This is a genomic window from Mesorhizobium sp. M2A.F.Ca.ET.043.05.1.1 (assembly GCF_003952445.1).
GTDB lineage: Bacteria > Pseudomonadota > Alphaproteobacteria > Rhizobiales > Rhizobiaceae > Mesorhizobium.
In genome coordinates this window covers 3,883,778-3,937,701 of the sequence record NZ_CP034446.1, presented here as the reverse complement: position 1 = coordinate 3,937,701, position 53,924 = coordinate 3,883,778, and the positions used below count along the sequence as shown (strand labels likewise).

59 protein-coding genes and 1 pseudogene (2 of these 60 running past the window's edge) are annotated in these 53,924 nt (G+C 63.8%); 17 read left to right on the top strand and 43 right to left on the bottom strand.

Features of this window, described 5'->3' with window-relative positions; genetic code table 11:
- A protein-coding gene (locus tag EJ069_RS19230; RefSeq protein ID WP_126062652.1) for a DUF1858 domain-containing protein crosses the window boundary here: on the bottom strand, positions 1 to 134 show its 5' portion. 82 nt of this gene lie to the left of the window's left edge; only the first 134 of its 216 coding nucleotides appear in the window; the start codon lies at positions 132 to 134; its stop codon lies beyond the left edge, outside the window.
- A 288-nt stretch (positions 135 to 422) separates the two neighbouring features.
- Between EJ069_RS19230 and EJ069_RS19225 the strand changes: the two genes are divergently transcribed.
- Positions 423 to 2,804, top strand: a complete 2,382-nt coding sequence (locus EJ069_RS19225; RefSeq protein WP_126062651.1) for a phosphoketolase family protein — start codon at positions 423 to 425, stop codon at positions 2,802 to 2,804.
- 62 nt (positions 2,805 to 2,866) lie between these two features.
- Positions 2,867 to 4,045: an acetate/propionate family kinase gene (locus tag EJ069_RS19220; protein ID WP_126062650.1), complete on the top strand. Its 1,179-nt coding sequence runs from the start codon at positions 2,867 to 2,869 to the stop codon at positions 4,043 to 4,045.
- A gap of 164 nt (positions 4,046 to 4,209) precedes the next feature.
- Here the strand turns inward: EJ069_RS19220 and EJ069_RS19215 are convergent, their stop codons facing one another.
- Both EJ069_RS19215 and EJ069_RS19210 read right to left on the bottom strand, forming a co-directional pair.
- Positions 4,210 to 4,725 (bottom strand): GNAT family N-acetyltransferase, encoded by a 516-nt coding sequence (locus EJ069_RS19215; protein WP_126062649.1) that lies wholly within the window; start codon positions 4,723 to 4,725, stop codon positions 4,210 to 4,212.
- Positions 4,726 to 4,771: 46 nt separating this feature from the next.
- On the bottom strand, positions 4,772 to 5,416 hold the full coding sequence (locus tag EJ069_RS19210) for a helix-turn-helix domain-containing protein (protein WP_126062648.1): 645 nt from the start codon (positions 5,414 to 5,416) through the stop codon (positions 4,772 to 4,774).
- Between the two features lie 501 nt (positions 5,417 to 5,917).
- On the opposite strand from EJ069_RS19210, the gene EJ069_RS19205 reads away from it, so the two are divergent.
- Positions 5,918 to 6,901, top strand: coding sequence for a zinc-dependent alcohol dehydrogenase family protein (locus EJ069_RS19205; RefSeq protein ID WP_126062647.1), 984 nt, complete (start codon positions 5,918 to 5,920; stop codon positions 6,899 to 6,901).
- 137 nt (positions 6,902 to 7,038) lie between these two features.
- On the opposite strand, the gene EJ069_RS19200 is transcribed toward EJ069_RS19205, so the two are convergent.
- The 4 genes from EJ069_RS19200 to EJ069_RS19185 form a co-directional block, all read right to left on the bottom strand.
- Positions 7,039 to 7,425, bottom strand: a complete 387-nt coding sequence (locus tag EJ069_RS19200) for a hypothetical protein (RefSeq protein ID WP_126062646.1) — start codon at positions 7,423 to 7,425, stop codon at positions 7,039 to 7,041.
- An 84-nt stretch (positions 7,426 to 7,509) separates the two neighbouring features.
- Positions 7,510 to 7,959: a thioredoxin TrxC gene (trxC, locus tag EJ069_RS19195; RefSeq protein ID WP_126062645.1), complete on the bottom strand. Its 450-nt coding sequence runs from the start codon at positions 7,957 to 7,959 to the stop codon at positions 7,510 to 7,512.
- The gene (locus EJ069_RS19190) at positions 7,956 to 9,827 is read right to left on the bottom strand and encodes a heavy metal translocating P-type ATPase (RefSeq protein WP_126062644.1); all 1,872 of its coding nucleotides are present in this window, start codon (positions 9,825 to 9,827) and stop codon (positions 7,956 to 7,958) included. Before EJ069_RS19190 ends, trxC begins: the two co-directional genes overlap by 4 nt.
- An 8-nt stretch (positions 9,828 to 9,835) precedes the next feature.
- On the bottom strand, positions 9,836 to 10,222 hold the full coding sequence (locus tag EJ069_RS19185; protein ID WP_126062643.1) for a DUF302 domain-containing protein: 387 nt from the start codon (positions 10,220 to 10,222) through the stop codon (positions 9,836 to 9,838).
- A gap of 141 nt (positions 10,223 to 10,363) precedes the next feature.
- Between EJ069_RS19185 and EJ069_RS19180 the strand changes: the two genes are divergently transcribed.
- Positions 10,364 to 13,045 carry a bifunctional acetate--CoA ligase family protein/GNAT family N-acetyltransferase gene (locus EJ069_RS19180; protein WP_126062642.1) on the top strand — a complete coding sequence of 894 codons (2,682 nt, stop codon included), beginning with the start codon at positions 10,364 to 10,366 and terminating at the stop codon, positions 13,043 to 13,045.
- 108 nt (positions 13,046 to 13,153) lie between these two features.
- Here the strand turns inward: EJ069_RS19180 and EJ069_RS19175 are convergent, their stop codons facing one another.
- Entirely contained in the window at positions 13,154 to 14,713 is a 1,560-nt protein-coding gene (locus EJ069_RS19175; RefSeq protein WP_126062641.1) for a bifunctional aminoglycoside phosphotransferase/ATP-binding protein, read from the bottom strand.
- A gap of 67 nt (positions 14,714 to 14,780) precedes the next feature.
- Entirely contained in the window at positions 14,781 to 15,167 is a 387-nt protein-coding gene (locus EJ069_RS19170) for a c-type cytochrome (protein ID WP_245456187.1), read from the bottom strand.
- Positions 15,168 to 15,338: 171 nt separating this feature from the next.
- Between EJ069_RS19170 and EJ069_RS19165 the strand changes: the two genes are divergently transcribed.
- The 3 genes from EJ069_RS19165 (at position 15,339) to EJ069_RS19155 (ending at position 17,748) form a co-directional block, all read left to right on the top strand.
- Positions 15,339 to 16,175: a universal stress protein gene (locus EJ069_RS19165; protein WP_126062639.1), complete on the top strand. Its 837-nt coding sequence runs from the start codon at positions 15,339 to 15,341 to the stop codon at positions 16,173 to 16,175.
- A gap of 149 nt (positions 16,176 to 16,324) precedes the next feature.
- Positions 16,325 to 16,858, top strand: a complete 534-nt coding sequence (locus tag EJ069_RS19160; RefSeq protein WP_126062638.1) for a cytochrome b/b6 domain-containing protein — start codon at positions 16,325 to 16,327, stop codon at positions 16,856 to 16,858.
- 329 nt (positions 16,859 to 17,187) lie between these two features.
- Positions 17,188 to 17,748, top strand: coding sequence for a sigma-70 family RNA polymerase sigma factor (locus tag EJ069_RS19155; protein ID WP_126062637.1), 561 nt, complete (start codon positions 17,188 to 17,190; stop codon positions 17,746 to 17,748).
- A 6-nt stretch (positions 17,749 to 17,754) separates the two neighbouring features.
- On the opposite strand, the gene EJ069_RS32830 is transcribed toward EJ069_RS19155, so the two are convergent.
- The 12 genes from EJ069_RS32830 to EJ069_RS19100 all read right to left on the bottom strand — a co-directional run bounded on the left by EJ069_RS32830 (position 17,755) and on the right by EJ069_RS19100 (position 26,953).
- Positions 17,755 to 17,922 carry a hypothetical protein gene (locus tag EJ069_RS32830; protein ID WP_189341686.1) on the bottom strand — a complete coding sequence of 56 codons (168 nt, stop codon included), beginning with the start codon at positions 17,920 to 17,922 and terminating at the stop codon, positions 17,755 to 17,757.
- A 136-nt stretch (positions 17,923 to 18,058) separates the two neighbouring features.
- Positions 18,059 to 18,244 carry a hypothetical protein gene (locus tag EJ069_RS19150; protein WP_126062636.1) on the bottom strand — a complete coding sequence of 62 codons (186 nt, stop codon included), beginning with the start codon at positions 18,242 to 18,244 and terminating at the stop codon, positions 18,059 to 18,061.
- 143 nt (positions 18,245 to 18,387) lie between these two features.
- The gene (locus EJ069_RS19145) at positions 18,388 to 18,606 is read right to left on the bottom strand and encodes a hypothetical protein (protein ID WP_042647226.1); all 219 of its coding nucleotides are present in this window, start codon (positions 18,604 to 18,606) and stop codon (positions 18,388 to 18,390) included.
- A gap of 59 nt (positions 18,607 to 18,665) precedes the next feature.
- Positions 18,666 to 19,580 (bottom strand): class I SAM-dependent methyltransferase, encoded by a 915-nt coding sequence (locus EJ069_RS19140; RefSeq protein WP_245456185.1) that lies wholly within the window; start codon positions 19,578 to 19,580, stop codon positions 18,666 to 18,668.
- Positions 19,577 to 20,569, bottom strand: coding sequence for a GNAT family N-acetyltransferase (locus EJ069_RS19135; RefSeq protein ID WP_126062635.1), 993 nt, complete (start codon positions 20,567 to 20,569; stop codon positions 19,577 to 19,579). The genes EJ069_RS19140 and EJ069_RS19135 overlap by 4 nt, the downstream gene beginning before the upstream one ends.
- Entirely contained in the window at positions 20,569 to 21,630 is a 1,062-nt protein-coding gene (locus EJ069_RS19130) for a glycosyltransferase (protein WP_126062634.1), read from the bottom strand. The genes EJ069_RS19135 and EJ069_RS19130 overlap by 1 nt, the downstream gene beginning before the upstream one ends.
- A 15-nt stretch (positions 21,631 to 21,645) precedes the next feature.
- On the bottom strand, positions 21,646 to 22,581 hold the full coding sequence (locus EJ069_RS19125) for a beta-xylosidase (protein ID WP_126062633.1): 936 nt from the start codon (positions 22,579 to 22,581) through the stop codon (positions 21,646 to 21,648).
- Positions 22,574 to 23,335 carry a TIGR04290 family methyltransferase gene (locus EJ069_RS19120; RefSeq protein WP_126062632.1) on the bottom strand — a complete coding sequence of 254 codons (762 nt, stop codon included), beginning with the start codon at positions 23,333 to 23,335 and terminating at the stop codon, positions 22,574 to 22,576. The genes EJ069_RS19125 and EJ069_RS19120 overlap by 8 nt, the downstream gene beginning before the upstream one ends.
- Before the next feature lie 2 nt (positions 23,336 to 23,337).
- A complete protein-coding gene (locus EJ069_RS19115; RefSeq protein ID WP_245456183.1) occupies positions 23,338 to 24,141 on the bottom strand; it encodes a sugar phosphate nucleotidyltransferase in 804 nt (267 codons plus the stop codon).
- Complete coding sequence (locus tag EJ069_RS19110) at positions 24,141 to 25,241, bottom strand: glycosyltransferase (protein WP_126062631.1); 1,101 nt, start codon at positions 25,239 to 25,241, stop codon at positions 24,141 to 24,143. The genes EJ069_RS19115 and EJ069_RS19110 overlap by 1 nt, the downstream gene beginning before the upstream one ends.
- A gap of 15 nt (positions 25,242 to 25,256) precedes the next feature.
- A complete protein-coding gene (locus EJ069_RS19105) occupies positions 25,257 to 25,853 on the bottom strand; it encodes a histidine phosphatase family protein (protein ID WP_126062630.1) in 597 nt (198 codons plus the stop codon).
- Positions 25,850 to 26,953: an inositol-3-phosphate synthase gene (locus EJ069_RS19100; protein WP_126062629.1), complete on the bottom strand. Its 1,104-nt coding sequence runs from the start codon at positions 26,951 to 26,953 to the stop codon at positions 25,850 to 25,852. The genes EJ069_RS19105 and EJ069_RS19100 overlap by 4 nt, the downstream gene beginning before the upstream one ends.
- Before the next feature lie 61 nt (positions 26,954 to 27,014).
- Here EJ069_RS19100 and EJ069_RS19095 point away from each other — a divergent pair, with 61 nt between their 5' ends.
- Positions 27,015 to 28,838 carry a hypothetical protein gene (locus EJ069_RS19095; protein ID WP_126062628.1) on the top strand — a complete coding sequence of 608 codons (1,824 nt, stop codon included), beginning with the start codon at positions 27,015 to 27,017 and terminating at the stop codon, positions 28,836 to 28,838.
- Between the two features lie 16 nt (positions 28,839 to 28,854).
- On the opposite strand, the gene EJ069_RS19090 is transcribed toward EJ069_RS19095, so the two are convergent.
- The 9 genes from EJ069_RS19090 to EJ069_RS19050 form a co-directional block, all read right to left on the bottom strand.
- Positions 28,855 to 29,040 (bottom strand): hypothetical protein, encoded by a 186-nt coding sequence (locus EJ069_RS19090; protein ID WP_042647245.1) that lies wholly within the window; start codon positions 29,038 to 29,040, stop codon positions 28,855 to 28,857.
- 80 nt (positions 29,041 to 29,120) lie between these two features.
- On the bottom strand, positions 29,121 to 30,155 hold the full coding sequence (locus EJ069_RS19085; RefSeq protein WP_126064797.1) for a UDP-glucuronic acid decarboxylase family protein: 1,035 nt from the start codon (positions 30,153 to 30,155) through the stop codon (positions 29,121 to 29,123).
- A gap of 23 nt (positions 30,156 to 30,178) precedes the next feature.
- Positions 30,179 to 31,288 carry a glycosyltransferase gene (locus EJ069_RS19080; protein ID WP_126062627.1) on the bottom strand — a complete coding sequence of 370 codons (1,110 nt, stop codon included), beginning with the start codon at positions 31,286 to 31,288 and terminating at the stop codon, positions 30,179 to 30,181.
- Complete coding sequence (locus EJ069_RS19075; RefSeq protein WP_126062626.1) at positions 31,285 to 32,379, bottom strand: glycosyltransferase; 1,095 nt, start codon at positions 32,377 to 32,379, stop codon at positions 31,285 to 31,287. The genes EJ069_RS19080 and EJ069_RS19075 overlap by 4 nt, the downstream gene beginning before the upstream one ends.
- Positions 32,376 to 33,506 carry a glycosyltransferase gene (locus EJ069_RS19070; protein WP_126062625.1) on the bottom strand — a complete coding sequence of 377 codons (1,131 nt, stop codon included), beginning with the start codon at positions 33,504 to 33,506 and terminating at the stop codon, positions 32,376 to 32,378. The genes EJ069_RS19075 and EJ069_RS19070 overlap by 4 nt, the downstream gene beginning before the upstream one ends.
- 2 nt (positions 33,507 to 33,508) lie before the next feature.
- Positions 33,509 to 34,609 carry a glycosyltransferase family 4 protein gene (locus EJ069_RS19065; RefSeq protein ID WP_126062624.1) on the bottom strand — a complete coding sequence of 367 codons (1,101 nt, stop codon included), beginning with the start codon at positions 34,607 to 34,609 and terminating at the stop codon, positions 33,509 to 33,511.
- Positions 34,594 to 35,886: a TIGR04295 family B12-binding domain-containing radical SAM protein gene (locus EJ069_RS19060; protein WP_126062623.1), complete on the bottom strand. Its 1,293-nt coding sequence runs from the start codon at positions 35,884 to 35,886 to the stop codon at positions 34,594 to 34,596. Before EJ069_RS19060 ends, EJ069_RS19065 begins: the two co-directional genes overlap by 16 nt.
- Positions 35,883 to 36,956: an NAD-dependent epimerase/dehydratase family protein gene (locus EJ069_RS19055; RefSeq protein WP_126062622.1), complete on the bottom strand. Its 1,074-nt coding sequence runs from the start codon at positions 36,954 to 36,956 to the stop codon at positions 35,883 to 35,885. Before EJ069_RS19055 ends, EJ069_RS19060 begins: the two co-directional genes overlap by 4 nt.
- Positions 36,953 to 38,059, bottom strand: coding sequence for an SDR family NAD(P)-dependent oxidoreductase (locus EJ069_RS19050; RefSeq protein ID WP_126062621.1), 1,107 nt, complete (start codon positions 38,057 to 38,059; stop codon positions 36,953 to 36,955). The genes EJ069_RS19055 and EJ069_RS19050 overlap by 4 nt, the downstream gene beginning before the upstream one ends.
- Positions 38,060 to 38,248: 189 nt before the next feature.
- Here EJ069_RS19050 and EJ069_RS19045 point away from each other — a divergent pair, with 189 nt between their 5' ends.
- Positions 38,249 to 38,521, top strand: a complete 273-nt coding sequence (locus EJ069_RS19045) for a hypothetical protein (RefSeq protein ID WP_126062620.1) — start codon at positions 38,249 to 38,251, stop codon at positions 38,519 to 38,521.
- Positions 38,522 to 38,721: 200 nt separating this feature from the next.
- Here EJ069_RS19045 and EJ069_RS19040 read toward each other — a convergent pair whose 3' ends face one another.
- The 3 genes and pseudogenes from EJ069_RS19040 to EJ069_RS19030 form a co-directional block, all read right to left on the bottom strand.
- A complete protein-coding gene (locus tag EJ069_RS19040; RefSeq protein ID WP_126062619.1) occupies positions 38,722 to 38,961 on the bottom strand; it encodes a hypothetical protein in 240 nt (79 codons plus the stop codon).
- A gap of 41 nt (positions 38,962 to 39,002) precedes the next feature.
- Complete coding sequence (locus tag EJ069_RS19035) at positions 39,003 to 40,181, bottom strand: zinc-dependent alcohol dehydrogenase (RefSeq protein WP_126062618.1); 1,179 nt, start codon at positions 40,179 to 40,181, stop codon at positions 39,003 to 39,005.
- A gap of 85 nt (positions 40,182 to 40,266) precedes the next feature.
- Positions 40,267 to 41,051 (bottom strand): annotated as a pseudogene (locus tag EJ069_RS19030) (SDR family NAD(P)-dependent oxidoreductase).
- A 148-nt stretch (positions 41,052 to 41,199) separates the two neighbouring features.
- Here EJ069_RS19030 and EJ069_RS19025 point away from each other — a divergent pair.
- Entirely contained in the window at positions 41,200 to 41,406 is a 207-nt protein-coding gene (locus EJ069_RS19025) for a hypothetical protein (protein WP_126062617.1), read from the top strand.
- Between the two features lie 244 nt (positions 41,407 to 41,650).
- Here EJ069_RS19025 and EJ069_RS19020 read toward each other — a convergent pair whose 3' ends face one another.
- Positions 41,651 to 41,968 (bottom strand): hypothetical protein, encoded by a 318-nt coding sequence (locus EJ069_RS19020; protein ID WP_126062616.1) that lies wholly within the window; start codon positions 41,966 to 41,968, stop codon positions 41,651 to 41,653.
- A gap of 213 nt (positions 41,969 to 42,181) precedes the next feature.
- Between EJ069_RS19020 and EJ069_RS19015 the strand changes: the two genes are divergently transcribed.
- Positions 42,182 to 42,676 carry a hypothetical protein gene (locus EJ069_RS19015; protein WP_126062615.1) on the top strand — a complete coding sequence of 165 codons (495 nt, stop codon included), beginning with the start codon at positions 42,182 to 42,184 and terminating at the stop codon, positions 42,674 to 42,676.
- Positions 42,677 to 42,973: 297 nt separating this feature from the next.
- Positions 42,974 to 43,336: a response regulator gene (locus tag EJ069_RS19010; RefSeq protein WP_126062614.1), complete on the top strand. Its 363-nt coding sequence runs from the start codon at positions 42,974 to 42,976 to the stop codon at positions 43,334 to 43,336.
- Between the two features lie 32 nt (positions 43,337 to 43,368).
- On the opposite strand, the gene EJ069_RS19005 is transcribed toward EJ069_RS19010, so the two are convergent.
- The 3 genes from EJ069_RS19005 to EJ069_RS18995 are packed head-to-tail and all read right to left on the bottom strand — an operon-like array spanning position 43,369 to position 48,366.
- The gene (locus tag EJ069_RS19005) at positions 43,369 to 43,758 is read right to left on the bottom strand and encodes a response regulator (RefSeq protein WP_126062613.1); all 390 of its coding nucleotides are present in this window, start codon (positions 43,756 to 43,758) and stop codon (positions 43,369 to 43,371) included.
- A 23-nt stretch (positions 43,759 to 43,781) separates the two neighbouring features.
- The gene (locus EJ069_RS19000) at positions 43,782 to 47,357 is read right to left on the bottom strand and encodes a CheR family methyltransferase (RefSeq protein ID WP_126062612.1); all 3,576 of its coding nucleotides are present in this window, start codon (positions 47,355 to 47,357) and stop codon (positions 43,782 to 43,784) included.
- Positions 47,317 to 48,366 (bottom strand): chemotaxis protein CheB, encoded by a 1,050-nt coding sequence (locus EJ069_RS18995; protein ID WP_126062611.1) that lies wholly within the window; start codon positions 48,364 to 48,366, stop codon positions 47,317 to 47,319. Before EJ069_RS18995 ends, EJ069_RS19000 begins: the two co-directional genes overlap by 41 nt.
- A 341-nt stretch (positions 48,367 to 48,707) precedes the next feature.
- Between EJ069_RS18995 and EJ069_RS18990 the strand changes: the two genes are divergently transcribed.
- Positions 48,708 to 49,139, top strand: coding sequence for a hypothetical protein (locus EJ069_RS18990; RefSeq protein WP_126062610.1), 432 nt, complete (start codon positions 48,708 to 48,710; stop codon positions 49,137 to 49,139).
- A gap of 69 nt (positions 49,140 to 49,208) precedes the next feature.
- Here the strand turns inward: EJ069_RS18990 and EJ069_RS18985 are convergent, their stop codons facing one another.
- Complete coding sequence (locus EJ069_RS18985) at positions 49,209 to 49,784, bottom strand: response regulator (RefSeq protein ID WP_245456181.1); 576 nt, start codon at positions 49,782 to 49,784, stop codon at positions 49,209 to 49,211.
- Between the two features lie 261 nt (positions 49,785 to 50,045).
- Between EJ069_RS18985 and EJ069_RS18980 the strand changes: the two genes are divergently transcribed.
- Entirely contained in the window at positions 50,046 to 50,240 is a 195-nt protein-coding gene (locus tag EJ069_RS18980) for a hypothetical protein (protein WP_126062608.1), read from the top strand.
- A gap of 10 nt (positions 50,241 to 50,250) precedes the next feature.
- Entirely contained in the window at positions 50,251 to 50,853 is a 603-nt protein-coding gene (locus EJ069_RS18975) for a diguanylate cyclase (protein ID WP_126062607.1), read from the top strand.
- A 14-nt stretch (positions 50,854 to 50,867) separates the two neighbouring features.
- Here EJ069_RS18975 and EJ069_RS32825 read toward each other — a convergent pair whose 3' ends face one another.
- Both EJ069_RS32825 and EJ069_RS18970 read right to left on the bottom strand, forming a co-directional pair.
- Positions 50,868 to 51,005, bottom strand: coding sequence for a hypothetical protein (locus tag EJ069_RS32825; protein ID WP_189341821.1), 138 nt, complete (start codon positions 51,003 to 51,005; stop codon positions 50,868 to 50,870).
- Between the two features lie 8 nt (positions 51,006 to 51,013).
- Positions 51,014 to 51,217: a DUF2934 domain-containing protein gene (locus EJ069_RS18970; protein ID WP_095819879.1), complete on the bottom strand. Its 204-nt coding sequence runs from the start codon at positions 51,215 to 51,217 to the stop codon at positions 51,014 to 51,016.
- A gap of 149 nt (positions 51,218 to 51,366) precedes the next feature.
- Between EJ069_RS18970 and EJ069_RS18965 the strand changes: the two genes are divergently transcribed.
- Both EJ069_RS18965 and EJ069_RS32820 read left to right on the top strand, forming a co-directional pair.
- Positions 51,367 to 51,681, top strand: coding sequence for a hypothetical protein (locus EJ069_RS18965; protein WP_126062606.1), 315 nt, complete (start codon positions 51,367 to 51,369; stop codon positions 51,679 to 51,681).
- Positions 51,682 to 52,024: 343 nt separating this feature from the next.
- Positions 52,025 to 52,192: a hypothetical protein gene (locus EJ069_RS32820; RefSeq protein WP_189341784.1), complete on the top strand. Its 168-nt coding sequence runs from the start codon at positions 52,025 to 52,027 to the stop codon at positions 52,190 to 52,192.
- A gap of 87 nt (positions 52,193 to 52,279) precedes the next feature.
- Here the strand turns inward: EJ069_RS32820 and EJ069_RS18960 are convergent, their stop codons facing one another.
- From EJ069_RS18960 to EJ069_RS18950, 3 genes are all read right to left on the bottom strand, one after another.
- Positions 52,280 to 52,588: a hypothetical protein gene (locus EJ069_RS18960; protein ID WP_126062605.1), complete on the bottom strand. Its 309-nt coding sequence runs from the start codon at positions 52,586 to 52,588 to the stop codon at positions 52,280 to 52,282.
- 163 nt (positions 52,589 to 52,751) lie between these two features.
- A complete protein-coding gene (locus tag EJ069_RS18955; RefSeq protein WP_126062604.1) occupies positions 52,752 to 52,955 on the bottom strand; it encodes a hypothetical protein in 204 nt (67 codons plus the stop codon).
- A gap of 53 nt (positions 52,956 to 53,008) precedes the next feature.
- Positions 53,009 to 53,924, bottom strand: the 3' portion of a protein-coding gene (locus EJ069_RS18950; protein WP_126062603.1) for a protein-L-isoaspartate(D-aspartate) O-methyltransferase. It continues 1,076 nt past the right edge of the window; 916 of the gene's 1,992 nt are visible here — the last part of the coding sequence; the start codon falls outside the window, past its right edge — the gene reads right to left on this strand; it ends in the stop codon at positions 53,009 to 53,011.

Here is a 53,924-nt window from a genome sequence, read left to right as displayed (position 1 = left end):
TCCGAAACAGTGTGGAAGGAAGCGATCGGGCAGCCGACGCACAACATTCCGTGCTGGAGGACGACACGAACTGCCGCCGGCGCCTCGCGCATGATCCCGTCCATCGTCGCATCGTCATTCAATTTGCGTTTCATCTTTGCCTGTCCGCATTTGCGAACAACTATCCTGACTGGCCTCTTCAATGCGTTCGTTGCTCTGAAGCAAAGAAGCCGCCGCCTTGTCTCGCGTGATGCAGTTTTGCGATGCTGTTTGGAGCCGCGGCCGGCCTGCCTCGGCATTTTGCGATGGATCAAAGCCCGCCGGCTCCCTGCCGGATAGATCGAAGGCGCGCCCGGTCCTGACATGGACCGGTCATGAACCGGTGGCAGCGTTGATGCGTTGTGCTTCATCCGCATCGGTTCAACCCAGCGAAGGAGTCGGAAATGACCGAGCATCCCAGCGCCAATCGTTTGTCCGCGCAGGAACTGCAAGACATCGATGCCTACTGGCGTGCCGCCAACTACCTGACCATCGGGCAGATCTATCTGCTCGACAATCCGCTGCTTCGCGAACCCCTTCGGCTGGATCATGTCAAGCCAAGGCTGCTCGGCCACTGGGGGACCTCGCCTGGTCTCAGCTTCATCTATGCGCATCTCAATCGCGCCATCAGGCAACGCGATGCCAATGTCATCTATATCTGCGGTCCCGGCCATGGCGGGCCGGCGATGGTGGCCAACACCTATCTCGAGGGCACATACAGCGAGACCAATCCGGACATTGCGCTGGGCGAGGCCGGAATGAAGAAGCTCTTCCGCCAGTTCTCGTTTCCTGGCGGCATCCCGAGCCATGCGGCGCCTGATGTGCCCGGCTCGATCCATGAAGGCGGCGAGCTTGGCTACGCGCTCTCGCACGCTTATGGAGCGGCCTTCGACAACCCGGACCTTGTCGTCGCCTGCGTCGTCGGCGACGGCGAGGCGGAAACCGGGCCGCTCGCCACCTCCTGGCATTCCAACAAGTTCCTCAACCCGGCGCTTGACGGCGCGGTGCTGCCGATCCTCCACCTCAACGGCTACAAGATCGCCAATCCCACCATTCTGGCCCGTATCCCCGAGGAAGAGCTGCGTGCGCTGTTCGTCGGCTACGGTTACGAGCCGCTGTTCGTCGAAGGTGACGATCCGGCGTTGATGCATGAGCGGATGGCGGTCGTGCTCGACGATGCGCTCGACCGCATCAAGGCGATCCAGGATGCGGCCCGCAGCGGCGCGAAGACCGCGCAGCCGCGGCCGAAATGGCCGATGATCGTGCTGCGAAGCCCGAAGGGCTGGACCGGTCCGAAGGAGGTCGACGGGCTGAAGACCGAGGGGTTCTGGCGAGCACACCAGGTCCCGCTTTCCGGCCTGGCCGAAAACCCCGAGCATCTGAGGATGCTTGAGGAGTGGATGAGAAGCTACCGGCCCGAAGAGCTTTTCGATGCCGCCGGCGCACCCCTGGCCGCGATCCGCGCCACCGCGCCGCAAGGTGACAGGCGCATGAGCGCGAATCCGCATGCCAATGGCGGCCTGCTGCGCCGGTCTCTCGAACTGCCGGGCCTGGATGAGCATGCCGTCCCGGTCGAGCGGCCCGGCGGCGTCAAGGCGGAGTCGACCCGTGTCATGGGCAGCTTCCTGCGCGACGTCATGAGGTTGAACCGGGCTGCCAGGAACTTCCGCATCGTCGGCCCCGACGAGACGGCCTCGAACCGGTGGCAGGATGTCTTCGAGGTGACGGAGCGCGCCTGGATGGAAGAGATCCTTCCCGAGGATGTCCATCTGGCGCGGGAAGGCAGGGTTCTGGAAATTCTATCCGAGCATACGTGCCAGGGTTGGCTGGAAGGTTACCTGCTCACCGGGCGCCACGGCTTCTTCTCCTGCTACGAGGCCTTCACTCACATCGTCGATTCCATGTTCAACCAGCATGCGAAATGGCTGGATGCCTGCCGCAAGCTCGCCTGGCGGCGGCCGATCGCTTCGCTGAACTATCTGTTGTCCAGCCATGTCTGGCAGCAGGAGCACAATGGCTTCAGCCATCAGGATCCAGGCTTCATCGACGTGGCGCTGAACAAGAAGGCGGACGTCGTGCGCGTCTACTTGCCGGCGGACGCCAACAGCCTGCTTTGCGTGACCGACCATGTGCTTAAGACATGGAACCGCATCAACGTCATCGTCGCCGGCAAGGCCAATTCCTGGCAGTGGCTGTCGATCGACGAGGCGAAAGTCCACTGCGGCGCCGGCATCGGCATATGGGAGTGGGCGTCGACCGACGGCGGGGCCGAGCCGGATGTGGTGATGGCCTGCGCCGGCGACGTGCCGACGCTCGAGACGCTGGCCGCCGTTCAAATCCTGAGGCGCCACATTCCCGACCTCAAGGTCCGTGTGGTGAACATTGTCGATCTGATGACGCTGCAGCCGAAGGAACATCACCCGCATGGGCTGTCGGACCACGAGTTCGACGCGTTGTTCACCAGGGACAAGCCTGTCATCTTCGCCTATCACGGCTATCCGTGGACGATCCACCGCCTGACCTACCGGCGGACCAATCACGACAACATCCATGTGCGCGGCTACAATGAGGAAGGGACGACGACGACGCCGTTCGACATGACCGTGCTGAACGGGCTCGACCGCTATCATCTCGTGCTCGGCGTGCTCGACCGCATTCCCGAGCCGGCCGGCGCGCACATCCAGCTGAGGCAGGCCATGGAAGGCAAGCTGATCGAGCACGCAGCCTATATCCGCAAGCACGGGCAGGACATGCCTGAGATACTCGGCTGGAAGTGGGAGCGGTAATCGATGACGAGGCGCCGGGCTGAGAGGATCGGGCTTGCAAAAGCGGCGGGGACCGGCCGGCCATGACCGACGCAATTCTCGTCCTCAATGGCGGCTCATCCAGCCTGAAGTTCGCCGTCTTCCAATGGCGCGACGAGCTCCATCTGCTGGTGCGTGGCAGCGTCTCGTCGATCGGCGAGCGGCCCCGGCTCCACGTCGCGCCCACGGCAATGACGCCGCCGTTCGACAGGAGCCTTGGCGAACAGCCGATCTCCATCGGCACGGCGTTCGAAGCCGTTGCGTCCTATCTTGCGGACCGCGGCCTCCTGCGCCGGGTGGGCCGGGTCGGGCATCGCATCGTGCATGGCGGCCGGGAGTTTGTCCGCGCAACGCTGCTCGACGAGCGCACGCTCGGTGCCTTGCGCAGGCTGGAGCCGCTAGCCCCGATTCATCAGGCGATCAACCTGGAGCTCGTCGACCTGGCCAGCCGTCTCCTGCCCGGCACCATGCAGGTCGGCTGCTTCGATACGGCCTTCCACGCGGTGCAGCCCGAGCACGCAAGGCTTTATGGCCTGCCGCACGAGATGGCGGAGCAAGGCATCGTCTCCTACGGCTTCCATGGGCTCTCCTACAGCCATATCGCCAGCGAGCTCAACAACCGTTACGGCGCCGCCGCCGGCGGCCGGACGATCGTTGCCCATCTCGGCAGCGGCGCGAGCCTGTGCGCGATGAAGGCAGGCGTAAGCCACGCCACCACCATGGGCTTCTCGACGCTTGACGGCCTGGTCATGAGCACGCGTTGCGGCGCGATCGATCCCGGCATCCTCCTGCACCTTCTGCAGGACCGGAAGCTGTCGTCGGACGAACTTGCCGAGCTGCTCTATCAGCGATCCGGTCTGCTCGGGGTATCCGGCATCTCGGGAAACATGCAGACGCTGCTTGCGTCGAAAGACCCGGCGGCGATGCGCGCCGTCGATCTTTTCATCTATCGTGTCGGGCGCGAGATCGGATCGCTTGCCGCGGCGATAGGCGGGCTCGACACCCTCGTGCTCACGGCGGGCATCGGCGAGCATGCGCCCGCGATCCGGCAGAGCATCTGCGAAGCCGCGGGATGGCTGGGCGTCGCGCTTGACAAGGAGTTGAACGCGCATGGCGAGGAACTGGTCAGCGCCCCGGATTCCCTGGTCGACGTGCTTGTCATTCCCGCCGACGAGGAACGTGCGGTGGCCGCTGAGTTGCTCGGCTTCGAAGGCAAAGATTGAATGATATCGCCCGAAAGCGCGCGGCGCTTCCGGGCGATATCATCATACAAATGCGACCCGCTTTGGAGCAGTTCAGCATTCGATGGAATCGCTGAACTGCTCCAACTTTTTGTTTTTGCGCAATTCCGGGCGGAAAACCGCTGCGCACTTTTCCTGGAATTGCCCTAGCCCGGCAACGAGGCGCCGAGCTTCCGCTGAACCAGAACGAGCGTCGGGTCGTCGGGATCCGTCGTGACGATGAAGCCCATCTCGCGCTCGAGTTCGATCGCCGCGCGGTTTTCGCGGCTTTCGATCGACTCGATGGTCTCTATCCCATGATCGTCGGCATAACGCGCGACATAACCGAGCAACTCCCAGCTGACGCCGAGATGCTTGCGATCCTCGCGGATGCAGATGGCGACTTCGCCACGCCGATCGGCCGGGTCCGCGGCGAGGGTCGCCACCGCAATCAGCATTCCGTCGGTGGAGAAGGCGAGAAAATTATGGACGTGCGGATCGTCGGAGCGGGTCATCGCCACCAGCCGCTCATGCGAAATTTCCTTCACCGCTCCGAGGAAGCGGAAGCGCAAATCCTCCGGTGTCACATGGGTGAAGAACTCGGCGACGATCGGCTCATCGTCGGGACGCGCTCGACGTACCTCGAAGCGAAATCCGGTGTGGGTCGTAAGCATGGTTTTCATTTTCAGCCCCTTTTCAGGATTGATGCGCGGGATTGGCGCAATGGCCTCATTCACCCATTGCCAGCAGCGTGTCGCGTTTCAGAATTTCAATGCTGCGCAGGCTGAGCAGGCGGATCACGCCCTTCTCTTTCAGGCGGGTGAAGACCCGCGACACGGTTTCGATGGTGAGGCCGAGATAGTCGCCGATGTCGTTGCGCGACATAGGCAGTTCCACCTGCCGCAACCCACCCTGACGCTCCGACATCTCGACGAGGAATGCCGCGACGCGCTCGATGGCGTTCTGGCGGCCGAGCACCAGGAGATGTTCCTGCGCCCGGGTCAGGCCTTTGAGCGCCAGAGGCAGGAGCTGACGCGACATGTCCGTGCCTGACGGAGCGCGGAAGACCCGGACACCGGTCGCGTTGATCGCCTCGGCGAAGAAGTGATGGGTGGCGTCGGCCTCGAAACCGAAGGTCTCTCCCGCCAGGTGGAACGCGCTGATCTGCCTGCGGCCGTCGGCGAGCAGGCGGTAGATGCGGACCGCGCCGAATTCGACCTGATAGAGTGCGCCGGCCTTTTCGCCCTGGGCATAGATTTCGGCGCCTGCCGTGAAGAAGCTGACCGGCGTCGCCGGCCCTTCGAAGGCTGGCGCGGGGCTCTGATGGGGAAGATAGGACGGCAGGTCGATCTTGGCGGAGGCTTGAGCGTACATGGATGTGGTCCCAGTGAATTTGTGACAACAGCAATCGCCCAAATCCGGCCATGCCGAAATTCGGTTATGTCCCTACGGGAAACTACTTAGTGCGACCCGAAATCACCTGGCCGGGCCAGGCTTGTCGAGCAGGCCACCTGGCCCGTGCGCCAACTGGGTCCGTGCGCCAACTGGGTCCGTGATTGACCACGATCAAGGCCGGCATGACTTGCCTCGGCATTGTCTGTTCGGACCAACCAAGGGAAACCGACCATGACCTCCGATATGATTGAAATCTGGACCGGGATACTCGGTCTTGCCTATCTTGCCGCCGCAGGCCTTTATTTCGAAATGCTCCGCGCCAGGAAGCATGTCCGAGCAAGGCATGGTCATGTCCGGCCGTATCCGGACAGGATAAGGCGCTCACGATAGGAAAGGATGCCGGATCAGTGCGGTTTCATTTTTCGTGCCGAGGGAAAGCCGGTCCGTTCCGGTCTGTCTTCCGAGAAACGGGGAAGCGTGATGAAGGCAATGCTGCTGGAAAAGCCCGGTACGCTTCTGAATCTGGTCGACCGTCCGGATCCCTTGCCGGGGGCAGGCGAGATCAGGCTCAAGGTGGAGGCATGCGCGGTATGTCGCACCGACCTGCACGTCGTGGACGGTGACTTGCCATCGCCAAAGCTGCCGCTCGTTCCGGGTCACGAAATCGTCGGCATCGTCGATCTTGTCGGTGAAGGCGTGTCACGATCCCGGCTTGGTCAGAGGGTAGGCGTTCCGTGGCTGGGGCACACTTGCGGAAATTGTCCCTATTGCAACGCCGGCGCCGAGAACCTCTGCGACCAGCCGCTCTTCACCGGCTACACGCGCGACGGCGGCTTCGCCAGTCATGTCGTTGCCGACGAGCATTTCGCCTTCGAGCTCGATGCCGCCGCCGATCCGGTGTCGCTGGCGCCGCTCCTGTGCGCTGGTCTGATCGGCTGGCGCTGTCTCAAGAAGGCCGGCGATGGCCGCAGGCTGGGCATCTTTGGCTTCGGCGCCGCCGCGCACATTATCACGCAGGTCGCAATCTGGCAGGGACGTGAGATCTTTGCCTTCACGCGGCCTGGCGACATCCAGGCACAGGAATTCGCGCGCTCATTGGGCGTTGCCTGGGCAGGGGCGTCCGATGAATTGCCTCCGGTCGAGCTTGACGCCGCGATCATTTTCGCACCGGTCGGCGACCTGGTGCCGGCGGCATTGCGGGCTGTCCGCAAGGGCGGCCGGGTGGTCTGCGGCGGCATCCATATGAGCGACATCCCATCGATGCCCTACAGGCTTCTGTGGGAAGAACGGGAATTGGTGTCGGTCGCCAACCTGACCCGCCGGGACGCCGAGGAGTTCTTTCCGATCGCGAGGGACGCCCGAGTGCTCACGCACACAAAGGTCTATCCGCTGGAGCGGGCGAACCAAGCGCTCGATGATCTGCGCATGGGCCGGCTGAGTGGCGCCGCCGTCCTTAAGCCGTGACGGTCGTGGAGCGGCCATCTTATCTGCTTCAGCCGGTTCGTTCCTGGCCGGCAGAGTCGGTCAGGACGGGTCGGGATGGCCGATGAAAACAGGCACGCAGCGCGACATTCTTCTCCCGGACGGCTTGCCGAGCTGCGCTATGGCTGCTCGACCCGGGCCACCTGGTAGGTGTGCATGGCCCCGTTGCGCTTGATCGAGACGTACTCGCCGGTGACGAAGCGCTCCTCGCCGAGATGAAAGCCGACCTCGTCGTCACGATCGCCCTCGGCGTAGTCGAAATACCATTGGCCGCCCGGCTTGCGCCGCAGGCGGCCGACAAGATCGTCCTCGCCGGTGCGGAAGCGGCGGACGCGGCAGAAGCCCTTGTGCGATTTCCACTCCTCCGCGTCCAGCCGTCCCTCGTTGGTGAGCGGCGCCAGCACATCGTAGCCTTCTTCGCGCTCTCCTTCGGGATGACCCTTCTCGCGTGCGAGAAGCAGGCGGATGTTCCTGAATTTCGGGGTGAGGTCGTGCAAGCTGGTCATGGCAGACTCCTTTGAGGCCATTCCTATCGCGGCGATCGGAGGTGACCTTGATCAAGGTCAAACGGGCATCGGCTTGCCGCGGGCTCAACTGGTGTCTGTCGGCACATGACCGTGAACCCAATTGATGATCTGGCCGGCGCTCATTGCCCCCGATACGCGCGCGATCTCCCGCTGGCGGTGAAACAGGATCATGGTAGGGATGCCGCGAATGCCCAGCCTCGCCGCGATGGCCTCCTCCTTGTCGGAATTCAGCTTGACCAGCCGGATGTGAGGCTCCAGCACCTTGGCGGCGGCCTCATAGGCCGGCGCCATCATCTTGCAGGGACCGCACCACGGAGCCCAGACGTCGACGAGGACGGTCAGGCTGCCGCGGCCGATCTGACGGTCGAAATTCGCAGCGTCGATGTCCTGCGGGACCCCGGAAAACAGCCGGGCGCCGCATTTTCCGCATTGCGCTTCGGCGCTGTTTCGGTTTGGCGGCAGGCGGTTGACCACGCCGCATTTGGTGCAAACCACCAGATTCTCCTGGGTCATGACCTTCTCCCGTTTCGATCGTGTTCGAGACGCCCATCGCCAAGGGCCCGCAGCGCATTGACGATGACGGCGACGTCTATGCCTTCTTGCAGCAGTGCTCCCGCCACCGGCGTTATATGCCCCATGGCGGCCGCGATCATCGCCGCGCCCGAGAGCCCCAGCCCGACGACGATGCTCTGCAGGGCGATCCCGCGCGTGCGCCTGGCGATACGCAATGCTTCCGCGACAGGTTCCAGCCTGTCGGTCAGCACGACCACGTCCGCCGCCTCCGACGAAGCTGTCCCGCCGCGGGCTCCCATGGCAATGCCTACGGTGGCCGCGGCAAGGGCAGGCGCATCGTTGATGCCGTCGCCAACCATCATCGTCGGCGCCGCAGCCTTTTCGGCTTCCACTGTTCCAACCTTGTCGGCCGGCGTTGCGTCGGCAAATACGGCATCGAGATCGAGCGAAGCGGAGACCTTTTCGGCCGCCGCGCCGTCATCTCCCGTCAGCATGACTATCCGGGTGACGCCTGCCGAACGCAAAGCCTCGACAGTGCCGGGAGCATCCTCGCGTATGGCGTCTCCGAATGTGAAAACAGCGGCAAGGCGGCCATCGATGGCCAGAAACACCCTGAGCACCTGCGTGTCGCGATACCGGCTCTCTCCGCTCTCCGCCCAGTTGGGCAATGGTCCGCTTCCAAGAACAAGCGGCCTCGACCCGGCCACGACCGATATCCCATCCACCTGACCTTCAAGGCCTTCTCCCCGATGTTCGCGGACATCACAGGGTTGGGAAAGCAAAAGGTTGCCATGGCGGGCAATGCGGACAATCGAATCCGCAAGGACGTGGTGCGAAGCCTGTTCAAGCGAGGCGAGCAGCCGCAGCGGTTCATTGGTTCCCTGGCCTGGAGCGACGTCGATCTCGATCAACTCGGCGCCGCCGAGCGTCAGGGTCCCTGTCTTGTCGAAGATCGCGGTGCGTATCTGGGCGAGCGCCTCCAGCGCCGCGCTGCCCTTCATGAGGATGCCGGCGCGGGCGGCACGCGACACGCCGCCGATGAATGCGACGGGCGCCGCGAGGATCAGCGGGCAGGGCGTCGCGACCACCAGAACGGCGAGAGCGCGGATCGGATCACCGGAAAGATACCAGGCGATGGCGGCGATCAGCAGCGTGGCCGGAAGCAAGAGCAGGGCAAAACGGTCGGCAATGCGTATGAACGGCGCCTTGGCGGTTTGCGCGGCGGCGACCATGCGCACGATCGCGGCGTAGGTGCTTTTGTCGGCGATGGCCGAGGCCCGCATGACAAAGGCCTCGCCGACATTGACGGTGCCGCTGCGCAATGCGTCGCCGACGCCGCGCCGCTCCGGCAAGGGCTCTCCGGTGACCGTCGACTCATCGAGCTGGGCCGAGGCGTCGATCAGGACGCCGTCCACGGGCAGCAATTCGCCGGCGCGCACCAGAAGCTCGTCGCCGACCGCCACCTGGTCGATCGCGACAGTTTCGGTGCCATGTGCGGATTTCCGGTGCGCCACACGCGGCGCCCTGTCGGTCAGAGCCCTGAGATTCCGTTCCGCCCGGCCGCGCGCCAGATCTTCAAGCACGGTGCCGCCGGCATACATGATGGCGACGACCACCGCCGCCAAGGCCTGCCCAAGCAGCAGCGCTGCCGACATCGAAACCAGCGCGACGGCATCGACGCCGATCCGGCCGATCCAGAAATCCCGCAGGATCGATATGGCAAGCGCCGCCACGACGGGCAGCGTTGCCGCTGTCCAGATCATATCGGGCGAGGCGATGTCGATACCGTTTCGCCAGACGCACAGTCCGAGCGCCAGGCCGAGAACGGCGATGATCAGCAGCGCGCGCCGCAGCACGGATTCGTTCATGACGGCCGTCAAAGCTCGTCGATCATTTCCCACAGCAAAAGCCGGACATCCTTTGCCGTCGCGGCAAGTTGCGGGTTGTCGATCGCTCCCATCGCCACCATCGGATCGACCGCCGCCACCTCGGTCTTGCCGGGGGCAGTCTCGGTCACGATCACGTTGCAGGGCAGCATCGCGCCGATCTTGTCCTCGGCCTGCAGCGCGCGCCATGCGAAATGCGGATTGCAGGCGCCGAGGATCATATATGGCTTGAAGTCGACGCCCAGCTTGACCTTCATCGTGTGCTGAACATCGATCCTCGTCAGGATGCCAAAGCCCTTGCCGGCAAGCTTTTTGGTGACGCGTTCGATCGCCGGCGCGAACGGCATGTCGAGGCTCTTGCTGAAGTAATAGCTCATCGGATCCTCCTTCCATGGCGATTGTCGCCAGCAGGGACAGCTTGAGGGCAGTAGCTAGCCGCGGGGCTCGGATGGCGCTTTGATCCAGCGCAATGAATGCCAGCCGCCTTCTGTGAATGTGGCGGCAAGGAGTTCTCCAGAATGACTATCCGAAATCTTGAATACGCGGTCTCACCGAAATCGGTCGTTGTCGTCGGCGCGACCGAGCGCGTTGGCTCGGTCGGCCGCGTCGTCTTCGACAACATCGTTGGCGGCGGCTTCGAGGGGGAGATCTGGCCGGTCAATCCCAAACATGCGCAGGTGGCCGGCCGCCGCTGCTACGGCAGGGTCGCCGATCTGCCGGGGGTTCCCGATCTGGCCGTGATCGTGACCCCTCCCGAGACTGTGCCCGACATCGTGCGGGAACTGGGCGAGAAGGGGACGCGAGCCGCCGTCGTCATCACCGCGGGGCTCAATCACGCCAACGGTCTGCGCCAGGCGATGCTCGATGCGGCCAAGCCCTCGCTCATGCGCATCATTGGCCCGAACACCGTCGGGCTGATGGTTCCCCCGGCGAAGCTCAACGCCAGTTTTGCCCATATGGCGGCGCGGCCCGGGAACATTGCGCTGATCTCGCAGTCCGGCGCCATCGCCACGTCGCTGATCGACTGGGCGGCCGAGAACAATGTCGGCTTTTCCCGGATCATCTCCCTCGGCGACATGGCGGACGTCGACGTCGGCGACTGCCTCGACATGCTGGCGGGCGATTTCCACACGCGCGCCATCGTGATGTATCTCGAAACCATACCCAATCCGCGCAAGTTCATGTCGGCCGCGCGGGCGGCGGCACGCCTCAAGCCGGTTATCGCGATCAAGCCCGGCCGGCACGAGCAGGCGGCCAGGGCGGCCGCGACGCATACCGGCGCGCTTTCGGGCGCCGACAGGGTGGTCGACGCCGCCTTGCGCAGGGCAGGCGTGCTGCGTGTGGATGATCTCGCCGAGCTGCTCGATGCCGCCGAGACTGTCGCCCGTCACGCTCCCCTCGAGCGGGCGCGGGTCGGCATCGTCACCAATGGCGGCGGGGCCGGCGTGCTTGCCGTCGACAAGATCGTCGATCGTGGAGGCGAGCTGGCCGAACTTGCGCCCTCGACGATCGAGCGGCTCGACCGTGCGCTGCCGCCGACCTGGTCGCATGCGAATCCGATCGACATCGTCGGTGACGCGGCGCCGGAGCGCTACGGGGCGGCGCTCGAAGCCCTGGCGGCGGATCCGGGGACGGACGTTATCCTGGTCATGAATTGCCCCACCGGGCTCGGTTCCTCGCCGGACGCGGCCAGGAAGGTCGCCGAGCTTGGCGACGACGGCGAGATCGGCGGAAAACCGCTTCTCGCGTGCTGGCTCGGCGAGCATACCGCGCGCGAAGGCCGGCGCGTCCTGACGGAAGCCGGCATCGCGAGCTTCGAGACGCCGGAGGACGCGGCGATCGCGGCGTCCTATCTCGGCGAATGGTCCCAAGCCCAGCGGGCGCTCCTGCGGACACCCTCGAGCCAGGGCGGCGACCGGGCCGATGGCAAGGCGTCGGCGCACGCCATCTTCCGGCAGGTGGCCGCCGAAGGGCGACGCATGCTGACGGAGCCGGAAGCAAAAGCGGCGATAGAAGCCTATGGAATCCTCGTGCCGCGGACCATCGTCGCCGGATCCGTCGCGGAAGTGGCGCAGGCCGCCGGCGAGCTTCTCGAAAGCTCTGAAGCAGTGGTCGTCAAATTGCTGTCGAAGGTGGTCTCGCACAAGTCGGATGTCGGCGGCGTGGTCCTCGACATCGCGACCGCGGACAAGGCCGCCGAGGCCGCCCGGTCGATCGAGACGCGCCTGCGCGCGCGGTCGCCGCAGGTGAAGGCGGACGGCTACACGGTGCAAGCCATGGTCGCGCGCAAGCATGCTCAGGAACTCATACTGGGCATGAATCTCGACCCGATGTTCGGCCCGGTCATTCTGTTTGGCGCCGGCGGCACGGCGGTCGAGGTCGTGAACGATACCGCGATCGCCCTGCCGCCGCTTGACGACGTGCTGGCCGGAGACGCGATCGACGCGACCAGGATAGGCCGCCTGCTTGCCGGCTATCGCGATCGCAAGCCGGCCAACCGGGGCGCGATCATCGCCGCGCTGAATGGCCTGTCGCAAATGATCGTCGACTTCCCTTGCTTGGTCTCCCTCGACATCAACCCGCTGCTGGCCGATGCCGAAGGCGTGGTTGCGCTCGATGCGCGTATCGAGATCGATCCGCGACGGGTGGATGACCCGGCGCCGAACCCGGCGCTTGCCATAAGGCCCTATCCGTCGGGATGGAGCCGTGATTTCCAGTCGGACGGCATGACCTTTCACATCCGGCCAATCATGCCGGCGGACGTGGCGCTTTATCCTGCGTTCCTGGCGAAGATTTCTCCCGACGACCTCAGGCTGCGCTTCCTGTCGCTGAGGAAGAACTTCCCGGACCAGATGCTCAAGCGGCTCACACAGCTGGACTACGACCGCGACATTGCCTTCGTCGCGCTTGAAAAGAACACGGGAGCGCTGGCGGGAATCGGCCGGCTTTCCTGCGATCCGGATCACAGGAGCGGTGAATATGCGCTGCTCGTGCGGTCGGACCTGCAAGGCCATGGCCTGGGATGGGATCTGCTGAAACAGGTCATCGACTATGCGAAGGCCGAACGCATCGGCCGCATCGAAGGCACGATCCTCAACGAAAACCGCAAGATGCTCACAATGTGCCTGGAGTTCGGCTTCTCGGTCGCCCACCACCCGGGCGAGCCCGGCCTGTCGGTGGCGACGCTGGAAGTCCGCTAGAGCGTTTCACTGTTTCACGGAAATGGCGAAACGCTCTATCTCCTTGTTTTGACGCTGACGAAAAACCGCGCACACTTTTCTTGGAATTCCTGTAAGCGGGTGACAGCTTTATGATCCGGTCTTCCTGAAGCCGGCCGCGGATGAAACGGCGCCCTCGACCGAGGCCACCATCTCGGCCGTGATTTCGGCCACCTTGCGGTCGGCCTCGATCTTGCGCCAGGTCATCGGACCGGCATCGCGCTGCAATTGCCGCGAAAGGATGTCGATCGTGGCATCGGAGGGGCTGCCCTTGCGCTCGCTGACCCGGCGCCAAAGCACCAACGGGTCCGCCGCCAGCCAAAATCCCGCAAACGGGACGTTTGTCCCCGCCGCTGCGCGCTCGATCCTGTCGCGATCCTCCGGCCTGTCGAAGACCGCGTCGGCGACGACGCAGCCGCCTTCGGCAAGGATAAGCTCCGCGAGCCAGGCTATCTGGCGGTAGACGCGTTCCGATACGCCGGGCCGGTAGGCCTTGGCCGGCAGCCTCGTTTCGGCCGCCACGCCATGCATGGCCTTGCGGATGCGGTCGCTCTCGACGATACGGGCGCCGGGCGGCGCGCCGATCTGAGCGGCGAGCGCCTCAGCGACCGTCGTCTTGCCCGAGCCGCTCAAGCCGCCGATTGCGACGAGCCGAGGCGGCGTTTCGGCAAGCAGGGTTTGCGCGAGATGGAAATAGGATCGCGCTTCGGCAATCAGCTTTGTCGAATCCTGGCTGGATTCCTCGACCTGCGTCGCGGTCACGTGCGCGCGCACCGCCGCCCGCACCGCCATGAGGAAAGGCAGGAGAACGAAGCCGTCTTCGTCATCGGCGTCGTCGAGATAGCGGTTCATCACCAGATTGGCGAATTGCGGAAAACCGCGATGCCACAGATCCATCAGCAGGAATGCGAGATCGTAGAGGACATCGACGGTGGCGATCTGATCATTGAACTCGATGCAGTCGAAAAGGCGAGGCTCGCCATCGAAGACGCAGATGTTGCGCAGATGCAGGTCGCCATGACAGCGGCGGACCCGACCTGCCGCCTCGCGCCGGTCGAGCAGGCCGGCATGGCGGGAAAGGGCGTCGCGAAACGCGGCGTTGAGGGTTTCGATCTCCTTTCGGTCGAACACATGGCTTGTCGCGAATCCGGCCGAATTGATTTCGAGGACGCCGCCGATATTCGCCGACCCGCTGCTGGCATGGATCACTTCGGCGCCGCGGTGATAGTGCGCGATCATGCGGGCCACGCCTGTCATCAGCGCGGGTGTCAACTCCCCCGCCGCGGCCATGCGATCGAGGAGCTTGGACTGGTCGAAGCGGACCATCTCGATGACGGCGTCGACCAGTTCTCCCGGCTCGTCCAGGACAAGCCGGTCTCCCGCGCGCGTGATGCTGTGGACATCGAGATAGAGGCCGGGAGCTGTTGCGGAGTTCAGCTCCACTTCCTTTTCGGACGCGGCGAGCCGCAACGCCGGCGTCGAAAAGTCGACATAGGGCAGCTTGACCGCCCGCTTCATCTTGAATGCGCGCCGCCCGACGAGGAAGATCCGGGAAATATGTGTTTCGATCGTCTCGACCGGACCAACCTCGCCATGGCTGGCAGGGTTCTTCAGCATCTCGACCACGACATCCTGGTTCTCGGTGATCATTGGGGTATGTCCTTGGCCTTTGCTTGCATCCTCATTCGGCCCGCCGACCGAGGTCTCGCAGGAGTCACTAACGCTGAAGCGTCTGGACGTAACCGGCGAGGTTATGGATGCGTTCCGTGGTCACGGCCTCCCCGCCATAGGGGCCGTACTTCTTCACGTCGTCAGGCAGGAACTGGTTGCCCCACACCGGCATGTCGCGCTCGCCATGCGCCGGGACGAGACCGCGACCGTCGATCGTGGCGTAGACCCTCCAGTAGGGAAATTCCCCGCCATTGCGCTTCGTCAGCGTCGTCAGATCGGCGGGGCGCTTGCGCAGTTCATCGGCCATCGGCCCGTCGCCCTTGCCTTCCACGCCGTGGCAGACCGCGCAGGAATTCAGATATTCCTGCTGTCCATTGCTCATCTGCTGCGCCGCCGCGGCGCTCAGCGTCAGCGCGAAAAGACCAATCGTCATCCGAAATCTCATTGATCTGCCTCCAGCCATCGGTGTCAGGCTAAGCCATGCGAAGCGCACGCACGTTGACCGGGATCAATCTTGCGAGGGACGATTTGATTCAGCGCAAGGAAGGATTCCAACCGGCTCGCTAAGGCTGCATTCCGTGTTGTCGAACAAGGAGCGGCCCCCATGCCATTCAAGACATTGCTCACGGTTACAGGGCCTGATCATGGAGACGGTGATCTGAGGCTCGCCGCCGGTCTGTGCGAGGAAATCGACGCGCATCTTTCCGTGCTCGTCGTGGTCATTGCGGCGCCTCCGTCTGGCGGAGAATACGCAGCGGTGGTCTCGCCGGCCTGGCTCGCGGAGCGCGAAGACGAAATGGAAACCCTGGAGAAGCGCAGCTCGGCGGTATCCAGGATGCTGTCGGAAGGCCCCGTATCGGCCGACCTCGGCAGCGAATACCCGGAGCAGTCTTGGACGGATGAGATCATCGGTCGGCGGGCCCGCTATGCCGACCTGACCATCGTCGGACCGGAGATGCTCGCAAGCGGCTTGCTCAAGGATAAGGTCCTTGCGGGCAGCCTGTTCTCGTCCGGGAAGCCTATCCTGCTGGTCCCTCAGGGAGCGCGCGCGACATTGAAACCGAAACGCGTCCTTGTCGCCTGGGACGCCAGCCTGGAAGCCTCGCGCGCCGTGCGGGAGGCGCTCGACCTCCTGTCGTCCGCCGACGAGGTCCGCATCGCCATGATCGATCCGATCGAAGACGAACGGCATCATGGCGCGGAGCCGGGAGCGGATCTGGCGGCCTATCTCTCCCGGCATGGCGCGAAGGTCGCGGTCGATCGCCTGCCGAGTTCGGGCCATTCCGTCGCCGACGTTCTTCGCCAGCATGCCACCGACACTGGCGCCGAGCTCGTGGTCATGGGGGCTTACGGCCACTCCCGGCTGCGCGAGCGGATTTTCGGCGGCGTGACCAAGTCCATGATCGAGGCCCCAGGGCTGACGGTTCTTATGGCGCGCTGAAGGCGCGTTCACCGAAAGGCCAGATTGAACCCACAAGCGTTGCCAGCCAGAGCTGCTTTTGGAGCGGCGCCGCGGTACCGGTGCCGGCAACATATGAGATATGAGCGCTCGCGCGAGTGTGGGCGCGAAAGGAAGTCGAAGGCAACATCATGCATCGTTACTCGCAGATCACGATCGCAATTCACTGGCTGACGGCAGTGCTCGTGATCGTCGCGTGGTTCACGGCCGTGAGCGGTCCTGACGCGCGGACCGATCCCTCCTACGTTCATTTCACAGTGGGGCTCGCCGTGCTGCTGCTGGTGGTTCCTCGTCTGCTCGCCCGATGGGCCGGCGCCGCGCCGCGCGTCGAAGACCCTCAACGACGCTGGCTCGATCTCGCGGTGCGTGCAGGGCACGCCGTCCTTTACCTTCTCCTCGTCGCGCTGCCATTGACCGGCTGGTATGCCGCCTCCAAGCTGGGCGTTCCGGTCTCCTTCCTTGGCATCAGCCTGCCGAGCCTGGCGGCATCTGTGCAAGGCGCGCCAGGCGAGATTGCCGATCTGCACGAAACCGGCGGAACGCTGATTCTGTGGCTGGCGGGACTGCATGCGCTGATCGCGATCTGGCATCAGTTCGCTTTGAAGGACCGCACGCTCGAACGCATGAATCCGCTGGCGCCGTCCGATTTGACTCAAGACGGCTGACAGCTTCGGATCGCTTATCGGGCCATATCCGTCCAATATCCTCCAGATTTGGGGGCCTCTAGATTGGGCCGAGCGATTTAGCGATCCCGCTCATCAGATGTGTGGGTCGCTTCGATTCACGACCGCTGTGCGCATCCAGTCGCTTTGGTGCACCCCTGCACGCTGTAGCTTTGCCGTCTGGAAGGCGAGCGGGTGGGGCCCTTGGCCAAAAGTTTGCGGCCGAGCGACGGAAAACAGGAACGTTCCTTTTCCTCAGGCATTTTCCCTAGTCTGTATCTCATCCACTCCTGTTTGCTGGGCCCGGAAAATTGTCACCCAGAGAGCATAATTTGTCGAACCCCGAGGCCGGTGAGGTCTCCGTCGTCGATCTTATTCCTGCCTTGCGTGCTTTTGCGCGAACGTTCTGTCGGGTGCCCGACGACGCCGACGATCTCGTGCAGGAGACACTGACCAAGGGGCTTGCCAACCTGGACAAGTTCGAGCCAGGCACGCGGCTGAAGTCCTGGCTCTTCACGATCATGCGCAACACGCATTACACGCGTGTCAAGGCAGCGGCCAGGGAGGCGCCCGGGCTGCTTGACTGCGCCTCCAGCCGGCCGATCTCGGAGCCGTCGCAGGATTGGTCCGTCCAAAGCAAGGAAGTGCATCGAGCCATCCAGAAACTGCCGTCCCATCAGCGTGAGGTGCTGGTGCTGATCGGCGTGCTGGGGGTAAGCTACGAAGAAACCGCTGAGATATGCGGTTGCGCTGTCGGCACCGTCAAAAGCCGTCTCAATCGCGCCCGTGCCGGTGTTCTGGAGTTCCTCGGGGAAAGCTCGCCGCAGGCGCTGATCGAGCGACGACGTCAATTTTCGGACGACCATTGGGATACTGAAGGCGCAAGACGCTAAGGCAGCCTACCGGCGCTGAGTTGCTTTCAGGACTTTCGCCTCTCTCATCAGCGAGGCCCAATTCAGACCGAGCAGGGAAACAAGTTCAAGCGCCTGCGTTTCGGTGATGCCCGTCGTTGCGACCAGCCGCCGAACGAGTTCGTCCACTTCCGGAGTTCTGCCATCCTGCGCCATCGGGATGACTCCTAACCGGCAACAACGATTCACTTATGTTAATGTTCCACCGATCATGTTGGCACGGCGACAGCAGGCACTGCCAATGCCCTTCGGCCATGTCTCGGAGTAGTGCCGCATCCTTGCCGCGACGTCTTCAACCGCGCTCAGCCATCATATCGCCTTTGCGCTTTTCGATCAGCGCGTTCTGCAGTTCGAGTGCAAGCCTGGTCAGCCGGTCAGGGACCTTCTCCCGCTCGATGGCGGTCAACAGGGACGCGATCTCCTGGTCCAGGCTCTGGATTGCCTGGGCGCATAGATCGCGCTGGCTCCGGCGAGACATCGCATTCTCTTAACAATAGAGGCCCCTTCAGATCTCACTGAGGCATACCCGACCGGCCTTTGCAAGGCGCTCGACGCAAGCTGTGGGATTTCCGGATCGCAGTCATCGGATTTCGGGGCAAAAGGCGATCCGCGAGCATGCACTCATTCCTTAGGCAGACGGTTCGCCGCGTGGTCCTGGTACTGATCGGATTTGATCCGGTTGCCGTCGAGGCCGCGTTGCTCCGTATGCTGCTTCTTGTCCCGGTTGGACAGGACCTCGTTCTCGCCGACCATGTCCTTTGCGAGCGTCGTCTTCGCTCCGGTTCCGGAGCCCTTGCCCTGGCTGCCGCGGCCCATATGCTTCTTACCGCCGGTTGCCATTGTTCTTCTCCTGGGCTGCCCGCGTGAAACTGTTCGGCGACCGAACTGCCGCCCGCGCGTTATGTTCCGCCGCCAACGCGGATAAGAAAGACCGTGCCGTCCCAACTTCCGAAGGGCATTTCGCCATCGACCAAGACGTCCGTGCCAAATGCATGGGCAAGACGGTTGATATCGCGGGAATCGATGTCCGGCGACGCCCGATAGGAATAGTTGAGGATTGCCGCCATTCCTCCAGGCCGCAGCACGCGCGCGATCTCGCCGAAATGCCGCTCGGCAACACCGGCAAGCACTAGGTACGGAAAACTGTCGAGAGCCAGCACGCCGTCGAAGCTTTGATCGGCAAAGTCACCGAGATCGAGGCCCGAGGTCAGGCGGAATTCCACATTGGCGACACCGGCGCATCGCTGGCGCGCGATGGCGATCATCCGGGGCGAGATATCGATGCCGACGATACGTCCCGCCATGGCGCCAAGCGCATGTTCGAGGCGCCCGATGCCGCAGCCGATGTCCAATATGCGGTTGCGGGTGCCGAGCATGCCTTGCCGTTCCAGCCACAAGGCAATCTCGCCGGTTGTGGCCGAGAGCCTGTCCTCGTCGCCCAGCGACGACAGCTGCACGCTGGCGGCCGGAGATATGGCGGCCGCCCTATCAAATCCGCCGGCCAGCCGCTCGACAGTCATGGCGGCCGTTTCGTCGTTGGCAGGGTCATGCGACACACAGGCAGCGACCCTGCGGACGGCGTCGAAGGCGTCGGCCTTGTCACGCAGCATCGTGGCGATGCCTTCCAGCCAGGATCGCCGGGACACATGGCTCGGGCGCATGTCCAGGGCGACATCCGCCAGCTGCGCCGCGCTGGTCGTCTTGTCGACACAGACGGCCAGTCTGGCCAGCGCGTTGTCGACCGAAAGGCCGTCCGTCATGTAGTCCTCCAGCAGGCGCCTGGCGATCGCGCCGGTTTGCCTCGCGGGGGTCACGGCGGCGCGCCCCGCGTCCACATCTGTTGCGCTGTCCAGCGATCGTTGGCGCCCCAGCCATATTTGTAGCCTTCACGGCCGCGCAGGAAATCGAACTCTCGCGCGCCTTCGTTGGCAGCTTCGGCGATGGCATGGCCGATCAGGATCGCGCCGGGGCTTTCCTCGGAATAGGCTGGATCGAAACCGCCGAGATAGGCATAGGCCCGGCCGCGGTGATGAAATCCGTAATAGGCACCGACGACGGCGTCGCCGATCTCGATCGTCAGGCATCGCGCCAGGCCGTTATCGGCAAGCCGCGGCAGGGCCCTGCGGTGGAATTCCACAGCCGCGGCCGATAGCACGCCCCCGCCATGACCGGCCCAGCGTGCGCCATGCAGCCGGATCAGCCTGTCGAGAAATCTCTGCGGATCGGACTCGCCGCGGCTGACGACAAGGGCGCCTCTTCGCCGAGCAGCCCGCTCGGCGCGGCGCAACTGTCGCCTTCGTCTCGCCGGAACCGAGTAGGCCAGGGTTCGATCACCATCGAGCGGCAGCACGGGACAGGCGGCATGCGCCATCGACCGGCACTCTTGCGCATTCGGCAGCTCAAGGCTCAGCGACATGGCATCAGCCGGGAGGTCGGACAGGATCCATTGCGACCATTCGAGCGAGAGCACCGCGCCGGCAATGGCTGCGCCAGCCTCCGCCTCCAGTTCCGGCACGCACAAGATGTCGAGGTAGTCGCTTAGAGAAATGCCGATGGGCAGCAGGCGCTGACCGCGATCATGCCTTTCGACATAGAGCGGCGCCAGGCCGGCGAGGACGTCTCCACTCCACACTGCAATGGCCGCAAGGTCGCCGGGCGCGAATGTCCGCCACCACGGAATGAGCCAGGCAGGAGACTGGAACGGCGTGGCCGAGATGCTCCGCCGCCAGAGCCGCCACCAATGCGGCTCCAGGTCCTCGAATGCTCTCGCGTCACGAATGATCTCGGTGCACAGACCGCCCATCAGCCGGTTCCAAGCAAGGCGCGACGGGTGCCAAGCTTCGCCAGCGCTTCGTAAGCATCCATGTAGGATGTGATCATGCGCTCAAGCGGGAAGCGGCGACGCGCCTCGGCACGGCATGCCTCGTGGTCCAGGGCTCCGGACGCGACAATGGCCTTCGCCATCTCCTCGACGTCATTGACGAGGAAACCGGTCCTGCCGTGCTGGACGACATCGGGAAGGGCGCCGTTCGGGAAAGCGACGACCGGCGTGCCGCAGGCAAGCGCCTCCATCGCGACAAGCGAGCTTGTTTCGGGGGCAAGGCTGGGAATGACCAGGCAGCGTGCGGTGTTGAGCAGCCGCCGCTTGGCACAGAAGCCGAGTGGCCCGAGGAAGCGCCGCTGGCGATCGAGCCGGGGGCGGACCTCGTCGGTGAAATAGCGCAGATGGGTCTCGTAGGGATAGACCTGGCCGGCGATCGCTAAGGACACGCCGGCGCGCTTGGCTGCCTCCAGCGCGAGATGGATGCCCTTTTCGGGACAGATGCGGCTGAGCACCAGCGCGAAATTGCGCCGCGACCGGGGCTCGTTCAGCCCTTCGATATCAACACCGTTTGGAATCGGCTTCGCAAGTCTCGATCCCGCCGGCGCCGTCCTGTGCTGCGCCTGCGAGACCGCATGCAGCCACAGGTCCTCGCGTGACGGCGCCAGCACCTCGGGCGGGTACCAGCCGAGCGGCAGGTGCAACGTCACCAGGGTTGGGCCGTCGGAAGGCAGATAGGCGTCGAAGTCAATCCCGTGGAGGTGAACGACGTCGATTGGCCAGCACGCGCGGGCGGCTGCTATCGCGTCGCGATGCGCTTGATGAGCACGGTCCTTCGCCGTCTCATCGAGCACACCCGCCTCGGCTGGTGTTTCCACCAGGACGCCGGCCGTGCTTGACCCTTGGCAGGCGACGACAACCGAACGGTGGCCTTTCTCGACCAGCGCACGATCCAGCGCCGAAAGCACCTGCTCGGCCCCGCCGACCGCATCCGGCCCGACGGGCGCGAGAGGGTAGGCGACGTTGAGGACAGTCAGTGTCATCGTTGATCTGAGGCTTCACCATGCCGCCGACACGCGCTGCGTCGTCGCCATGTTGTCGCCGATCGCCGGAGCGTAGCGTCGGATCATCGCCGCGCAGAACTCGGCGAATTCCTCGGGAATCTGGGGCGGGCTGGTGTGATGAGGTTGAAGACCGCGATGCTCCGGCGTGAAGCAGAAGGTGACGGTGACGTTGAAGTCGGCCAGCGCTTCCATCTGGCGGTCGAACCAGTCCAGCGCATTCGGCCGAAAACTGTCGGCCCAGGACAGGCCGGTGCGCAGGTGGGTGACACCCAGACGCTCCATCCAGGCAACAGCGTCGTCCAGCCGGTGATCCTCGTAATGGAACCACTGCACCAGGCCCATTTGCGGAGTGTGGCGCACGAATTCCTCGAGCGCCGGCTTGGGCGTGCCGTCCTCGCGAAGCAGGCCCATGTAGAAGTGCCTGTAATAGGACGAGCCTTCCGCCTCCCGATGGCGCGTCGTCGCTTCCCAGGAGCGCGGCAGATCATAGAGGCTGTACCACTGAACGCGTGGCGCAAGTCCGAGCAAAAGCTCCGCTGTCCGGCGCAAGCCCCAGACTTGCACCTCCTCGGCGCCGAAGGTCGACACACCGACTTCGCTGACCCACACCGGAATGTCCGCGACCGTCGCGATCTCTCCGAGCTTGTGGGGCCACTCGTGGATTTGCCAGAGGTTCCAGTCGAGCGGGAAGCCATGCACGGCGACCGCGTCGACATGGTCGAGCACGCCGAACTCCTTCATGCGCGTCATGAACCCGGCATCGATCGGCGAAATGCCGCCCAGCACCTTTGTAATGGCAGGATTTTCCCCGCCGATCGCGTCGGCCGCCAGGGTCGCCATTGTGGCAAAACGGCTCCAGTCGGGGTCGAGCTCCGGGTCCCAGTGCGATTTGTTGTTGGGCTCGTTCCAGATCATGGCGGCTTCAATCATGGGTCTCTCCTTTCGAAGGATAGACGGCGGCGCTGCCGGCCGGTTCGCCGGACGCGCGACAGAAATAGACCTCGTCTTCCGGGTGGAGCAGGATCTCGAAACCGGCGCTGCGCAGCATCGCTTCGGTGCAGGCACGGTTCGGAATCCACCAGTTGGTCGGGTCGTCCGCATAACGATGCTCGATGAAGTGCAGCTTCGGAAACTCGGGCCGATCGAAGAGGTCGCGTGTCCAGAAATGGTAGTTCTGTTCGAGCGGCAGGACTTCGTTGCTCCCCCGCTGCATCGACTGGAAGATCATCAGGTCGTTCGCGACATGCGCGCGGATCAGGTCGAGCGCCAGCAGCGGGTGGCGCAGGTGGTAAAGCACGCCCATGAACAGCACGATGTCGAAGCGCTCGCCGAGCGAGGCGACGTCGTAGACCGATAGTTCCCGGAACTCGATGTCGCAGTCGGCGATCTCGGCGGCGAAACGCGCCTGGGCGAGATAGGCTTGGTCGAAGTCTATCCCAAGCACGCGATCGGCACCGCGTTTCTTCATTTCGATCGAGTAAAAGCCTGCGTTGCACCCGATATCGAGCACCGACTTGCCCGAAAGATCAGTCGGAATGGCATCCGCGAATTTGCGCCATTTGATCAGCGGGTAATTGCCGAGGAAATGATCGGGAGCGGTCTCCACGCCCGCGAGCTCCATATTGTGGAACCACGGCCCCAATGCGTCGATGCGGCGGCGTATTTCCGTGCTGGAATGCAGCATGGCTAAGCTCCTTCGCCTGGAACGGTTGGCTTTGGCGAGCGGTCCTGCGATGCGAATGTCTGCAGGGGCCCGTCATCGATGGCGTCGTTGCTTTCGAGCAGCCTGAGCGCCGTGCGATAGCCGTTGAAGGTACCGACATCGACATAGGCCGTCCCCGCCTTGACGCCGTAAGCTTCGCCTCCGCCGGCGAGATAGGCGTTGACCAGCGTGCCGAAATACTCGTCGACGCCGTCGCGCTGTCGCCAGAGGGAGGCCAGTTGATGGAAGATACTGCCCGGCATCTTGAAGGCGCCCCAGACCCAGTTTGTCGCGGCGTCAGCTTGCTTGACCTGGATCTGCTCGACCCGCCCGTTCTCGTCGAGGACGACGGCGTCGAACAGTTCCGGGCGATCGACCGGAAACATCAGGAAGGACAGCCGGTCGTCGGCCAGACGGCAGAAGCCGTCTTCAGGGAACCAGATCGTGTCCGGCAGGCCGATCAGGACCGTTTCGTCCGGCGTCACAAGCGGTGCGGCGCGGAAGATCGCGTCGCAAAGGCCAACCGGAGACGGCTGCGCCACGAAGATCGCCGCGGCGTCGCCATAGCCGGCGGCGTAATATTCGAGGATGTCCGACTTGCCGGAACCGATGATGAAGCAGATGCGGTCGACGCCGTTGCGCACCATGCGCCGCACCAGATATTCGCTCACCGCGCAGGGGCGTTCGGTCTGGCCGTCCAGGCGGCTGCCGACCGGCAGCAGCTCCTTGGAAAAACCCAGCGGCTGAATGCGGCTGCCGCGGCCGGCGGCAGGCACGATGCCAAACATCAGACAGCTTCCTCCATTGTGCCCTTCGACATGGACGAAAAAGCGTCGTTCAGGATGCGGTCGAGTTCGGCGGCGCGATGCGCGGACGTATGCTCGTCGAGAACGCGCTCCCGGGCGCGGCGGCCGAGAGTCGCGATCTCGTTCTCCGACAGGTCAAGCGCGGCAACGACGTCACCGGTGCTGTGCGCCAACAGAATCTCGCTGCCGGGCGTGAAGAAGCTGTCGAGTCCTGCCCAGTCGTCGGAGATGATCGCGGCGCCGCACGCAGCCGCCTCGAACAGACGGCCTGACGGGCACCAGCCCTGTCGTGCCATTGCCTCGCGGGTGACGTTCAGCGTCAGGCGCGAGGAGGAAAAGAAGGCCGGGTGGTCGGCGGGCGGCAGGTGCCTGACGAAATAGATGTTGCTGCTCCAGGGGAAGTCCTGCGGGTACTGCGCCCCGCCTATGACGAAACGGCGGTTCGGCAGTCGGGCCGCTGGAGCGACGAGCAGCCTTTCCACGGCCGCCTGCCGGTCCTCGGCATAGGTGCCGAGATAGGACAGGTCGCCCGCGAACTCGGACCTTGGCTGCGCCGGCCGGTGCCGGTTGGGGTCGACATGGCCGTAAAGCGGCAGGACATGACGTGCGCCAAGAATGCTCTTCAGTGTGTCGATCGCCGGCCCTCCGGTATAACTCAGGACCAGATCGAAATCGCGCAATCCCTTCGGCTCGAAATAGGCCGGGTAATCACCTCGCTCGATGCTCGACAGCGTCACCGGTGTATCGAGATCGTAAAACACCTTCAGGCCGCGGCAGCTGTCATTCGCGATCCGCGAAGCCTCGACGGCATCGGGACAATAGGAGGTGACGATGACGACGTCGGCTTCCCGTATCGCAGCTTCGGCTTCTTGGCGGATGTTCTCCCAGTCTGCGTAGAGAACGATATTCCCGCCATTGAGCCGGTCGATATCCCTGGCGCCGGCATAGTAGGGCGTATCGCGCTCGAAGAAGCTGATCGACCAGCCAAGCGGCGCCAGAGCGCCAATCAGCCCGCGCCAGAGCGTGGCGTGTCCGTTGCCCCACGAGGATGTGACGGTGAGGCCGAAAATGACCATGCGCATCGGTTGCTGCTCCCGTCAGGCGATTTCATTCAAACGGATCAGCTTAGAGCCCCAGTCGCCGTGGACGACTGTTGTGATAGAGGCCGGCGCAATGTCGAAGCGGAAGCAATCGCCGAGCGGCAGCCCGAGGATCGCGCAGACAGCCGCCTTGATGACATCGGCATGGCTGATAAGCGCGATGGACTGACCTTGTCCATTCTCGCGCAGCGCGTCCATCAGGCCGACCATCCTGTGCTGGACGTCCAGCATGGTCTCGCCGCTCGGCGTGCGGGCGCTCTGGCGCTGGTCGTTCCAAAGCCGCCAGCTTGCGTCGCCGTTCAGTTCTTCGAAGGTCTTACCGGACCATTCGCCGAAGTCGATCTCGTCGAGTTCCTTGCAGATCGCGATCTTCTCAATCTCGCAAGCGATGGCGATCGGCTTCGCTGTTTCCAGCGTGCGTTCGCGCGGACTGCTCAAGATCGCGGCGAGCGGCTCCCGCGCCATCCGCCGCGCGAGATGCAGCGCTTGCGCCTGGCCGGCTTCGCCCAGGCGAACGCCCTCGAGCCGCCCGGCCAGGTACGAGCCGACATGATCATGCGCCGCGTGGCGGATGAGAAAGAAGGTGGTGGTCATTCGGCAGCGTCCAGCATCGGCTCGTCATTGCCGGCGATGAAGGCGAGCGTGCGCAGGCGCGCCTCTGCGTCGGTGAACTGCTCCGGCGGCGACTTCATGAAGTAGCTGCTGGGGCCCGTGAGCGCGCCGGCAATACCGCGGTCGAGGGCAAGCTTCGCGCAGCGGACGGCATCGATGACGACGCCAGCCGAATTGGGCGAATCCCAAACCTCCAGCTTGAGCTCGGCATTGAGCGGCACGCCGCCGAAAGTGGTGCCTTCGACGCGGATATAGGCCCATTTGCGATCGGTCAGCCACGGGACATGGTCGCTGGGTCCGACATGGATGTTGCCGGCTTCGAGCGGAACGTCGATCTGGCTGGTGACGGACTGCGTCTTCGAGATCTTCTTCGATTCCAGCCGCTCGCGCTCGAGCATGTTGAGGAAGTCGGTGTTGCCGCCGAAGTTGAGCTGGTAGGTGCGATCGATGCGCACGCCGCGCTCGCGGAAGAGATTGGCGAGCAGCCGGTGCACGATGGTTGCGCCGACCTGGCTCTTGATGTCGTCGCCAACCAGGGGAAGGCCGCGTTCCTCGAAGCGTTGGCGCCATTCCGGCCGCGAAGCGATGAAGACAGGGATGCAATTGACGAAGGCGCAGCCGGCATCGAGCGCGCATTCTGCGTAGAAATGTGCAGCGGCTTCGGAGCCCACCGGAAGATAGCATATGAGCACCTCGGTCGCGCTTTCCTTCAGCCGTGCGGTTACGTCTGCGACCGGTTCATCTGACTCTTCGATCTCATCGCGCAGATATTTGCCGATGCCGTCGAGCGTCGGGCCGCGATCCACGCGAACGCCGATCGGAGCAACATCGGCGAAACGGAAGGTGTTGTTGGGCGCGGTGTAGATCGCTTCCGCCACATCGCGCCCAACCTTGTTTTCCGCAACATCGAAGGCGCAGACCACCTCGACATCGTCGACATGGTAGCCGCCGAGATCGGCATGCATCAGTCCGGGGATCGGCTCATTGCCGTTGGCGTGGCGATAGTAGGAGAGACCTTGCACAAGCGATGATGCGCAATTGCCTACGCCGACGATGCCGATACGAACTTTCTTCGATGTCACGAAACCACGGCCTCTTTGGTTGGAGGTAAGTTCCTCGGCGCCGAACCGGGAGCGGCCTCGAATGTTCCTTCGCGCCGCGAAAAATTGCCGAGCCCGATTGCGGATCAAACAGGCGCCGCTTCGCGTTGGCGACCAGACAGCAGGCAGGAGCCGTATGATCGTCTTCGGCGACCACAAGCGAACGCGTAGCGCAGAACAGCTCAGGGAAGCTGTCCTGGCCGCGGCTGGAGCGATTGACGATCTGCCCGCCGGCATCGAACGTCATGCCGCTCTGGTCGATCTTTTCGTCACTGCCTCTGAACTCTTCCAGGGCCTTGCCGATGCGGAATTCGACACCAGAGGCGCGGACGGCAGTTCGTCGAGGCAGAAGCTGGGGTCGGAAATCCTCGTCGAGCTGTCGCGGGAAGTGCTGCGGTCCTGGCAGCAGGGATTTGCCCGAAAAGGATCGCTCGATGCATCGCTGCTTGCAAAGCTTGCGGCCATCGACTGCGGCAGCGCAATAACCACCGGTCCGGCTGAAGGCTATGCGCTATACGCCCTCTTTCCGGAAACCTATCTGCTTGCGGCGCTGCGGTCCGGCCTCGACACAAACACCTGCGTCATTGGGATCCGCAGCATCGGTCTCGGCCTCGCAGCGATGGTCGCCGCCGCCCTGCATGCGCCGCCGCCAATCAGCGTGCGGCCGATCGGTCATCCGTTTAGCAGGCACATAAGCGCGGCGCCAGAACTCCTCGGCTCCTGGCGCGACAGGCCGCAAGCCAAATTTGCTATCGTCGATGAAGGTCCGGGTCTCTCCGGCAGCTCCTTTCACGCTGTCATTGCATGGCTGCGCCGGCAGGGCATCGGCCAGGAGCGCATTCATCTGTTTCCGAGCCATCGCGGCGGGCCCGGCGCGCGGGCTGATGCCGAAACCATCGCCGCCTTGTCGCAGTGCCAAAGCCATGTCGCGGGCTTTGAAGATGTCTTTGACGGCGCGGTTGCCCCCGGGCTGAGGGACTGGATAGGACATCTGCTAGGCGAGGCCGATGTTGAGCTTCATGAGATTTCCGGCGGGGCATGGCGCAACTATCTTTCTGCGCCGGCAGACGCCTGGCCGCCAGCATTCCCGGCATTCGAGCGGCGCAAATTCATGGCTTCGGCCGACGGCGAACGCTGGCTGGTCAAGTTCGCAGGTTTCGGCGAAAGCGGAGGTCGCAAGCTGCGTACGGCCAGGGCACTGCACGAAGCGGGCTTTGGCGCTCAGCCTGCCGGACTCTGCCACGGTTTTCTGGTCGAGCGCTGGATCGATGCCGACAGGCTGGACCGGGCAGCGCCGGCAAGGGATCTGCTGATCGAATGGCTTGGGCGCTACCTCGGCTGGCGCGCTGCCAGGCTGCAGGCCGACGAGGCCGGCGCGTCGCTAAACCAGCTCGCACGCATGGCGGTGCAAAACTGCGAGGAAGCGCTGGGGGAGAATTTGGCGCACGCGTTGCAGACATGGTTTGCCTGCCAGCCATCACCAGGTCCAACGCCCCGGGTCGAGATCGACGGACGGCTGCATGCGTGGGAATTTCTGGTCCGCCCGCATGGCCTGCTCAAGACGGACGCGTTCGATCATTGCCGATCGCACGATCTTATCGGCTGCCAGGGCATAGAATGGGACGTTGCCGGGGCACGGGTCGAACACGACCTGTCCGCCGCCGAGCTTTCGAGGCTCGTGGGCCGCATCGAGCAGGCGACATTGATCGACAGAGCTTTGGTCGACTATTTCGAGCCTTGCTATCTCGCGTTTCAGCTTGGCCTCTGGACGATTGCAGAGCATTCGACTGACGAGGAAGAGCGGATGCGGTCGACGCGCGCAGTCGAACGTTACAAAGCCGGACTTGTCCGGCTTCTGGCCTGTTGAAGCCAAGCCCGCAGGGTCAGTCCAGCCTGCGCAGCATGTCGGCTTCCTGTTCCAGGATGCTTGCCACTTCCTCCCGTCGCAGATGCGTCATCATCAGGCTGACGCAACACTCGAGATAGGTGATGGAAGCTCTTCGCAGGAACGCGGCGGTTTCCGCCGCTGCCATCTGCTCGATGTCCTTGACTGGTCGCTTCGGCTGCACAGTTCTTCCTCCGTCGCGGTTGTCATGCCCAACCGCAATGTCGAGTGGTTGTTCCGCGCTGGTGAAAAGATGCCGCTGCTTCAAAGCGGCAGGTTCTGCAGCTTTCCCCCACCCGCTCTGTCGATTGCAGCGACGGGCGCGATCGCCAGGTCGTCCATACCTGAAAAGTGGACGATCGTCTGCAGCAGGCCTTGCCTGAGAGGCACCTCGGGCGACCAGCCCAGAAGCGCCTTTGCGCGGCCTATGTCTGGGCGCCGCCGGCGCGGGTCGTCCTCAGGCAGAGGCAGGAACTTCACCGGCGATCTGGTGCCGGTCAGCTCGCGCACCAGCCTCGCCAGCTCGAGGATCGAGAACTCCCCGGGATTGCCGAGATTGACCGGCTGGCGTGGATTGGGATCGACGTCCATCAGGCGTCGCAAGCCCTCGACCAGATCGGTGACATAGCAGAAGGAGCGGGTCTGCCGGCCGTCGCCGAAGATCGTCAGCGGCCGCTTCTCGATGGCCTGCATGACCAGGTTGGAGACGATGCGGCCGTCGGCGGGGTCCATCCTGGGCCCATAGGTGTTGAAGATGCGCGCGACGCGAATATCCGCCATCTCGGCGCGCAGATAATCGAAGCAGAGCGTTTCGGCGGCGCGCTTGCCCTCATCGTAGCAGGCTCGCGGTCCGGTGCAGTTGACGTGGCCGACATAGTCCTCGCGCTGCGGATGCTGTTCCGGATCGCCATAGACTTCGCTGGTCGATGCCTGCAGGAAGCGGGCGCCGCTGCCGGCGGCGAGCTCCAAAAGGTTGAGAGTTCCGATGACGCAGGTCCGCGTCGTATGGATCGGGTCGGCCTGATAGCGAGGCGGCGATGCCGCGCAGGCGAGGTTGAAAACGCGATCGACAGGTTCACCGAGTTCCAGCGGGGTGCAAACGTCCTGCTCGATCAGCCGAAAGCGCGCCTGGCCAACCAGCGACCCGATATTCTCCATTCTGCCGGTGAGGAAATTGTCGACGCAGATCACGCGATAGCCGTCATGCAGCAGCCCCTCGCATAAATGCGAACCGAGGAAACCTGCACCGCCGGCAACAAGCGCGGTCCTTCTTTGTTCAGCTCTTTTTGATCGCCGCATCTCGATGGTCTCCTGTCTGTCGCTCATGCCGCACTTTCGACGTCTAGATCGACCGCCGGACGCATTCCGACAGATGGCGTCAGCGCCGAGACGAATTCACGTGCCCTTGCCATGGCGGTATGTCTTGAAAGCACCGCCTCGCGCGCCAGCCTGGCCATGTCGAACCTTGCCCGCTCGGATTTGGCGCTGAGGATTCTCTCGACATCTGCGGCATTGGCCGCCGTCTCGATCGCCGGTCCCGGGAAGAAATCGTCGAGCCCGGGCCAGCGGTCGCTTATGATTGGCGTGCCGCAGGCTGCGGCCTCGAAAAGCCGCACGCTGGGCGACCATCCGGCCGCGATCATCGACGCCCGCGTAAGGTTCAGCGTGTAGCGCTGGCGGCTGTAGAAGGCGGCATGTCCAGAAGGCGGCAGGTGCTCGATCCGCTCGACATTGTCCGGCCAGGCGATGTCGGAGGGATATTGCGAGCCGGCGACGACGAAGCGGCGGTCGGGCAGGCGTCGCGCAGGCTCCAGAAGCAGCGCTTCCAACGAGGGCTGCCGGTCGGCGCTATAAGTGCCAAGATAGCCAAGGTCCCATTCGATGGCGTGTCTGGTGCGGCGATGCCGCGTTGGATCGACGGAGCAGTAGAGCGCCTCCGCCCGGCGCGCGCCGAACTCGGACTCCAGCCGCTCCAGCGTCGGTCCGCCGGTGAAGGAGAAGTAGACGTCGAAATAGGGAATCTGCCTGCGGGCAAGATAGTCGCAATCGTCATCGGCAACCCGCGCCAGCGTCACCGGTGTGTCGATGTCGTAAAAGCAGAACTGCCCCGTGCAGAGCGACGCAAGATCGTCGATGATCACCCTGCCCTCCGGCACGAAGGAGCCTATCACCACTGCATCGGCGCGCTGCAACTCCTGCCGGTGGTTTCGGCGCAGCTCCGAGACTGTCTCGTAGTAGCGCAAGTCGCAGAAATCGGGATCGCGCAGGTCCCGATGATGCGCGTACCAGGAGACGTCGCGTTCGAGGAAGGTGACGCGATGGCCGAGATCGTTGAGCGCACGCAGCAATCCGCGGAAAGTCGTCGCATGTCCGTTGCCCCAGGACGAAGACAGGGAGAGCCCAAGGAAAACGATGTCGAGCGGTTTCGTCATTCCGCAGCCTCCATTGCGCGGCGCTGGAAATGCGCCTTGAAGATGTCGTCCACCAGCCGAGCCCTCAGCGTGTAGGTATGCTCGGCCCGAACGCGCCGCAGCGCTGCCGCGCCGATCGCCTTCGCCCGCTGTGGCGTCAGCGTGCGCATGATCTCGGCGACATCGGCGCCGTCGCGGGCGACCAGAATCTCTTCGCCGGGGGTCAGGAACAACTCGATGCCGAGCCAGGCGTCGGTCAGAAGGCACGCGCCGGCCCCCGCCGCCTCGAAGACACGGGTCGCGGGCGAAAACCCGTTGGCCGCCATGCTGTCGCGGCTGATGTTGAGCACGGCCTTCGGCGTGACGTTGAAGGCGTTGTGATCGCTGGTGCCGACATGCCCCAGCCATGAGACATTCGGGGGCAGGGACTTGTCGTCCCAGCCGGAGCCGCCAAGCAGGAAGCGCTGGCTGCCGAGCCTGCGGGCCGGGTCGAGGAAGAAGGCGTCGACGCGCGCCTCACGGTCGGGCAGCCGATTGCCGAGGAAGGCGAGGTCGCAAGCAAAGCGCGGATTTGCGGCGACGGGATGATGCGTCTCAGGGTCGAGCGCGTTGTAGATCGGTACGCATTCCGCGGCGCCGAGCGCACGATAATCCCAGACGACCGGGTCGCCGCCGCCATAAGTCAGCACGATGCCGATCCTCTTCAACGCTTCATGCAAGGGGTGTTCGGCATCGTTGCGCAGCTCGCTCAGGGTCGCTGGCGCGTCGACATCCCAGAACACGGTCAGCGCATCCGGGCGGGCATTGTCGAGAACCGCCTGCAGCAGAGCATCGTCTTCGAAGCCGACGCCGCTTGCCTTGACCACGACGTCTGCCTCCACGGCGCGCGAGGCGACCTGCATCAGCGCATGCGCTGTCGGCTCGTAGACCACGACGCTGCACCAGTCCGGAGCCTCGATGTCGCGATGCTTCTGCCGGTCGTAGACGTCGGGCTCATAGAAGACGATGTCATAGCCGCGCTGCGACAGTGCCTTGAGCAGGCCGCGGTAATAGGTGGCGGCGCCGTTCCAATAGGACGACAGAAGGCTCGATCCGTAAAAGGCAATTTTCATGCGGCCGCCTCCCTTGCAGGCTTGATTTCAGCCGCCGCGCGATTGCCGCATGCGGCGAGGATGTCGAACAGCTCGTCGGCGCGATGCCGGCACGTGTGCCGCGCCAGGATGGTCTCCAGGCCCGATGCGGCCAGCGCTTCCGCTAGCTGGCGATCGTTCAGCACGTCGCGGAGGTGGTCTCGCATCTCGGCGCCGTTTCGGGCGAAGAGGAAATCCGTTCCGGAGCGGAACAGGCCTTCGACATCCGACCATGGCGCAGACACAAGCGGAATGCCGCAGGCCAGCGCCTCGAACATGCGAATGGTGGGAATGCCCGGCAGGCTCTCCCGGTAGGGCCGGCGTGGGATGTGCATGGTGATGCGATGCCGGGCGAAGGCCTTCGGCACGTCGGCATTGGCGATCCAGCCTTCGTAGCGCAGGCCGGTATCCGCGAGGGCCGTCAGCGCATCCGGCGGATAGCGCACGCCGTGCACGGTTCCCGACAGCGCGAGGGCGTGCGCCGGCTGGGTCAGAAACTCGCCGATCTCGGCGCTGCGTTCGTCGTCGCCCCAATTGCCGATCCAGACGAGATCAGACTCACGGTCGATGTCGGGCAGCGGCTTGAACAGCCGTTCGTCCGCCGCTTCATGCCAGGTGAAGACCCGTCTGCCCCAGCCGGCGCGAAGATAGCTCTCCCGCAGCACTTCGCCGAAGACCAGAACCCCGTCGTAATGCTCGAGCTGAAGCGCTGCGATCGCCTGGGTCGCGGATACGGCGCGGTGATGGGTGTCATGGAAGAGCAGCGTGAAATCGCCACCCCGGCCCCGGATGCGGCCGATGCGAGCGACGAGCTCAGGGTCGGTCCATTCATGAACGATGACGATATCTGCGCCGGCGAGCCAGGACTCATGGTGGAAACCCGCGTCGTAGGTCACCGCCATCAATTCCGGAAAATCCTTGCGGAAGCGCTCGACGGCGAAGGGGCCTTGCTCGGCGAGCAGGTTCGATCGGCTCCAGCCGTCGGCGGGCTCCAGCGCGATCACCTCATGGCCGCGCGCCACAAGCTCGCGCATGATGCCGCGCTGGAAGTGCGCGTTGCCGTGGTTCCAGTCGGAAACCGCCGAATGGGTGTAGAACAGAAAACGCATGGTCAACGCCCCGCTGCGGTCAGCGCCGCCCGATTGTAGATGTCGCGCATCATCCTCACCTGCTTGCCCAGCGAGAATTTGCGTGCCTGCCGCGCGGCGCGCCTGCCGAGCTTGCGCCGCAAGCTTTCGTCACGGGACAGGCTCTCGATGCAGCCGGCCAGCGCATGTGGATCGCGCGGGTTGTAGAACATGGCCGCGCCGTCCCAGATCTCGCGGTAGGTCGCGATATCGGCAAGCACCAGCGGCGTGGCCGAGAGCGCTGCCTCCAGGGCGGCCAGCCCGAAAGGCTCGTAGATGGAAGTTGACACGAAGATGCCGGCCCGCCTCATGCGGCGCCGAACCTCGCGGTGGTCGATTGAACCGAGCGAGACGCAGTTGTCGAAACGGGCGCGCTGTCCGTCGGGACCGGCGAGCGGACCGGCGGCCTGAACGGGCCAGGCGCAGAGCGCGGCGGCGGCGTCGAGCGATGCCGCGTCCTTGCCCTCGTCCCACCAGCGTGCGGCGGCGAAGACGAAAGGCTCGCGGCGTCCCGGCCTCGGACCGGGCAGGGCGCCATTATGGACGACGCCCAAGCCTGCGATCGCGCCGTAGCAGGCTTGGAGCATCTCGGCATGGCTTCGGCTCGGAGCGACAATGGTGTCGGCGCGATCGAATCCAGCCCTGTTGCGATCTCGCTGCCAGGACCAGGTGTCCGCCGGCGCCTGCCCACGCACTGCGTGCAGCCAGGTGGCCACGCATGAATGCGAGATCGCGACAATGGGACATGCGAGATCAAGTCCGGCGGCTTGCGCCGGCGCGTTGAGATGGACAAGGTCGATCGCATAGGTCTTGGCGAGGCTTCGCAATTCGCCCGGCAAGCGGTCGAGATCTTTTTCATCGCGCGTCATCCAGTCCGGCGGGCTTTTCAGCCAAGCGAGCGTGGCGAAAGACTGCGCCTCACACGCCTGCTCCGGAGAAGGCTCCGGCCCCAGTCCGGCAAGCACGATGCTGTCGCCGCCGGCCGCCAGCTCGCGCGCCAGGTCGAGTGAGTAGCGCCACACCCCGCCGACGGCGTCGGTCGTCATCAGGATGCGCCGCGGACGATGGATCAGTGATTGCAGCATGAGGACTCCAACTCAGCCAGCGCATGCGGGCGCTGGTCCTGGATGTCGCTGAAGGAGCGGAAGGAGGCGAGGTAGTGCTCATGCGCGCGCTCCCAGGCGAGGTCGTCGGGTTCGCCCCAGAGTTCGCGATAGCTGGGCGAGCTCGGATAGGGGTAGAGCGGCACGGGCTCGTTCGCCCAGACGCCGTGATCGATGAGGTGCTTGCGCCAATAGTCCACCAGCGCCGGATCGTCCTCGACCACGCCGATCAGATTGGCCTGGACGAAAGGCACGTTGCGGCGGGCGTCGATGAGAAGCGCTGCGAGACCCTCAGTGTCGAGGCGGCAGCGCTTGGCAAGCATCGCGCGGCCCTCGACGGTCAGGCTTTCAAGGCCTGCCTCAATCGAGACGCAGCCAGCCGCGCCGAGCAGCTCCAGCAGTTCCGGCTTCCACAGATCGATGCGCGTCTGGACACCGAATTGAACGTCGCGATCGACCAGCACCTCCAGCAGCGCCTTCTGCGGCAGGAAGATCTCGTCGATGAAATAGATGTAGCCGACGCCTTGCGCGATCAGCCCGTCGATCTCGGCGACGATGGCATCGTGCTTCCTGCGCCGATAGGCATCGCGAAAATCGATCTTCGCGCAGAAGCTGCAATTGTAGGGGCAGCCGCGCGAGGCCTCCACCTCGGCGCCGGCGCCTTTCTGGACGGTATCGAACCTATGGTGGTGGTGGCTATGCGCCGCGATCCAATCGGACGGCCAGCTGAGCGCCGGATGATCGATGAACGGACTGGCATGAACGCCGCCATTGCTGGCGAGACCGTCGCGTTGGAGGCAGGCCGTGTGCGCGACCTTGCTCCAGTCGCTTTGCCGCGCGAGCTCCGCCACGACCTCCTCGCATTCGCCGCGCACAACGACATCGACGCCGAGCTTGCGCAAAGTCGGCGCAGGCGTCGCCGAGGCATGCGGTCCGACCGCCACGGTGCGTCCGCCGCGTCCGGAGAGATGGTTGAGGAATTCTCCGGGAACACGCAGTTCCGGCGGCGCGCAGCGCCAGAACAGATAGGTCGGGGCAGTGGTCACCACCGTCATGTCCGGCGCAAAGTCAGCCACACGCTCGGCAAGGGCCGCGTTGTCGAGCCCCTGCAGCAAGCCGTCCAGCATCAGGACGTCGTGCCCATCGGCGTCCAGCATTGCCTTCGAATAGCCGAGCTCCAGCGGCAGATGCGGCTGGCGGCAGCCGAAATAGATGCTGTGCTCATACGTCCAGAACGGATTGACCAGGGCGACTTTCATGCGACGTACCTCGCGGCTTCGGGGCGCGATTGGAGCCGATGCCGCAGCAGCCAGCTGGCGAGATCGCAGACGCCTTCGCGCCATGGGACATGCGCCTGCCAGCCGATCGCGGCTTGCAGCTTGCGCGTGTCGGCGACGAAGAAGGGCTGATCGCCGGTGCGCTCGTGGTCGTGGCGGATCGTGATGTCGCTGCCGGTCATGTCGGCGATCTCCGCCAGCAGCACGCGCAGGCTGACCGCATTGCGCGGGCCGCCGCCCAGATTGAACGCCTGGCCCTTCAGGTCCTCGATCCGGGCGAGCACGCCGCGATAGGCGGCCACGGCATCGGACACATGCAGGATGTCACGCACCTGCCTGCCGTCGCCGTAAATGGTGATCGGCTGGCCGGACAAGGCGCTGAGAAGAAAATGCGCGACCCAGCCCTGGTCCTCGGTGCCGAACTGGCGCGGCCCGTAGATGCAGCTCATACGCAGCACCGCCGTCGGCAAGCCATAGGACTTGGAATAGTCGAGCACATACTGGTCAGCCGCGCCCTTCGAGCAGCCATAGGGCGTGCAGAAATCAAGGCCGACCTTCTCAGCGACGCCGCTCGTACGCACCTCCTCGTCGAACGGCTCATAGTGATCGTCGGCTTGCCGCACCGCGATCTGGGGCAGGCTGCCATAGACCTTGTTGGTGCTGGCGAAGACCACGGGAGCTCCGGTGCCGCGGGCCGCTTCCAGCACGTTGAACGTCCCCTTGAGGTTTATGTCGAAGTCTTCAGCAGGATCGCTCAGGCTGGTCGTCACGGCTGTCTGAGCGGCCAGATGGAAAATCGCTTTGGCCGGCGCCAGTGCGGTGGCCAACGCGCTCAGATCGCGAATGTCGACGATTTCAACGATCAGCCGCTCGCCATGCTTTTGCGCCAGCCAATCGAGATTCTGCTCGACGCCTGGACGGCTGAGATTGTCGACGACCAGCACTGTTTCCCCGTCGGAGAGCAGGCTGTCGGCGAGATTGGAGCCGATGAAGCCGCTGCCGCCGATAACGGCCACGGGCGCCTGTCGGGCGTGGCGGTGCGTCTGAGTCATGAGACCAATCCTCGCTCTTCCAGCTCGCGCCGCATGTCGGCGCCCCGGTCGATCACGACGCTGTTGCGAACCCAGGCGGCGAATTCGCCGAGCGAATTTTCCAGACGATGCTTGGGCTCGAAGCCGAGCAGCTCGCGCGCCTTGGCAATGTCGGCGAAGCAATTGCGAATGTCGCCGGAGCGCGCCTTGCCAAGGATTTCGGGGGGGCGCTTTGGGATGCCCATCGCCCTGGCAAGCAGGCGGGCCACTTCGCTGATCGAATAGGCGTGGCCGCTGCCGATGTTGATGGCATGTCCGGCGGCCTGGCGTTGCTCAAGCGCCAGCCGGAACGCGGTGGCGACGTCGCGCACATGCACGAAGTCGCGCTTCTGCTCGCCGTCCTCGAAGATCGTCGGCCGCTTGCCGTTGGCGAGACGCGAGGCGAAGTTGGCGAGAACGCCGGTATAGGGATTGGAAAGCGCCTGTCCGGCGCCGAAGACGTTGAAGAGGCGCAGCGCCACCGCATCGATGCCATAGGCCTGGCCGAAGATCAGCACCGCGCGCTCCTGCGCGTATTTGGTCAGCGCGTAGATCGAGGCGAGATCCGGCCGCTTCTCCTCGTCGGTGGGAATCGGCGACAGGTCTTCGCCCGATGCCGATTTGAGATCCCACAGGCCGTCCTTGATGTCAGCGGGCTTGCGTCGGGCATTATCGATCCGCTCGCCTTCCGCAGTCCGGTAAAGGCCTTCGCCATAGATGCTCATGGAGGATGCCACGACGATCCGTTCGACCGGCTTCTTGATGAGTGCCTCGAGCAGCACCGCCGTGCCGAGATCGTTGGTGCCGACATAGCGGGCGATCTCGTACATCGATTGGCCGACGCCGACCTCGGCCGCCAGGTGGATGACCGCATCGACATCCGAAACCGCCTCGGCGACCGCATCGCGATCACGCACGTCGCCTTTGATCAGCTCGGCTCCGGTCGGAAGGTTGATGGCCTCAGTGCCGTGTACCTGGTCGACAAGTGCATCGAGCAGGCGCACGCGATAACCATTGTCAGCGAGCTCCTGGGCGACGTGGCGGCCGATGAAGCCGCAACCTCCCGTAACCAATACTCGTTTCACGATGACTCCCTTGCGGATTTTGCTTCGGCGCCCCGAACTGCGCGCTAAAAGGTTTGTTCCCTGCATCAACAAAGTTCCCGCCGCGGGAGCTCACGCAGCCAAGACAAGGGCTGTGCAACCTGCTGGAACATTGCCCTTTGGTTGCTGTTAGGACCGCTCACCAATCCCCGCTGCGAGAAAGGGAAATCCATGTCCGAGGCCAAGACCACCACCAATCACGACGAGATCCGGAAATGGGTGGAAGAACGCGATGGCCAGCCGGCCGTCGTTCGCACGAAAGGCAAGGGCGGCATTCTGCGCATCGATTTCGGCGAGCCCGAAGACACGCTGGAACCGATCGAGTGGGACGAATTCTTCCGCATTTTCGACGAGAACGACCTCGCCTTCCTGCACCAGGATGAAGCAGGCAGCGGCGGAACGAGCCGCTTCAACAAGTTCGTCGAGCGCAGCCAGAAGGACTAGAGCAATTCCAGGAAAAGTGTGGAGCGGTTTTCCGTCCGGAATTGCGTAAAAACAAACACTTAGAGCGGTTCGGCGATTCCGTGAAACGCTGAACCGCTCTAGTGGGTCGAGAAGCTGGCGTCATGGCGCCGTTGGAGGGAGAGGAGGCCCTGCAACGGCGCCGCGGCAGGCGGTCAGGCTGCAGCATTTGTTCGTGCCGCTCAATCGAGCGGCTTGTCCGTCGGCCTGGGTGTCGGCCCGGTCTGACGCCGTCGGCCGGCGTTGCGGTTCGCTACAGGATTGTCGAGCGGCGAGGTCGAGGGCTCCCGTGCGCCTGAGGTCTTTGGGGCAGTCGGTCTCGCGCCCGCATCGCGGTCCTGTGGATCGCGATGCGGATGCGGAAGCCCCCCGGGATCGGGCGACTTCACCGCGGGCTTGGACAGGTCTTTCGGTTCAGCCATTTTCGAACCCTTCCTCGTTCAGCCGTCCGCTATCCGCGCGATCAGCCGTGCGGGCGCATCACCACTTTGATGCAGCCGTCCTGCTTGTCGCGGAATGTCTTGTAGAGATCCGGTCCTTCCTCCAGACCGGCGCGATGGGTGATGACGAAGGACGGGTCGATCTCGCCGCTTAGCACCTTCTGCAGCAGCGGCTCGAGATAGCGGTGGGTATGGGTCTGGCCCATGCGGAATGTCAGCCCCTTGTTCATAGCCGCGCCGAAGGGAATGTGATCCACCAGGCCGATATAGACGCCTGGCACCGAGATCGTGCCGCCCTTGCGGCAGCAATAGATCGCCTCGCGCAGCACATGCGGCCGGTCGGTGCCGAGGTAGACGGTGGCCTTGGCCTTATCGAGCATGGAATCGGACGTTGCGGTGGCATCGGCCTCGGTGCCTACGCAGTCTATGCAACTGTCAGGGCCGCGACCGTCGGTCATGGCCATGAGGGCATCGTAAATATCGGAATTGCTGAAATCGAGGGTCTCCGCCTTGCCGTAGTCGCGCGCCATGGCGAGCCGTTCCGGCACCTTGTCGATGGCGATGACGCGGCCGGCGCCCAGCATCCAGGCGCTCTGGATGGCGAACTGCCCGACCGGCCCGCAGCCCCAGATGGCGACGGTGTCGCCTTCCTGGATGCCGGCGTTCTCGGCCGCCATGTAGCCGGTGGGAAAGATATCGGAGAGGAACAGCACCTGCTCGTCATCCATGCCGTCGGGCACCTTGATTGGGCCGACATCGGCAAAGGGCACGCGCAGATACTCGGCCTGTCCTCCCCAATAGCCGCCGACCAGATGCGAATAGCCGAACAGGCCCGCGGGCGACTGGCCCATCACCTTGGCGGCCTGCTCGGCATTGGGGTTCGAGCGGTCGCAGAGCGAGAACAGGCCGTTCTGACAGAACCAGCACTCGCCGCAGGAGATGTTGAAGGGAACGACGACGCGATCGCCCTTCTTGAACTTCGTGTGAGCGCGGCCGACTTCCACCACTTCGCCCATGGTCTCGTGGCCCAGCACGTCGCCCGATTTCATCGTCGGCATGTAGCCGTCCATCAGATGCAGGTCCGAGCCGCATATGGCGCAGCACGTGACCTTGATGATGATGTCGCGATCGTTCTCGATCGCCGGGTCGGCGACCTGGTCGCAACGAATGTCGCCTTTGCCATGCCAGGTCAGGGCTTTCATCGGTTATTCCTTTGGTTGTCGATGCTTAGCGGGCTACGGGCCGAACTGGCGCTGGGCGGGAATGTTCCCGGATCAGCCCGCGTTTTCAGCCATTCTTCGCCGAACCCGATTCGGCTGTGTTGCGGTGCTGTTCGGCCAGTGTGCCGGCCGGTGTGACATGGGCGGCGGCGACCTGCATCTTGTTCTTCCAGCCGCTGATCACTTGCTCCTCGCCGGCCATCAAGGCGTCGTAGCCGTCCCTGGCCACATCGGCGGGATTGTCCTTCTCTTGCACCCCGATTTCGGTATCCATCATGTCGGCGCGCTCGAAGAAGCGCGTCTGCGTGGCGCCGGCATCAGCACGGTGACGCTCACGCCGCTGTCCTTCAGCTCATGACGCAGCGCGATGGCGAAGGAATCGGTGAACGCCTTGGTGCCGTTGTAGACCGCCTGGAATGTGCCAGGCGTGAAGCCGGCGATCGAGCCTGTGAACAGGATCCGGCCGCGACCGCGTCCGACCATCTTGCGGCCGAGCCGATGGGCCAAATAGACCGTGCCGATGATGTTGGTGTCGATGACGCGGCGTGCCTCGTTCCAATCCCGGTCGACAAAGCCCCGGCCCAGGCCGCGCCCCGCGTTGAGGAACAGGAGATCGATGTCGCGGTCGCCGATCTCGGCGATCAATTTGTCGGCGCCGTTCTCGCGTGCAAGGTCGGCCTCCACCGCATCGACCGAGACGCCGTGCGATCGGAGCGCCTCCGCGGCCTGCTCGATGGCCGGCTCATCGGCGACGATGACCAGATCGTAGCCGTCCTTGGCGCAGAGTTTCGCGAGCTCCCTGCCGATGCCGCTCGAGGCGCCGGTGACGACCGCCAGTTTCCCGTTTCCCATTCGATCCTCCTGAGTGGTTCGGCCGAACATCCGGTTGGACCGAATGTTCCTTGGGATCGGAGGATTTCAGCACGCCGAAACTGCAATGCCTTCGGCCGAGGGAACCGCGTGGGCGCTCTGGCTGTTGGATCGGCAAGGAGCAATCGCCATGGGACTCTTTTCCGACCTGAACAAGAAGCTGACCGAAAACCTCTATGCCCATGGCAGCTATCTGAGCGATCCGAGCGCCGACCTGCCGCGCCGGGTGGAGGAGACGGTCGATCTGCTGATGCCCTTCGTGAAGCCCGAGGCGCGGGAAACGGTGAAGCTGCAGATCCTCGGCATCATCCACGAGCATATCTTTGACGAGGAGTGACTCCGGCGATCGCTCGATCCACCGGAGACATAACCGTCAGGATGCTTGGTCATTCCGAACGGCGGGATCCGCGCTGCTTCTCGGCGTCGCGCAGCAGCCGCACAATGGCGTCCACTGGAGAGGGGTCGGTCGCAGGCTGTGCTTTCCAGCGCCACAGATGGCGAAACAAACTTCTCAAGCTCGGCATCGCAATAACCTCCTTGCGCTATCAAACCTGGGACGGCGAATGATGTTCCTTCCCTTGCTAGCGGAGTGCCGCGGCGAACAGGAAGGCGACCGCGGCCAGGACAACCAGCGCCACGATGACCAGGACCGGCCCATTCCTGCGCGGCTCGAGGTCTGGCGCGTTCTCCGGCGGTCGCATCGCGTTGGCAAAGCTCGCCTGATTGGTGAAGTTCGGTTTGCGCGGCTCGGCCGGCGCGGCGGACGTCGAGACAGCACCGGCTTCCGCGTCTGCTTCCTGCGGTGCCGCCGCCGGGTCGAATCCGGGTGTCTTGTCCTGCGTCCTGCCGGCCTGGATTTCGCCGCGGGCCTCGGCCGGGGTGCGTGGGTTGGGTGACATTCGGCGCCTCCTTTATTCCCAAAACCTGCATCCGGCCCCGCTGTTCCAACCGGCCCTCAAGCGAGGAATGAGTTGCCAGCGAGCTCAGCGCATTCATCACGGGCATTACAGGAGCGTCAGGACCGGTTTTCGGAAATTGGATTCCTGAGCTCGGACGGAACTTTCGGGACCAGCGGAGCTTTTTATCCTCGATACCAGGACAGAGAGGCAGCGATGCAAGTTCTCGACACAGCGATACATGCAAGTCCCAAAGGCGCCACGGTCGAGTTTCTTGGTGAGGGCGGGGAAAGCATCGCTGTCACCATGGTCGTGTCCGATCCGTTGCTCGGCGACGCCGGGCTTGTCGATCGCGCCAGGGAGATGATGCTTCAATGCGCCGCTTTCGGTGGCCCCTCAGAACGAGACGGACCGGAGGGGAGGGTGACCGCAGGCCGGCCTGGCGCCGAGCGGCCAAGCGATACGGACCAGGGTCCGTACACATTCGAATATCGCGAGGGTGGCAGTGTGAGGCGGCTCGAGGGCGTCGAATTGCCCGACCTCGAAGCAGTTCGTCATGAAGCGCTGCGCTCGGCGATCGATCTGCTCGACGATGCGGCCGAACCCATTCAGGACGGCTGGGCGGTTCGGGTTCGTGGCGGCGACGGCGCTGTCGTCGTGTCGGTCGATTTCGAAGAAGCAAGGCAGGAAAGGGCAACCGCCGCAATGTGAGGGAGGCGGCATCTGTGAAAGGTAATATGATGCGTTCCCTCATGTCACTGCATGCGCTTGCGAGTTCACGAGGCGACGGGCTGAGACCTGAGTTCCTTCGCCTGCTTGACGCCCGCGCGGCCTTGTCCCACCCCGACGTGATTGAACTTCACCAGGAGACGGGGTTGAACCAGGCCGGTCCAAATCCTGTTGGGGAACTCGAAACCGCTCCGAAGCAAAGCGTGGTGCGTTTCCGCGGCCGGGGGAGTACGATCAGTCGTGCGTCCGGAACAAATGCGCCTGTCATAGGAGGTCGCCATGGCAGCGCCCTTGGCACTGATCATTGAAGACGAATATCTGATTGCGTCGGACGTGGCGAATGGCCTGAAGGAGCGAGGTTTCGAGGCGGCGTGCGTGGCGTCCGAGCGGGCAGCCGCGACTTGGCTGGACGATCACAGGCCGGACCTTGCCATTATCGATATCCAACTGCTCGATGGCCAGCGCGGTGTCACCGCCGCCCGCCTCAAGGAAGCGGGGGTGCCTTTCGTCGTCCATTCGGGCTACGATCCGGAGTTCCAGTCGCCGATCTTCCACGGCGCGCCTTATGTGCCCAAGCCGGCGCCGATCCGGCATCTGGTCGAACTGGCGAGCCAATTGGTAGCAGATCGAGCCGAGCAATAGATCGGGCCAATTCAACGAGCCCAAGCTGGACTTCAGCCCGACGCGGCATCACCTTTGCGGAACCGCGACACCGCCTCGATCAGCATCTTGTAGTCGACGGGCTTGGTTAGCTTCTGCGCTTCCCTGAATTGATCGGGAAACACGGTGACGCTGTCGTACCCGGTGAGGAAAATGAAAGGCACGCCGCCACGCGCCAGATGCTCGGCCAAAGGAAAGCTGCGCTCGCCGCGAAGATTCACATCCAGCACGGCACCATCCAGGGCGATACTGTCCGCTTGCTCCAGCGCCTGTTGAACCGTGGGCACCGGTCCGATCACGGTGCATCCCGCACCGGTCAACTGGTCGGCAAGATCTTGTGCCAGCATAAACACGTCCTCAACCACCAGGACTTTAAGACCGGACAAGAGTGTATTTGTGTTCATTCCTGGCACCCAGCGCGAGGATATCAACGTTCCGTGGCGGGGACCAACGGTATCTGGATGTCGCACTCGAGCCCGGAGGGCTCGAACCGCAGGTCGACCTTCCCGCCAAGCTCATACTCTAAACTTTGCTTGATAAAGCTTGTTCCGAAATTCAGTCGCTTCGGCTCGTCTACGGCAGGCCCGCCGATTTCCTTCCATCGGATTGACAGAACGCCGGATTTGTCGGTCCTCCAGGCCACTTCGACGCGGCCGTCCTCAGTCGAGAGCGCCCCATATTTCGCTGCATTGCTGGCAAGCTCGAAGAACACCATGCCAAGTGTCGCGGCCACGCTTGCGCCGAGCTGCAGTGATTTTCCGTCAATGACGATGTTCTGGCGAAGCTTGCTGCTGTAGGGCGTTAGAACCGCCCGCAGCAGCTGCTCGAGATCGGCATCGCGCCAGTTGTAGGAAGACAGCACCTCGTGCGTTCGACCCATTGCCTGCAGCCGCTGCTGGAACGAGGAAAAGAAATCACCGATTGAACTCGATGTGCCAACCATGCGTGAAGCCAGCGCGGTGACTGTGGCCAGGATGTTCTTCACGCGATGTTGCAGTTCGTGCAGCAATCTCTCCTGGCTGCGCTCTGCCTCCTTGTGGCTCGATATGTCGACAAGGGTCGCGATGGCGCCGCGGACCTTACCGTTTTCGTCGAAAAGCGGGTTGGCCGACATCATCACGTCGATGCCCGAGCCATTCTCATGCAGGATTTGCGCTTCGTAGCCGGGGATAGGTTTTCCGGTGCGAATCGCCTTTCGCAGAGGCTGCTCCTCAGCATCCACCTTAACGCCGTTGAGCGTCAGCGGCAGGATGGCGGGAACTGAAATGAGCTTGTCGCCGGTGGAGTGCTGCCCCAGGAGTTCCACCGCGCGGCGGTTGGCGCGGATCTCCGCGCCGTCGCCGTCTTCGGCGATGAAGATGCCGACCGGCACCAGGTCGAGCAGGGTTTCAAGGCTTTCGACGCGGTTGCGCAGGTCGTGCGAGAGCACGCCGATCTTTTCCTCTGCCCGCGCGATCTGCGTGACATCGACGAAAGTGACGACGACGCCGGCAATCACGTTGTCGACGGTGCGATAGGGCAGGACGCGCATGATGTAGCGCCGGCCGCTGTCGGTACCCTCGACCTGCCGCTCGATCGTGCCAAGCCTCAGCAGCACCTGCTCCATGTCGGCCTGCAGCCCGTCGGCGGGGAAGCGCGGCCGCACATGCGCCAGCGGCCGACCGACATCGCTCTCGACCAGGCGGAAAAGGTCGCGGGCGGTCGGCGTGAAGCTCTTGATGCAGAGGTCGCGGTCGAGGAAGACGGTGGCGATCTGCGTGCTTTCGAGCAGGTTGGCCATGTCGTTGTTGGCGCGGCTGAGCTCGTCGACGCGAATGTTGAGCTCGGCATTGACCGTCTGCAGTTCCTCATTGATCGACTGCAGCTCCTCCTTCGAGGTTTCCAGTTCCTCGTTGGACGACTGCAGCTCCTCGTTGATCGACGACAGTTCCTCGTTGGAGGATTTCAGCTCCTCATTGGAGGATTCGAGTTCCTCCGTGGTGATCTGCAGCCGCTCCTTGGTTTCCCTCAGCTCCCTTTCGAGCTGGCTGACATTGGCGCTTTCGACATCGTCGGTCGTGTGGACGGGCTCGTCCTCCGACTCCGCCTTGATGCCGCCGATGTCTCGGAAGACCAGCATGTAGAGCGGGTCCGCCGAGCCGTCGGCGGGCAACGGTTGCACGGCAAGGCTGATCGTCTGCCGGCCGCCATTGGTGCCGACGGTGATCTTGTTCTGGATCGCCACCTGTCCTGTGCTGGCCGCCTTGTGGAGCGCCGCGCGCAGGTCCATGCGAAGGCCCCGCCTTGCCATGGAAAAGACGTTGTGGTCGGGGGCGCCCGCGGCGAGCTCGAGATATTTGCCGGTGCCGCCCGAACTATGCATCAATTCGCCGCCGGCGTTGACCACCACATAGGCCGGCGCAAATCGCTCGACGAGAAGACGCTCCGCCACTTCCTGCAAGGTTCCGTTCGTCGCCCGCTGTCGTGTATTCGGCACGGTGTGCCTGGCGGCGGCGGCGAGCGGGAATTCCGGCAAACGCTGCGGGTTCATCCCGCCACGCTTCTGGAAGATGCGGCTGCCCTTGTCCACGGTGGAGAACAGGCGGGCGTGCCGCGTGACGTTCTCCGAGGATCCGAGAAAGAGATAGCCGTTGTTGCGCAGAGCGTAGTGGAAGATTGGAATGATTTTTTCCTGCAGTTCCGGGCCCATATAGATCAGGAGGTTCCGGCAGGTGATCAGGTCGAGCTTGGAGAAGGGCGGGTCGCGCAACAGGTTGTGCGAGGAAAACAGACAGACCTCGCGCAGATCGGCCGAAACGCGGTAAGTGCCGTCCTCGCGCGAGAAGAACTCCTTGAGCCGCTTCGGCGTTATGTCCGTGGCGATCGTTGCAGGATAGCGCCCGGCGCGGGCCACCTCCAGCGCACGCTCGTCGATATCGGTGGCGAAAATCTGCAGATTGGGCGAGGCGGCGCCCCGCGGAGCGCTCTCCTTCAAGAGCATGGCGATCGAATAGGCCTCTTCGCCCGTCGCACAGCCGGGCACCCATACACGGATCGTCTCGTCGGGCTTTCGGTTCTCGAACAGCCGGGGAATGACCAGTCTTTCCAGCACATCGAAGGCGTGCTCGTCGCGAAAGAAGCTGGTGACGCCGATCAGCAGGTCCTGGAAGAGCAGATCGACCTGCTGCGGCTCGTCGCGCAGCCGCTCGTAAAAGGCTATCGGGTCGTCGATCTGCAGCACCTGCATCCGGCGCTGGATGCGGCGCAGGATCGTGTTGTCCTTGTAGCCGCTGAAATCATGGCCGGTGCGCACGCGAAGCAGCGCCGCGATGCGGGAAAGCTGCTCGGCGACATCGCGCTTGCGGCGGTCGCGCTCGCCATCGGTGTGGTTGGCGTGGCGGAAATAGCTGGTGAGCTTGCCCGCCATTTCCTCGGCCGGAAGCACCATGTCGACCAGGCCGCTCTGGACGGCGCTGCGCATCATGCCGTCATACTCGGCGCTTTCCTGCGCCAAGGTCAGGCCGCCGCGTTCCTTGATGGCTCTCAGCCCGATGGTACCGTCGCTGCCAGTGCCGGACAGGATCACTCCCGCTGCATTCTCCGACTGCTCCTGCGCCAGCGAGGTGAAGAAATCGTCGATCGGCGTCCGCCTGGCGCGCGTCGTGGCCATTTTGGCCATATGGAAATGCTGGCCACGCACCGTCACCGATACACCGGGCGGCGTGACGTAGATCTTGTCGGGCTCGATCTCCATGTCTTCGGCCGCCGTCAGCGTCTCGATTGAGGTCGACCGCTGGATGATGCTGGCGAGAACGCTTTCGTGCTCGGCATCGAGATGTTGAATGACCACATAGGCAAAGCCGCTTTCGGCCGGCACTTCGGGAAAGAACCGTTGCAGGGCCGCGATGCCGCCGGCCGACGCGCCGATGCCGATAATCGGGAAAGGTGCCCCCTCCGTTGTGGCCTCGCGCGCGTCGCTAGCCTTAGCTCTTGTGGTGCCTGTCTTCCTCGCCGCCCGCGCCATTGCCGCCTAACCGTGCTCGCCTGCTCTCAAGGATGCGCTCGATGACGGCGGCATCCGCTTCGTATTCCTGCGCCCGCTGGCCGAACTGATTTGCCAGTTCGGAGCGACGCCGTGTCTTTTCTCGCTCGGCCATGCGCCGGGCAAACGCCGCCCGCTGCTGATGCGAGCGAAGCAGACCCCACAGGATCTCGTCCGCCTCGAGCGCCTGAGCCTCCATCACCGCGTCGGCGGTGAAGGCATGCCCGGTATGGCACCGATAGCGCAACATGTCACCGTCTTCGATCTCCCACAGTGGCCCGTGGCATTCCGGGCATGTAAACACCGACAACTCGCCAAGTCGATCCGCGTCTTTCATGGTCGAATGCTCCTGCGCGGCGATGGCCGCCTCCAGTCTGACTGCCGGTGGGGCTGCGAAAGTTTCGCCGGCGGGCTCATCCGCCAGCTTTGCCAGCAAGGGGCCGACCTCTGCGGCGGGCACACAGTGGTCAACCTCGACATAATGCAGCGCGCTTTCCACCATGGAAGGCACCAGCGTGTCTTTGGGATGCTGAACGACCGCCAGCCCGCCGACGGCCTTGACGGCCCTCAACCCGGCGGTGCCGTCGGAAAGCGAGCCCGACAGCAGCACGCCGATGACGCTGGCGCCGTAGCTCAGCGCCGCCGAGCGGAACAATGGGTCGATGGCCGGCCGGGCGAGGTTTTCGCGCGGGCCGCGCCGCAGCATCATATGGCCATCGTGAAGAAGAAGATGGAAGCCTGGCGGCGCCACATAGATGCAACCCATCGTGAACGCCGCGCCGTTCCTGGCCGGCTGCGCTTCGAGCCTCCCCGCGCGGTCGAGGATATCGGGCAGGTAGCTGACCTGGCCGACATGCACCACCACGAACACGGCCGCCGGCAGATCGGCGGGCAGATCGGCGACGATCCGCTTCAGAGGCTCGATCCCGCCGGCCGAAGCGCCGATGACGATGATGTTGTGGTTGTTCGTTGGGCCTTTGGAACGGGCCATTCCGCGACGAGCCTCCAGATTGGGCTGTAAGAACCGTTCCGTTGCGGTGATGGCGCCATCGCGGTTCAGCGACCGTTCAGATGTTTAACAATGCAGTTCGCGCGATGTTCCATCGCTGCCGGTTCAAGCGCCTGCCCGACGTCCCAAGAGATGGCTGGAACATAGGAGATCGCTGGCAGTTCGGGTTCGCCTCAGACGCTACTCCAAGAGGCGTCTGTTGAAGACGGGTGGGCAACACCTGGCCGGCCCGCGCCTGTCCCTCTCAGGCGTGGGCTTCAGGCCCCGGCAGAACCTGCCGCGCCGCCGTGCAGATGTCGCCGCCACAACCACAGGAGACAGCAATGAAGCATCAAACCTCATACGAACTTCAATCGGTGGCAATCGTCGACCGGCTCGGCTTGATTCCCGTTTCGACGAGAAGGCAGCGGATCGAGCGGTGGGCGGAACTGCTCGACCGCAATCCCCAGCGCTGCCTCTCGGCGCTGACGGGCACCGAATATGTCGATCCCGGCGTCCGTGAGCGGGTGCGGGCGGATGGCTCCGCGCTCGCGGTCGCCTTCGATGATCCGCTGCTGCGCGCGGCCGGGTTGCAATCGGACACCTATGGCGAGGCGAAGCGCTTTTTCGAACTGTCCGATTGGCAATTGCATGACGTGGTCTGCAGTTGCCATGCCGGCGCGACCATGCAGGCCAACTGGGCCGCCGCGCGGGTGCGCCGGATCGTAAGAGGCAGCCGGATCCTCGCCTGGCTCAGAAGCCGATTTACGCATTGAGACGTGCTGGTCGCCCGGCGAGCGCAGGTCGCCGGCGGCTCGGCTGCCCGACCATCAGTGCAGAGATGATCAGTGCAGAAGAGAAGCTCCGCGCAACTGCGCTATCCTGCGCATGATGGCGTTCAGCCAGTCGGCAATGGACGAGTCCTCGGGCCTTTTGTCGATGTCCTCAAGCGCCTGTTCCAGAGTGTGCTCGACAAGGCGGTCGGAGGCTCCGGCATCGTCCAGCAGCAGACGTGCGGTAAGCCGGAGCTTGGGCAGCAGCGCGACGACGTCCTCGGCCGCGGACACCGGCTGCATGACGGTCGCCGGCTCTGCGGAGGGCTCCGGCGGGAACAACGCATCGACCAGGCTCACGCGGTTCGAGGACTTGCTCAGGCTGCTGGCGAAACGCAAATGCTCGGGGATGGCGATGTCGTCATATCCGCTGAAGAACACGAAGGGCACGTTGCGCAGCATCAGTTCGTCCGCCACCGGGAAAATCTTGCGGCCGTGCAAGTCGATGTCCAGGATCGCGGCCTCGGCTGCTCTGGCATGTCGTCCGGCCTGTTCCAGCGTCGCCACCGGTCCCAGGATGATCGCGCCCATGTCAGCGAAGAAGGTCGCGAGATCGCTGGCGAGCAGCCACTCGTCCTCCGCGATCAAGAGGTGAAGTCCCCTGAGGTTTCGCACACACGAACTCCGTCAATAGCATTCCGACGCGGTGAGACCGCAGCCCTGGACCATGCCGCGCCGACATCGGCGCGCATGACAGTGAGGCCGCAGGGAAGCCAGATGTTAGAACGCAGCGACGGGTGAACCGTTCCGGCCGTTTGCTGCATGCGCTTCGATCCGATCCGGCAGCATGGAACCATTGCGCCGTCCTGCGGTTCGGCACGAGGCGGGACTTGGCCGGGAACCAGGACCATGACATCGAACGGCGAAGCCTCCAAGGACGATAACGAGCGTGAGAATGCCGAACGTGTCCGCGACCTCGCGGAAAGAGCGGGAATTCCAAGCGGGTTGGCGCTGGCGCTGATCCTGAAATACGGAAACGATCCGAACGTGCTCGATCGCGAGGCGGCAAAGCTGAAGCGGGACGCGGACAATGGCGATAGATAGGGGGGCAGCCGTGCTTGACGATCCGATGGTCCTCATCCTGATGTATTTCGTCTTGCCGGTCTGGCTGATCGCGGGTTTTGCCGACTGGCTCTGCCACCGCGCGACCCACATAGAATCCACGACTGGCGCGAAGGAATCGCTCATCCATCTGCTGATGTTCGCCGAGGTCGGGATCCCGCTGCTTGCGGCAATGTTCCTCGAGGTGAACGCCCTGGTCATCGCGGTGATGATCGTCACCTTCTTTGTCCATGAAGCGACAGCGATGTGGGACGTGCGCTACGCGACCACGGCGCGCACGGTGAGCCCGATCGAGCAGCATGTGCACAGCTTCCTGGAGATGATCCCGCTGATGGGCGTGGTCATCGTGGTGGCGCTGCATTGGGGGCAATTCCTGGCGCTGTTTGGCGCCGGAACGGAAAAGGCTCGCTTCGATCTGACCTGGAAGCAGGAGCAGCTGCCGGTGACATATATTGCCGCCGTGATGGTCATTATCGTGCTGTTCGAACTGCTGCCCTATGTGGAGGAGTTCTTCAGAGGCCTGCGCGCCAACGCGGGCCGGCTCGTTCCAGCCAAGGCAAGGCGGCACAAGGCCGGCGACACCGCCGCGCGATGAAGCGCCTCATCGTCTCAGCCATTCTGGTCGATAGCGTGCGGCGAGGGCTGCTGGGCACCGCCGGCCGGACGCCCACCATTCTGGCCAGCCCACAGCCAGAGGGCGACCAGAACGATCACCAGAAGGCCGACTGCGAATATGATACGGCGCATCAGCGGCTTCAGCCCCCTGGCCGGTTGGCGGCCGGGTCCGAGCCGACCCCAACAGCGGGATCGGGCGCCACCGGACCGCGCTCGGCCTCCGAACCTTCCGACTCGATCTCCTGGACGGCCTGATCCCAGTGTTCCTGCTGGCGTCCTTCGGGTCTGCCTTCGCGTTCCCATATCTCGTGGGCGCGCTGCCTGATCCGTTCTTCCCTGTCCATGCCCGGCTCCTCTCGCGGCTGAGCTCCACCGCTCGCGTCTAATCGGGAGGCGGAAGGTTTGTTCCACCGAGGACTTTGTTTCGGCTGCCCCGGGAGTTGGGAACTCCGTCCTCGCGCCGGTGTTTTCTTCCATCAACCGGAGATCAGTCATGAACAACACCCAGAACCGTCGCGAGACGGGCGCCACGAAATATCCGGCGAATACCGATCCGGATCCGAGCGACGATTTTTCCCAGGACGCCGCCGGCAACGAAAGACCTCACGTCGATCCAGGCCTTAGCCGCAAACAGGGCGAGGTCGAGGACAAGACCCACCAATCGGAAGGCCGCAATCCGCCGCGGCAATCGACGCCGAGCCCGGCGACCGAAAAAAGCTCAGGCGCCGGTCCATCCGTGGCTGAGCATTCCAAGGACGCAAAGGCGCCCAGGAGCGGTCGTCAGCCCGGCGCCTATGTGAAGGAATGAACGGCGCCGCAGACGCGATGGAACATAGCTATGACTTCTAAGTTCGGGGAATAGCCGCCGCCGACGATCCGGCGGCGGATCGTGAGGCTCTGGACCCGTCCGGAGCTGCCGCAACCACGGCGGATCGGTTATGAACAAAACAGCATTAAGCAAGCATCTGCGAGAACGGGCAGCCGCGGTTGGGCTACGTCCACTCCGTCGGCGGGCATGGCTTCCTCTGACGGCAAGTGTCCTGGCGAGCTTCCTTTGCGTCCCGGCATCGGGCCACCAGGCGCCGGCGGGCTGGCAGTATGACCCTTCCTGCTGCGCTGGGGTGGATTGCTACCAGGCACCGCCTTCGGATGTGAAAGAGACGAAATACGGCTACCAGCTTTCGACCGGCGAGTTGATCCCCTATAGCGACCACCGCATAAAGCGATCGCGCGACGAAAACTTTCACGAATGCAAGCCGGGTGGCGATATGAAGTCGCAGCACTCCTTCTGCCTCTATGTCCCCGACCGCGGCATGTAGAGGGAAGTGCTCCAGCACGCGATCGCCCAAGAAAGATGGGCCCGCTTCTGAGAAAGGCGGGCCCTTCGGCGTGAACGGACTACAGGCTTACTTGTTGCAGTTCTGCATATTGGATGTGGTGTTGCCGGTAGCGGTATTGTTGTCCGTGTCGTTGCCGGCCGCGTCCTTGCAGCGGTCGTTTGCGCCGTTGGACTTGGTGCTGTTCGTGCTGTTGGTGGCGTTTGGATCGATCGTGCCGTTGCTGCTGCCCGTGCCTGTTGCGGCGCCGGTGCCAGTGGTGCCTGTGGTAGCGCCGGTGCCGTTGGTGCCGTCCCCGGTGCCCGAGCCGCTCGTTTGTGCCATCGCGGAAGTCGCCAGGACAATTGCAAGAACCGATGCGGAAAGAAGTTTGATCATGGTAAGGATCTCCTGTTGATCGCCTGATTGCGATATAAATCAACAAGAAATTCTATCGGATGTTCCAAAGGTCTCTGCTCTGGTGCGGATTTTGTTCATCAATGTTGATGTATACCGAACAAAATTAAGGTATCAGCTATGTTGATCGGTGTTGTTTCTGGGTTTATTTGTTCGTGCGAACCTTCTGGCGCGGGTTGATGCCACCCGCGTCGGTGGTGTCGTTCTCGACATCACCTTCGACTGTGTTCTCGCCGTGCTCCAGCTCGTCGCCTTCCTTGATGGTGCCCTTGGAGGTTCCAATGCCGGGATCATTGCCCATATCGGCATCGCTCGGTTTTTTCGATTTCGGGTGCTGGTTACCGCTCATGGTCGTTCCTCGTTATGTCCTTCGAACGGGAAGCGGCGCAGAATGTTCCGGCGTCAGACGCCGAACGGATAGGTTTCCGGCATGCCTTCAGCGGCGTGTTCGGGTCCGAGCGGCGTGACCGCGCTGGTCTCGTCGAACCAGACAAAGGCATCGAATTGCCGCGCCAGCGAAGCGTCGGCATAGTGGCTGTGCAGTTCGGTTTCCGGCCGGTAGATCACGCCGATGAACCGCTCCAGGCGGCGCTCGGTCAGCCGGTCGCGCAGGTTCGGGTCGCGTCCTAGGTCAAGCAGGAACCCTCCGATGCCGGCGTCGTGGCAGAGCCGCTCGTAGCTGTCCTCTCGCGATGGCCGCACCGACTTGATTTCCATCTCGCCGTCCCAGTCGGTCGCCGCGGCGACCGTGCCCGTATGCGTGCCGAAACCGATGAGAGCTGCGGCATCGCCGAAGCGCTGCCGGCAGAGCTGGCCGATATTCACCTCCTCGCGCGAGATTCCCATTTCGGTGTAACGCGCATCGCCTATGTGGGAATTGTGCGCCCACACGACGGCCTTCGCGTCGGGACCCCGTGCATCGAGCACATGACCCAGCGTTTCGAACATATGCGTGTCGCGCAGATTCCAGGATTGCGGTCCGCCGTAATACATGACGCGGTAATACTGCTCGGCGGAGGCGACGAGCCGGGCATTCTGAGCGGCGTCGAACAGTTCCTCGCCGTCCCGGCCGGCATGATCGAGTTGCCTCGCCAGCATGTCGCGGCACTGCTCGAGGACAGCTTCCTCGCATTCGCGGTAGCCCTTGGTCAGCGCCGCGCGGCCGTAGGTCGACGGCTCGGTCTGCCATGGCGTCAGGCAGCCATAGCGTTCCCGCGCAACCCTTGCCGCCTCCGGGTCGACGCGGTCGAGATACTCCAGGACGGCGGCGATCGAACCGCGCATGTTGTAGATGTCGAGGCCGTAGAAACCTGCTTGC

Excerpts from the sequence above, each read along its gene's own strand:
- EJ069_RS19225 (WP_126062651.1), top strand. The coding sequence starts at position 423 with ATGACCGAGCATCCCAGCGCCAATCGTTTGTCCGCGCAGGAACTGCAA.
- EJ069_RS19220 (WP_126062650.1), top strand. The coding sequence starts at position 2,867 with ATGACCGACGCAATTCTCGTCCTCAATGGCGGCTCATCCAGCCTGAAG.
- EJ069_RS19215 (WP_126062649.1), bottom strand. The coding sequence starts at position 4,725 with ATGAAAACCATGCTTACGACCCACACCGGATTTCGCTTCGAGGTACGT.
- EJ069_RS19210 (WP_126062648.1), bottom strand. The coding sequence starts at position 5,416 with ATGTACGCTCAAGCCTCCGCCAAGATCGACCTGCCGTCCTATCTTCCC.
- EJ069_RS19205 (WP_126062647.1), top strand. The coding sequence starts at position 5,918 with ATGAAGGCAATGCTGCTGGAAAAGCCCGGTACGCTTCTGAATCTGGTC.
- EJ069_RS19200 (WP_126062646.1), bottom strand. The coding sequence starts at position 7,425 with ATGACCAGCTTGCACGACCTCACCCCGAAATTCAGGAACATCCGCCTG.
- trxC (WP_126062645.1), bottom strand. The coding sequence starts at position 7,959 with ATGACCCAGGAGAATCTGGTGGTTTGCACCAAATGCGGCGTGGTCAAC.
- EJ069_RS19190 (WP_126062644.1), bottom strand. The coding sequence starts at position 9,827 with ATGAACGAATCCGTGCTGCGGCGCGCGCTGCTGATCATCGCCGTTCTC.
- EJ069_RS19185 (WP_126062643.1), bottom strand. The coding sequence starts at position 10,222 with ATGAGCTATTACTTCAGCAAGAGCCTCGACATGCCGTTCGCGCCGGCG.
- EJ069_RS19180 (WP_126062642.1), top strand. The coding sequence starts at position 10,364 with ATGACTATCCGAAATCTTGAATACGCGGTCTCACCGAAATCGGTCGTT.
- EJ069_RS19175 (WP_126062641.1), bottom strand. The coding sequence starts at position 14,713 with ATGATCACCGAGAACCAGGATGTCGTGGTCGAGATGCTGAAGAACCCT.
- EJ069_RS19170 (WP_245456187.1), bottom strand. The coding sequence starts at position 15,167 with ATGACGATTGGTCTTTTCGCGCTGACGCTGAGCGCCGCGGCGGCGCAG.
- EJ069_RS19165 (WP_126062639.1), top strand. The coding sequence starts at position 15,339 with ATGCCATTCAAGACATTGCTCACGGTTACAGGGCCTGATCATGGAGAC.
- EJ069_RS19160 (WP_126062638.1), top strand. The coding sequence starts at position 16,325 with ATGCATCGTTACTCGCAGATCACGATCGCAATTCACTGGCTGACGGCA.
- EJ069_RS32830 (WP_189341686.1), bottom strand. The coding sequence starts at position 17,922 with ATGGCGCAGGATGGCAGAACTCCGGAAGTGGACGAACTCGTTCGGCGG.
- EJ069_RS19150 (WP_126062636.1), bottom strand. The coding sequence starts at position 18,244 with ATGTCTCGCCGGAGCCAGCGCGATCTATGCGCCCAGGCAATCCAGAGC.
- EJ069_RS19145 (WP_042647226.1), bottom strand. The coding sequence starts at position 18,606 with ATGGCAACCGGCGGTAAGAAGCATATGGGCCGCGGCAGCCAGGGCAAG.
- EJ069_RS19135 (WP_126062635.1), bottom strand. The coding sequence starts at position 20,569 with ATGGGCGGTCTGTGCACCGAGATCATTCGTGACGCGAGAGCATTCGAG.
- EJ069_RS19130 (WP_126062634.1), bottom strand. The coding sequence starts at position 21,630 with ATGACACTGACTGTCCTCAACGTCGCCTACCCTCTCGCGCCCGTCGGG.
- EJ069_RS19125 (WP_126062633.1), bottom strand. The coding sequence starts at position 22,581 with ATGATTGAAGCCGCCATGATCTGGAACGAGCCCAACAACAAATCGCAC.
- EJ069_RS19120 (WP_126062632.1), bottom strand. The coding sequence starts at position 23,335 with ATGCTGCATTCCAGCACGGAAATACGCCGCCGCATCGACGCATTGGGG.
- EJ069_RS19115 (WP_245456183.1), bottom strand. The coding sequence starts at position 24,141 with ATGTTTGGCATCGTGCCTGCCGCCGGCCGCGGCAGCCGCATTCAGCCG.
- EJ069_RS19110 (WP_126062631.1), bottom strand. The coding sequence starts at position 25,241 with ATGCGCATGGTCATTTTCGGCCTCACCGTCACATCCTCGTGGGGCAAC.
- EJ069_RS19105 (WP_126062630.1), bottom strand. The coding sequence starts at position 25,853 with ATGACCACCACCTTCTTTCTCATCCGCCACGCGGCGCATGATCATGTC.
- EJ069_RS19095 (WP_126062628.1), top strand. The coding sequence starts at position 27,015 with ATGTTCCTTCGCGCCGCGAAAAATTGCCGAGCCCGATTGCGGATCAAA.
- EJ069_RS19085 (WP_126064797.1), bottom strand. The coding sequence starts at position 30,155 with ATGCGGCGATCAAAAAGAGCTGAACAAAGAAGGACCGCGCTTGTTGCC.
- EJ069_RS19080 (WP_126062627.1), bottom strand. The coding sequence starts at position 31,288 with ATGACGAAACCGCTCGACATCGTTTTCCTTGGGCTCTCCCTGTCTTCG.
- EJ069_RS19075 (WP_126062626.1), bottom strand. The coding sequence starts at position 32,379 with ATGAAAATTGCCTTTTACGGATCGAGCCTTCTGTCGTCCTATTGGAAC.
- EJ069_RS19070 (WP_126062625.1), bottom strand. The coding sequence starts at position 33,506 with ATGCGTTTTCTGTTCTACACCCATTCGGCGGTTTCCGACTGGAACCAC.
- EJ069_RS19065 (WP_126062624.1), bottom strand. The coding sequence starts at position 34,609 with ATGCTGCAATCACTGATCCATCGTCCGCGGCGCATCCTGATGACGACC.
- EJ069_RS19060 (WP_126062623.1), bottom strand. The coding sequence starts at position 35,886 with ATGAAAGTCGCCCTGGTCAATCCGTTCTGGACGTATGAGCACAGCATC.
- EJ069_RS19055 (WP_126062622.1), bottom strand. The coding sequence starts at position 36,956 with ATGACTCAGACGCACCGCCACGCCCGACAGGCGCCCGTGGCCGTTATC.
- EJ069_RS19045 (WP_126062620.1), top strand. The coding sequence starts at position 38,249 with ATGTCCGAGGCCAAGACCACCACCAATCACGACGAGATCCGGAAATGG.
- EJ069_RS19040 (WP_126062619.1), bottom strand. The coding sequence starts at position 38,961 with ATGGCTGAACCGAAAGACCTGTCCAAGCCCGCGGTGAAGTCGCCCGAT.
- EJ069_RS19035 (WP_126062618.1), bottom strand. The coding sequence starts at position 40,181 with ATGAAAGCCCTGACCTGGCATGGCAAAGGCGACATTCGTTGCGACCAG.
- EJ069_RS19025 (WP_126062617.1), top strand. The coding sequence starts at position 41,200 with ATGGGACTCTTTTCCGACCTGAACAAGAAGCTGACCGAAAACCTCTAT.
- EJ069_RS19020 (WP_126062616.1), bottom strand. The coding sequence starts at position 41,968 with ATGTCACCCAACCCACGCACCCCGGCCGAGGCCCGCGGCGAAATCCAG.
- EJ069_RS19015 (WP_126062615.1), top strand. The coding sequence starts at position 42,182 with ATGCAAGTTCTCGACACAGCGATACATGCAAGTCCCAAAGGCGCCACG.
- EJ069_RS19010 (WP_126062614.1), top strand. The coding sequence starts at position 42,974 with ATGGCAGCGCCCTTGGCACTGATCATTGAAGACGAATATCTGATTGCG.
- EJ069_RS19005 (WP_126062613.1), bottom strand. The coding sequence starts at position 43,758 with ATGAACACAAATACACTCTTGTCCGGTCTTAAAGTCCTGGTGGTTGAG.
- EJ069_RS19000 (WP_126062612.1), bottom strand. The coding sequence starts at position 47,357 with ATGGCGCGGGCGGCGAGGAAGACAGGCACCACAAGAGCTAAGGCTAGC.
- EJ069_RS18995 (WP_126062611.1), bottom strand. The coding sequence starts at position 48,366 with ATGGCCCGTTCCAAAGGCCCAACGAACAACCACAACATCATCGTCATC.
- EJ069_RS18990 (WP_126062610.1), top strand. The coding sequence starts at position 48,708 with ATGAAGCATCAAACCTCATACGAACTTCAATCGGTGGCAATCGTCGAC.
- EJ069_RS18980 (WP_126062608.1), top strand. The coding sequence starts at position 50,046 with ATGACATCGAACGGCGAAGCCTCCAAGGACGATAACGAGCGTGAGAAT.
- EJ069_RS32825 (WP_189341821.1), bottom strand. The coding sequence starts at position 51,005 with ATGCGCCGTATCATATTCGCAGTCGGCCTTCTGGTGATCGTTCTGGTC.
- EJ069_RS18970 (WP_095819879.1), bottom strand. The coding sequence starts at position 51,217 with ATGGACAGGGAAGAACGGATCAGGCAGCGCGCCCACGAGATATGGGAA.
- EJ069_RS18965 (WP_126062606.1), top strand. The coding sequence starts at position 51,367 with ATGAACAACACCCAGAACCGTCGCGAGACGGGCGCCACGAAATATCCG.
- EJ069_RS18960 (WP_126062605.1), bottom strand. The coding sequence starts at position 52,588 with ATGATCAAACTTCTTTCCGCATCGGTTCTTGCAATTGTCCTGGCGACT.
- EJ069_RS18955 (WP_126062604.1), bottom strand. The coding sequence starts at position 52,955 with ATGAGCGGTAACCAGCACCCGAAATCGAAAAAACCGAGCGATGCCGAT.